General features: G+C 48.3%; 66 protein-coding genes, 1 pseudogene and 1 riboswitch (1 of these 68 cut by a window edge). Of the genes and pseudogenes, 43 read left to right on the top strand and 24 right to left on the bottom strand.

The features are described from left to right. From panF to spoIIQ, 3 genes are all read left to right on the top strand, one after another. On the top strand, positions 1-474 hold the 3' end of the coding sequence (panF, locus tag BLS58_RS03635) for a sodium/pantothenate symporter (RefSeq protein WP_090396196.1). It extends 987 nt beyond the left edge of the window; only the last 474 of its 1,461 coding nucleotides appear in the window; its start codon lies beyond the left edge, outside the window; the stop codon is at positions 472-474. Between the two features lie 120 nt (positions 475-594). Continuing rightward, a complete protein-coding gene (gene spoIID / locus BLS58_RS03630; protein ID WP_090396402.1) occupies positions 595-1,653 on the top strand; it encodes a stage II sporulation protein D in 1,059 nt (352 codons plus the stop codon). Between the two features lie 121 nt (positions 1,654-1,774). Next, positions 1,775-2,647 carry a stage II sporulation protein SpoIIQ gene (gene spoIIQ / locus BLS58_RS03625; RefSeq protein WP_090396195.1) on the top strand — a complete coding sequence of 291 codons (873 nt, stop codon included), beginning with the start codon at positions 1,775-1,777 and terminating at the stop codon, positions 2,645-2,647. 595 nt (positions 2,648-3,242) lie between these two features. Here spoIIQ and BLS58_RS03620 read toward each other — a convergent pair. Further along, positions 3,243-4,151 (bottom strand): nuclease-related domain-containing protein, encoded by a 909-nt coding sequence (locus BLS58_RS03620; RefSeq protein ID WP_090396194.1) that lies wholly within the window; start codon positions 4,149-4,151, stop codon positions 3,243-3,245. A gap of 93 nt (positions 4,152-4,244) precedes the next feature. Between BLS58_RS03620 and BLS58_RS03615 the strand changes: the two genes are divergently transcribed. Then, positions 4,245-4,874 (top strand): uracil-DNA glycosylase, encoded by a 630-nt coding sequence (locus BLS58_RS03615; RefSeq protein WP_090396193.1) that lies wholly within the window; start codon positions 4,245-4,247, stop codon positions 4,872-4,874. 160 nt (positions 4,875-5,034) lie between these two features. Here the strand turns inward: BLS58_RS03615 and BLS58_RS03610 are convergent, their stop codons facing one another. Continuing rightward, the gene (locus BLS58_RS03610; protein WP_090396192.1) at positions 5,035-5,877 is read right to left on the bottom strand and encodes an aldo/keto reductase; all 843 of its coding nucleotides are present in this window, start codon (positions 5,875-5,877) and stop codon (positions 5,035-5,037) included. Positions 5,878-6,064: 187 nt separating this feature from the next. On the opposite strand from BLS58_RS03610, the gene BLS58_RS03605 reads away from it, so the two are divergent. The 6 genes from BLS58_RS03605 (at position 6,065) to BLS58_RS18140 (ending at position 11,341) form a co-directional block, all read left to right on the top strand. After that, the gene (locus BLS58_RS03605; protein WP_090396191.1) at positions 6,065-6,667 is read left to right on the top strand and encodes a response regulator transcription factor; all 603 of its coding nucleotides are present in this window, start codon (positions 6,065-6,067) and stop codon (positions 6,665-6,667) included. Continuing rightward, positions 6,668-8,662: a sensor histidine kinase gene (locus tag BLS58_RS03600; RefSeq protein WP_090396190.1), complete on the top strand. Its 1,995-nt coding sequence runs from the start codon at positions 6,668-6,670 to the stop codon at positions 8,660-8,662. Between the two features lie 299 nt (positions 8,663-8,961). Continuing rightward, entirely contained in the window at positions 8,962-9,570 is a 609-nt protein-coding gene (sipW, locus tag BLS58_RS03595; protein ID WP_090396189.1) for a signal peptidase I SipW, read from the top strand. A gap of 103 nt (positions 9,571-9,673) precedes the next feature. Next, entirely contained in the window at positions 9,674-10,321 is a 648-nt protein-coding gene (locus BLS58_RS03590; RefSeq protein WP_143018860.1) for a TasA family protein, read from the top strand. 85 nt (positions 10,322-10,406) lie between these two features. After that, positions 10,407-11,168, top strand: coding sequence for an LPXTG cell wall anchor domain-containing protein (locus BLS58_RS03585; RefSeq protein WP_090396188.1), 762 nt, complete (start codon positions 10,407-10,409; stop codon positions 11,166-11,168). A gap of 29 nt (positions 11,169-11,197) precedes the next feature. Next, entirely contained in the window at positions 11,198-11,341 is a 144-nt protein-coding gene (locus tag BLS58_RS18140) for an anti-repressor SinI family protein (protein WP_090396187.1), read from the top strand. Between the two features lie 56 nt (positions 11,342-11,397). Here BLS58_RS18140 and BLS58_RS03575 read toward each other — a convergent pair whose 3' ends face one another. Beyond that, the gene (locus BLS58_RS03575) at positions 11,398-11,796 is read right to left on the bottom strand and encodes a hypothetical protein (RefSeq protein ID WP_090396186.1); all 399 of its coding nucleotides are present in this window, start codon (positions 11,794-11,796) and stop codon (positions 11,398-11,400) included. Positions 11,797-12,073: 277 nt separating this feature from the next. Here BLS58_RS03575 and BLS58_RS03570 point away from each other — a divergent pair, with 277 nt between their 5' ends. The 3 genes from BLS58_RS03570 to spoIIID all read left to right on the top strand — a co-directional run bounded on the left by BLS58_RS03570 (position 12,074) and on the right by spoIIID (position 13,327). Next, entirely contained in the window at positions 12,074-12,415 is a 342-nt protein-coding gene (locus BLS58_RS03570) for a helix-turn-helix domain-containing protein (protein WP_090396185.1), read from the top strand. Between the two features lie 266 nt (positions 12,416-12,681). Further along, positions 12,682-12,843, top strand: a complete 162-nt coding sequence (locus BLS58_RS03565; protein WP_090396184.1) for an anti-repressor SinI family protein — start codon at positions 12,682-12,684, stop codon at positions 12,841-12,843. Between the two features lie 214 nt (positions 12,844-13,057). Beyond that, complete coding sequence (gene spoIIID / locus BLS58_RS03560) at positions 13,058-13,327, top strand: sporulation transcriptional regulator SpoIIID (RefSeq protein ID WP_090396183.1); 270 nt, start codon at positions 13,058-13,060, stop codon at positions 13,325-13,327. Positions 13,328-13,592: 265 nt separating this feature from the next. Here the strand turns inward: spoIIID and BLS58_RS03555 are convergent, their stop codons facing one another. Further along, positions 13,593-14,531, bottom strand: coding sequence for a glycine betaine ABC transporter substrate-binding protein (locus BLS58_RS03555; protein ID WP_090396182.1), 939 nt, complete (start codon positions 14,529-14,531; stop codon positions 13,593-13,595). A 61-nt stretch (positions 14,532-14,592) separates the two neighbouring features. Then, positions 14,593-15,507: a glycine betaine ABC transporter substrate-binding protein gene (locus BLS58_RS03550; protein WP_090396181.1), complete on the bottom strand. Its 915-nt coding sequence runs from the start codon at positions 15,505-15,507 to the stop codon at positions 14,593-14,595. A gap of 160 nt (positions 15,508-15,667) precedes the next feature. On the opposite strand from BLS58_RS03550, the gene BLS58_RS03545 reads away from it, so the two are divergent. Beyond that, on the top strand, positions 15,668-16,663 hold the full coding sequence (locus BLS58_RS03545) for an LLM class flavin-dependent oxidoreductase (RefSeq protein ID WP_090396180.1): 996 nt from the start codon (positions 15,668-15,670) through the stop codon (positions 16,661-16,663). Here BLS58_RS03545 and BLS58_RS03540 read toward each other — a convergent pair. After that, positions 16,643-17,605 (bottom strand): threonine ammonia-lyase, encoded by a 963-nt coding sequence (locus BLS58_RS03540; RefSeq protein ID WP_090396179.1) that lies wholly within the window; start codon positions 17,603-17,605, stop codon positions 16,643-16,645. The two genes, BLS58_RS03545 and BLS58_RS03540, sit on opposite strands and share 21 nt — an antisense overlap. Before the next feature lie 156 nt (positions 17,606-17,761). Here BLS58_RS03540 and mreB point away from each other — a divergent pair, with 156 nt between their 5' ends. The 8 genes from mreB to BLS58_RS17420 all read left to right on the top strand — a co-directional run bounded on the left by mreB (position 17,762) and on the right by BLS58_RS17420 (position 22,291). After that, positions 17,762-18,763 carry a rod shape-determining protein MreB gene (gene mreB / locus BLS58_RS03535; RefSeq protein WP_090396178.1) on the top strand — a complete coding sequence of 334 codons (1,002 nt, stop codon included), beginning with the start codon at positions 17,762-17,764 and terminating at the stop codon, positions 18,761-18,763. 18 nt (positions 18,764-18,781) lie between these two features. Next, the gene (locus BLS58_RS03530) at positions 18,782-19,603 is read left to right on the top strand and encodes a flagellar hook-basal body protein (protein WP_090396177.1); all 822 of its coding nucleotides are present in this window, start codon (positions 18,782-18,784) and stop codon (positions 19,601-19,603) included. A gap of 42 nt (positions 19,604-19,645) precedes the next feature. Continuing rightward, the gene (locus BLS58_RS03525; protein WP_090396176.1) at positions 19,646-20,473 is read left to right on the top strand and encodes a flagellar hook-basal body protein; all 828 of its coding nucleotides are present in this window, start codon (positions 19,646-19,648) and stop codon (positions 20,471-20,473) included. 11 nt (positions 20,474-20,484) lie between these two features. Next, positions 20,485-20,676 carry a DNA-directed RNA polymerase subunit beta gene (locus BLS58_RS03520; RefSeq protein ID WP_090396175.1) on the top strand — a complete coding sequence of 64 codons (192 nt, stop codon included), beginning with the start codon at positions 20,485-20,487 and terminating at the stop codon, positions 20,674-20,676. Between the two features lie 6 nt (positions 20,677-20,682). Next, complete coding sequence (fabZ, locus tag BLS58_RS03515; RefSeq protein ID WP_090396174.1) at positions 20,683-21,123, top strand: 3-hydroxyacyl-ACP dehydratase FabZ; 441 nt, start codon at positions 20,683-20,685, stop codon at positions 21,121-21,123. A 172-nt stretch (positions 21,124-21,295) separates the two neighbouring features. After that, on the top strand, positions 21,296-21,583 hold the full coding sequence (locus tag BLS58_RS17175; protein ID WP_143018858.1) for a DNA primase: 288 nt from the start codon (positions 21,296-21,298) through the stop codon (positions 21,581-21,583). A gap of 280 nt (positions 21,584-21,863) precedes the next feature. Further along, positions 21,864-22,145, top strand: coding sequence for a hypothetical protein (locus BLS58_RS03510; protein ID WP_090396173.1), 282 nt, complete (start codon positions 21,864-21,866; stop codon positions 22,143-22,145). A gap of 2 nt (positions 22,146-22,147) precedes the next feature. Then, a complete protein-coding gene (locus BLS58_RS17420) occupies positions 22,148-22,291 on the top strand; it encodes a hypothetical protein (protein ID WP_176764584.1) in 144 nt (47 codons plus the stop codon). A gap of 3 nt (positions 22,292-22,294) precedes the next feature. Here BLS58_RS17420 and BLS58_RS03505 read toward each other — a convergent pair whose 3' ends face one another. From BLS58_RS03505 to BLS58_RS17415, 11 genes are all read right to left on the bottom strand, one after another. Next, the gene (locus BLS58_RS03505; protein ID WP_090396172.1) at positions 22,295-22,498 is read right to left on the bottom strand and encodes a CLC_0170 family protein; all 204 of its coding nucleotides are present in this window, start codon (positions 22,496-22,498) and stop codon (positions 22,295-22,297) included. Positions 22,499-22,511: 13 nt separating this feature from the next. Further along, complete coding sequence (locus BLS58_RS03500) at positions 22,512-23,735, bottom strand: Ger(x)C family spore germination protein (protein ID WP_090396171.1); 1,224 nt, start codon at positions 23,733-23,735, stop codon at positions 22,512-22,514. 21 nt (positions 23,736-23,756) lie between these two features. Further along, on the bottom strand, positions 23,757-24,983 hold the full coding sequence (locus BLS58_RS03495; RefSeq protein WP_090396170.1) for a Ger(x)C family spore germination protein: 1,227 nt from the start codon (positions 24,981-24,983) through the stop codon (positions 23,757-23,759). Beyond that, entirely contained in the window at positions 24,984-26,081 is a 1,098-nt protein-coding gene (locus tag BLS58_RS03490; protein ID WP_090396169.1) for a GerAB/ArcD/ProY family transporter, read from the bottom strand. 33 nt (positions 26,082-26,114) lie between these two features. After that, positions 26,115-27,677, bottom strand: a complete 1,563-nt coding sequence (locus tag BLS58_RS03485) for a spore germination protein (RefSeq protein WP_245723040.1) — start codon at positions 27,675-27,677, stop codon at positions 26,115-26,117. A 232-nt stretch (positions 27,678-27,909) separates the two neighbouring features. Beyond that, positions 27,910-28,932 carry a DUF3231 family protein gene (locus BLS58_RS03480; protein ID WP_176764583.1) on the bottom strand — a complete coding sequence of 341 codons (1,023 nt, stop codon included), beginning with the start codon at positions 28,930-28,932 and terminating at the stop codon, positions 27,910-27,912. A gap of 41 nt (positions 28,933-28,973) precedes the next feature. Then, entirely contained in the window at positions 28,974-29,441 is a 468-nt protein-coding gene (locus BLS58_RS03475; RefSeq protein ID WP_090396167.1) for a CBO0543 family protein, read from the bottom strand. 17 nt (positions 29,442-29,458) lie between these two features. Continuing rightward, positions 29,459-29,926 carry a hypothetical protein gene (locus BLS58_RS03470; protein ID WP_090396166.1) on the bottom strand — a complete coding sequence of 156 codons (468 nt, stop codon included), beginning with the start codon at positions 29,924-29,926 and terminating at the stop codon, positions 29,459-29,461. A 2-nt stretch (positions 29,927-29,928) separates the two neighbouring features. Further along, positions 29,929-30,711 (bottom strand): hypothetical protein, encoded by a 783-nt coding sequence (locus BLS58_RS03465; RefSeq protein WP_090396165.1) that lies wholly within the window; start codon positions 30,709-30,711, stop codon positions 29,929-29,931. Between the two features lie 3 nt (positions 30,712-30,714). Continuing rightward, positions 30,715-31,113: a hypothetical protein gene (locus BLS58_RS03460; RefSeq protein WP_245723039.1), complete on the bottom strand. Its 399-nt coding sequence runs from the start codon at positions 31,111-31,113 to the stop codon at positions 30,715-30,717. Positions 31,114-31,489: 376 nt separating this feature from the next. Further along, complete coding sequence (locus BLS58_RS17415; RefSeq protein WP_176764582.1) at positions 31,490-31,666, bottom strand: hypothetical protein; 177 nt, start codon at positions 31,664-31,666, stop codon at positions 31,490-31,492. Between the two features lie 221 nt (positions 31,667-31,887). Between BLS58_RS17415 and BLS58_RS03455 the strand changes: the two genes are divergently transcribed. The 3 genes from BLS58_RS03455 to BLS58_RS03445 all read left to right on the top strand — a co-directional run bounded on the left by BLS58_RS03455 (position 31,888) and on the right by BLS58_RS03445 (position 33,793). Continuing rightward, positions 31,888-32,205, top strand: a complete 318-nt coding sequence (locus BLS58_RS03455) for an RNHCP domain-containing protein (protein WP_245723038.1) — start codon at positions 31,888-31,890, stop codon at positions 32,203-32,205. A gap of 94 nt (positions 32,206-32,299) precedes the next feature. After that, positions 32,300-32,932 (top strand): response regulator transcription factor, encoded by a 633-nt coding sequence (locus BLS58_RS03450; protein ID WP_090396162.1) that lies wholly within the window; start codon positions 32,300-32,302, stop codon positions 32,930-32,932. 75 nt (positions 32,933-33,007) lie between these two features. Beyond that, entirely contained in the window at positions 33,008-33,793 is a 786-nt protein-coding gene (locus tag BLS58_RS03445) for an SDR family NAD(P)-dependent oxidoreductase (protein WP_090396161.1), read from the top strand. Between the two features lie 44 nt (positions 33,794-33,837). Here the strand turns inward: BLS58_RS03445 and BLS58_RS03440 are convergent, their stop codons facing one another. Beyond that, positions 33,838-34,176 (bottom strand): winged helix-turn-helix transcriptional regulator, encoded by a 339-nt coding sequence (locus BLS58_RS03440; RefSeq protein ID WP_090396160.1) that lies wholly within the window; start codon positions 34,174-34,176, stop codon positions 33,838-33,840. A 121-nt stretch (positions 34,177-34,297) separates the two neighbouring features. Here BLS58_RS03440 and BLS58_RS03435 point away from each other — a divergent pair, with 121 nt between their 5' ends. The 4 genes from BLS58_RS03435 (at position 34,298) to BLS58_RS03420 (ending at position 37,690) form a co-directional block, all read left to right on the top strand. Further along, positions 34,298-35,356 (top strand): LLM class flavin-dependent oxidoreductase, encoded by a 1,059-nt coding sequence (locus BLS58_RS03435; protein ID WP_090396159.1) that lies wholly within the window; start codon positions 34,298-34,300, stop codon positions 35,354-35,356. Between the two features lie 12 nt (positions 35,357-35,368). Further along, positions 35,369-35,935 (top strand): NADPH-dependent FMN reductase, encoded by a 567-nt coding sequence (locus BLS58_RS03430; RefSeq protein ID WP_090396158.1) that lies wholly within the window; start codon positions 35,369-35,371, stop codon positions 35,933-35,935. 53 nt (positions 35,936-35,988) lie between these two features. Further along, positions 35,989-36,699 carry a gamma-glutamyl-gamma-aminobutyrate hydrolase family protein gene (locus BLS58_RS03425; protein ID WP_090396157.1) on the top strand — a complete coding sequence of 237 codons (711 nt, stop codon included), beginning with the start codon at positions 35,989-35,991 and terminating at the stop codon, positions 36,697-36,699. Positions 36,700-36,766: 67 nt separating this feature from the next. Further along, a complete protein-coding gene (locus BLS58_RS03420; protein WP_090396156.1) occupies positions 36,767-37,690 on the top strand; it encodes a nuclease-related domain-containing protein in 924 nt (307 codons plus the stop codon). A gap of 94 nt (positions 37,691-37,784) precedes the next feature. On the opposite strand, the gene BLS58_RS03415 is transcribed toward BLS58_RS03420, so the two are convergent. The 3 genes from BLS58_RS03415 to BLS58_RS03405 all read right to left on the bottom strand — a co-directional run bounded on the left by BLS58_RS03415 (position 37,785) and on the right by BLS58_RS03405 (position 41,219). Further along, on the bottom strand, positions 37,785-39,089 hold the full coding sequence (locus tag BLS58_RS03415) for a (Fe-S)-binding protein (RefSeq protein WP_090396155.1): 1,305 nt from the start codon (positions 39,087-39,089) through the stop codon (positions 37,785-37,787). Continuing rightward, on the bottom strand, positions 39,086-40,087 hold the full coding sequence (locus BLS58_RS03410) for an FAD-binding oxidoreductase (protein WP_090396154.1): 1,002 nt from the start codon (positions 40,085-40,087) through the stop codon (positions 39,086-39,088). Before BLS58_RS03410 ends, BLS58_RS03415 begins: the two co-directional genes overlap by 4 nt. A gap of 226 nt (positions 40,088-40,313) precedes the next feature. Continuing rightward, complete coding sequence (locus BLS58_RS03405; protein ID WP_090396153.1) at positions 40,314-41,219, bottom strand: hydroxymethylglutaryl-CoA lyase; 906 nt, start codon at positions 41,217-41,219, stop codon at positions 40,314-40,316. A 125-nt stretch (positions 41,220-41,344) separates the two neighbouring features. Here BLS58_RS03405 and dhaK point away from each other — a divergent pair, with 125 nt between their 5' ends. From dhaK to dhaM, 3 genes are read left to right on the top strand one after another with little or no spacing between them, the layout of a single operon-like run. Next, positions 41,345-42,313: a dihydroxyacetone kinase subunit DhaK gene (gene dhaK, locus BLS58_RS03400; RefSeq protein WP_090396152.1), complete on the top strand. Its 969-nt coding sequence runs from the start codon at positions 41,345-41,347 to the stop codon at positions 42,311-42,313. A gap of 14 nt (positions 42,314-42,327) precedes the next feature. Beyond that, a complete protein-coding gene (gene dhaL, locus BLS58_RS03395) occupies positions 42,328-42,939 on the top strand; it encodes a dihydroxyacetone kinase subunit DhaL (protein ID WP_176764580.1) in 612 nt (203 codons plus the stop codon). Positions 42,940-42,942: 3 nt separating this feature from the next. Further along, a complete protein-coding gene (gene dhaM, locus BLS58_RS03390) occupies positions 42,943-43,332 on the top strand; it encodes a dihydroxyacetone kinase phosphoryl donor subunit DhaM (RefSeq protein ID WP_090396150.1) in 390 nt (129 codons plus the stop codon). A gap of 98 nt (positions 43,333-43,430) precedes the next feature. Here the strand turns inward: dhaM and fdhA are convergent, their stop codons facing one another. Further along, complete coding sequence (gene fdhA / locus BLS58_RS03385; protein ID WP_425433661.1) at positions 43,431-44,657, bottom strand: formaldehyde dehydrogenase, glutathione-independent; 1,227 nt, start codon at positions 44,655-44,657, stop codon at positions 43,431-43,433. A 402-nt stretch (positions 44,658-45,059) separates the two neighbouring features. After that, positions 45,060-45,189, top strand: a riboswitch (FMN riboswitch). A gap of 153 nt (positions 45,190-45,342) precedes the next feature. On the opposite strand from fdhA, the gene ribD reads away from it, so the two are divergent. Genes ribD through BLS58_RS03355 form a run of 6 tightly spaced genes read left to right on the top strand, consistent with a single transcriptional unit; the run spans position 45,343 to position 49,959 of the window. Then, positions 45,343-46,374, top strand: a complete 1,032-nt coding sequence (gene ribD, locus BLS58_RS03380; RefSeq protein ID WP_090396148.1) for a bifunctional diaminohydroxyphosphoribosylaminopyrimidine deaminase/5-amino-6-(5-phosphoribosylamino)uracil reductase RibD — start codon at positions 45,343-45,345, stop codon at positions 46,372-46,374. A 2-nt stretch (positions 46,375-46,376) separates the two neighbouring features. Beyond that, positions 46,377-47,033, top strand: a complete 657-nt coding sequence (locus BLS58_RS03375; protein WP_090396147.1) for a riboflavin synthase — start codon at positions 46,377-46,379, stop codon at positions 47,031-47,033. Between the two features lie 23 nt (positions 47,034-47,056). Beyond that, positions 47,057-48,253: a bifunctional 3,4-dihydroxy-2-butanone-4-phosphate synthase/GTP cyclohydrolase II gene (locus tag BLS58_RS03370; protein ID WP_090396146.1), complete on the top strand. Its 1,197-nt coding sequence runs from the start codon at positions 47,057-47,059 to the stop codon at positions 48,251-48,253. Between the two features lie 12 nt (positions 48,254-48,265). After that, on the top strand, positions 48,266-48,736 hold the full coding sequence (gene ribH, locus BLS58_RS03365; RefSeq protein WP_090396145.1) for a 6,7-dimethyl-8-ribityllumazine synthase: 471 nt from the start codon (positions 48,266-48,268) through the stop codon (positions 48,734-48,736). Between the two features lie 3 nt (positions 48,737-48,739). Next, positions 48,740-49,189 carry a nucleoside deaminase gene (locus BLS58_RS03360; protein WP_090396144.1) on the top strand — a complete coding sequence of 150 codons (450 nt, stop codon included), beginning with the start codon at positions 48,740-48,742 and terminating at the stop codon, positions 49,187-49,189. Beyond that, on the top strand, positions 49,189-49,959 hold the full coding sequence (locus BLS58_RS03355; RefSeq protein WP_090396143.1) for a class I SAM-dependent methyltransferase: 771 nt from the start codon (positions 49,189-49,191) through the stop codon (positions 49,957-49,959). The genes BLS58_RS03360 and BLS58_RS03355 overlap by 1 nt, the downstream gene beginning before the upstream one ends. 4 nt (positions 49,960-49,963) lie before the next feature. On the opposite strand, the gene BLS58_RS03350 is transcribed toward BLS58_RS03355, so the two are convergent. After that, positions 49,964-50,515, bottom strand: a complete 552-nt coding sequence (locus BLS58_RS03350) for a DJ-1/PfpI family protein (protein ID WP_090396142.1) — start codon at positions 50,513-50,515, stop codon at positions 49,964-49,966. Positions 50,516-50,865: 350 nt separating this feature from the next. Next, positions 50,866-51,237 (bottom strand): single-stranded DNA-binding protein, encoded by a 372-nt coding sequence (locus BLS58_RS03345; protein ID WP_090396141.1) that lies wholly within the window; start codon positions 51,235-51,237, stop codon positions 50,866-50,868. Between the two features lie 281 nt (positions 51,238-51,518). On the opposite strand from BLS58_RS03345, the gene galU reads away from it, so the two are divergent. The 5 genes and pseudogenes from galU to BLS58_RS17915 all read left to right on the top strand — a co-directional run. Next, the gene (gene galU / locus BLS58_RS03340; RefSeq protein ID WP_090396140.1) at positions 51,519-52,388 is read left to right on the top strand and encodes a UTP--glucose-1-phosphate uridylyltransferase GalU; all 870 of its coding nucleotides are present in this window, start codon (positions 51,519-51,521) and stop codon (positions 52,386-52,388) included. A 256-nt stretch (positions 52,389-52,644) separates the two neighbouring features. Further along, complete coding sequence (locus BLS58_RS03335; RefSeq protein WP_090396139.1) at positions 52,645-52,962, top strand: nucleotidyltransferase family protein; 318 nt, start codon at positions 52,645-52,647, stop codon at positions 52,960-52,962. Between the two features lie 40 nt (positions 52,963-53,002). Continuing rightward, positions 53,003-53,212, top strand: a complete 210-nt coding sequence (locus BLS58_RS18135) for a DapH/DapD/GlmU-related protein (RefSeq protein WP_218126143.1) — start codon at positions 53,003-53,005, stop codon at positions 53,210-53,212. A gap of 148 nt (positions 53,213-53,360) precedes the next feature. Then, positions 53,361-54,491, top strand: coding sequence for a trans-sulfuration enzyme family protein (locus tag BLS58_RS03325; RefSeq protein ID WP_090396138.1), 1,131 nt, complete (start codon positions 53,361-53,363; stop codon positions 54,489-54,491). 176 nt (positions 54,492-54,667) lie between these two features. Continuing rightward, positions 54,668-55,006: pseudogene (locus BLS58_RS17915) on the top strand (hypothetical protein); the annotation flags it as partial.

Raw genomic sequence — 55,006 nt, 5'->3', positions numbered from 1 at the left:
TTGGCGGCGATTATGTCTACGGTTGACGCGCTCCTTTTAATGGTGAGTTCAGCGGTCGTCAAGGACGTCTATCACAACTATATTAACCCGAAAGCGTCGGTGAAAAAAATCAGAAAAGTGAGTGTTGGCGTGACGGCTATTTTAGGAGTATCGGTTGTACTTTTTGCCCTTAGTCCTCCGGAACTTTTGATTACGCTGAATTTATTTGCTTTTGGCGGGTTGGAGGCCGCTTTTGTATGGCCGCTCGTCCTGGGACTGTATTGGTCAAAAGGCAATCGCCATGGTGCATTGGCTTCGATCATACTCGGCGTTGGTTCATACATCGTCATCTATATTTTTGCGGGAGAACCTTTGGGTCAGATGGGACCGTTCGGTATGCACTCTGTGGTCATCCCGGTCGTTTTGTCGCTGATTGGTTACGTGATCGCGAGCATTGCTACGCATAAGAAAGTTATGCAGACCGGATATGTGTAAGTGCAACTCAGGCTTTGCCAGACTTGGTGAAAAGCCAAGTTTTCTTTAGTTCTAGTTGGAGGGTTCCGTCCATATATATAGAATAGACGACGGAAGCAAAGGTTGTGATAGATTTTGCGGATGACGAAAGTACAGGGAAAGGCACCAACCTTGAAAAGGGCGGCGGTGGCGATCGTGCTCTTTACGAGTATACTCATTGTTTTACCGTCATTACTCGTGCTTCTTTTTTCCGGGACAGAAGAAGGGACCGGTTCGGCGACTGAGCCTGTATCTGAACCGGACACATCCGAGGAAGAAGAGAGCGGCGAGCCCGATAGTGAAGTGGTCGTTCCGGTTTATCGTGATGCGCAAGATACAGTGGAGGAAGTAGAACTGGAAGCGTACGTTGCCGGTGTCGTATCTGCAGAGATGCCTTCGGACTTTGAAATGGAAGCTCTGAAAGCCCAGGCGCTGGTGGCCCGAACTTTCATCGTGCAGCAAATGGAGCACAACAGCGATGACGTGCCCGGAGATGCCATCGTTTCGGACACGACAGATCATCAAGTCTACCAAAGCGCTGAGGAATGGGAAGGGGGCGCAGAAGAAAGAGACAAAATTAACGCGGCTGTAGAAGCGACGGCCGGTGAAATCGTCACCTATGATGATTCCCCGATTACAGCTTCCTTTTTCTCGACGAGTAATGGCTACACGGAAAATGCCGAAGACTATTGGGAAACTTCGCTGCCTTACCTCCAGAGCGTTGAAAGTCCCTGGGATGAAGATTCTCCCCGCTATGAAAATACCGCGCGCTATTCCGTTGCGGAAGTGGAACAGCAATTGGGGGTCACGATTCCCGAGGATGCGGATTTTACGACGAATAAAGAAACAACCGAAGGCGAGCGCGTAGAAAGTGTGACCATTGGAGAGGAATCGTTTCATGGCAGAGAGATTCGCGAGGCTCTTGATCTGGATTCCAGCGATTTCGAATGGCAGCGGGAAGGTAATGAGATCGTCATCAATACGAGAGGCTGGGGCCACGGCGTCGGCATGAGTCAATACGGTGCCGATGGCATGGCTAAAGAGGGCAGAGATTATCGCGACATCATCAACCATTATTATCAAGATGTAGATATAAGTGCGGACCATCAACATATGGAAGCTTTCGTCTATCATCAGGAAGAGGAAGAACAGGATTCATAAATCGCCACCTCGATTCAGGAGGTGGTTTTTCACGCCTTTCACACCAATTCTGAAAAAAATTTCAAATCGAAGTATATCTTTCTATCAAATTGATCAGACTGGTGGTTGAGGTGGTGATAAGATGAAAGATGAGGAGAAAAAAGCCTCTGAATCCCGGGAAAAAGAGAATCCGGGGGGTCAAATAAAACAATGGTCGAAAAAACCTTGGTTCTGGCCTGCGGTTTATTTGACAGTATGTGGTGTGTTGCTTAGTTCTTTCTTCGCCTTCCAAAGTGGAGAGACAGATATCGCGGAGGAAAGCGAACAAGACGAAGGCTTTGGTGTCGATGTGGATCCTGAAGATGAGGAAGCTCTACCCGTAGGCGCCGAAGCTGAAGAGATGCAACTACCCGTACAGGATGAGGACGTCGTTGATGTTGTCGGTTATTTCTATGATCATGATGCTTCCGCCGAAGAACAAGAAGCTGCACTCGTTTACTACAACCAGATTTACTATCAAAACAAGGGCATTGACTTGGCCCATCCGGAAGGTGAATCTTTTGAAGCCGCTGCCGCACTTAGTGGCGAAGTCGTAAAAGCCGAGCAGGATTCCCTCCTGGGAAATGTTGTTGAGATCAACCATGAAGATGAACTCGTAACCGCCTATCATAGTCTGGAAGATTTGGAAGTCGAAGAAGGTGACGTTGTAGCCAAAGGGGACGTGATCGGTACCGCCGGTGAAAATACGTACAACCGGGATGCCGGAGTCCATGTTCACTTTGAAGTCCGTCAGGACGGAGTCGCTTTCAATCCGGAAGATATGTTGCACCAAACCGTTTCGGAAATGACTTTCGATGAGGAAGAAGGCCTGGACGCAGAAACGGACCCATCCGAGGGAGAGCGCGATGAAGATGGCGCTGAAGAAGCCCCTGCTGAAGAGGATCCTTCTGACGAACCAGAAGAAGATGAAGGCGACGAAGACGAGGAAGAAAACACTGACAACGACGAAGATTAATAGAAGTGCAACGCTTGGCACGCCCTCTTATGAGGGCTTTTTTTGTTGAGGGGGGCTGTGGCAAGTGATGGAGCCTTAACTTAGCCTCGCGGAAGCGATTAGGTCGTCAACCGTGGCAAATGAAGCCCTAACTCGATAGTGCGTAAGTAGTTAGGTCGTCAATCGAGGTGAATGAAGACTTAACTAAGAAACGCAGAAGTAGTTAGGTCGTCAACGACGCCAGATGAAGCCTTAACTCGATAGTGCGTAAGCAGTTAGGTCGTCAACCGGAGCTGATGAAGCCCTAACCCAATAGTGCGTAAGCGGTTAGGTCATCAACGACGGATAATGACTGAATATAGCGAAAGTGTATCGGTTCTCAACACGGATGATCAAGCCCTCGCTTAGCCGCCGAAACGTTTAGGTTACAAACGTTGGGTGATGGAGCCTTAATTTAGCAACGCATAAGTAGTTAGGGCGTCAATCGAGGTGAATGAAGACTTAACTAAAAAACGCATAAGTAGTTAGGTCGACAACGAAGCCAGATGAAGCCCTAACCCAATAGTGCGTAAGCAGTTAGGTCGTCAAAAACAATTAATGGATCCCTAACTCAATTTCAGTCAATATAAGATGAGATTTTTCCATGATTGATGCGAGTGAAATTTTTTGCCAGTACTCTTTGGACTTTTTTTGCTGAAACGGTGTTCCCGCACCAATCTCGAATCGTATTTGTCGTTATTTTATGCTCCGGAAACAGGGTTTTAAACTCTGCTACATGACGCATGATTGCCGTTTCATTATCTTCGATACGGCCACATCTGTTACATCTCATTTTTCTGTCTCCTGCGATCATCCATGATGCACAATGTGCGCAGACAATCCCTTTTTGCAATTGTGCGTAGTTGTATGGAGGCATGCGGGTAAATGGGGAATCAGTACGATGACGTGTTGCTAATTGTTTACCAAGCTGGTGGTTTTTTTGGGTGACTTTGGAAAAATGACCGTTTAATTTTTTTATGAAACGGTCAATTTGGGAGGGAAAAATGATGGGCATCTCTGGGGAAGCATTGTATAAAGTAAAATGAGGATTGACAAACACAAGGTGAGGTTGAACCGGGAAGGGTATCTTGAGGTTTTTATAAAGCAATTGTTTCAGCAGGGATTCGTTTCTTTTCAGTTGATGAAGGGGGTTTTTAATGATTTCTCCTGATATCGTGGACCATTCATCAGCCTGGATGTCAAAGTCACCTTCGAAATTTTTGATTTCAAAAAGGTGAATGTTCTCCTGGAAAATGATCGACGTGTCAATTTGAAAAATGTTTCTGTTCTGTTCAAGCAACAGGTCGGGTAAAATCAGGCACTCCGAGGTTAAATCGACTAATCGAGAATCGAAGATTACTTCGCCTTCATAACCCTTTTCGAGATTGTGATAGTGCTGTTTATCTTTTGGGGGTAAACGCATTCTCACATTTAAATACCTTAACATCTGTAACTCCAGAGGTACATCGCGAGGTTTTAAGAACACTGAATCCTCTCCTTTGCATTAGTTTCTCTCTTATTCTAGCACATATGTTATCATTGTATAATCAAGATAAACAGAAAGAAGGATAAATGGCCGATGGAGTTTCCCGCGGAAATCATAGAGCAATGCCAGTCAGCCCTCAGCGCTCACCAATTGGAAGGTTTCCTAACCGGGGCCGGTAATGAAGATGCTGATATTATGTTCATCGGTGAAGCCCCGGGTGAAAAAGAAGCCGAGACCGGCGAACCTTTCAGTGGCCGTTCCGGAAAAATATTGGATTCGTATCTGGAGGCGCTGGCAATTACGCGCACAGACGTGTATATAACGAGCGTCGTGCGCAGCCGCCCTTACAAATGGGGAGAGCGTCGTCCCAAAGGTGAACCGGTGCTGAAAAAAATCAACCGCAAGCCGACGGCAAAAGAAATTTTCGCCCACGCACCGCTCCTTGATTACCAAATAACCGCTATCCGACCAAGGATCATTGTTTGTCTCGGCGGCGTCGCGTTTAAACGCCTGCTCGGAAATAAAGCTACGCTATCTACCATGCATGGAAAGCCCGAGTTTTCGCCTGTGCAAAAGCGGGAACAAGATGCCTATCAATGGAGTGAAGAAACATATACGGTTTTTGGCTTATACCACCCCGCGGCTGTCTTTTACAATCCGTCGATTCGTCAGGAGATCGGTGAGGATTTACACACATTGAAAACGGTCATCGCGACTATGTAGACATGCCATAAGCGTACGTGGCTTGGCTTGTACACAGGAAAATCACACAGCTTTAGCGTGTGCTCGAGGTGAAGCCATCCAATCGCCGATCACCGCTATTTATGGCGCCACCTGATTTTTCACCTCACCCGAGCGGTAAATCCGTCCAAGCCGGGCTCGCCTAAAACTCCTCATAAACCGCGGGATCTTGATCTTTTCTTCTGCCATCCGGCCGGGTTAATTCGGTGATCATGCCCATTTCCCGGTCATTTAAAGCAAAATCAAAAATCGCTATATTTTCCCGTTGTCTTTCCGGGGTAACAGATTTAGGGATCGGGATGGCACCCAGTTGATAGTGCCAACGCAGAATCACTTGTGATACCGACTTGTTATGAGCGTCAGCGATCTCCTTGATCGGTTCGTTTTGCAGCAGCCCCTCCGCCCGTACTAAGGGGCTCCATGATTGGGTTTTAATATTATGCTTATCATGCCATTGTCTTTGCTCTTCCTGGTTGAAAAAAGGATGTAATTCAATTTGGTTGATGCTCGGCATCACACCCGTTTCTTTTTCCAGGCGCTCGAGGTGTTCAGGCAAGAAGTTACATACGCCGATCGAGCGGATCAATCCCCATTTTTTGGCGTCGATCAGAGCTTGCCACGCTTCCACGTAAATATCCTGGAGCGGATTGGGCCAATGAATCAGATAAAGGTCATAATAATCGAGGTTCGCGCGATACAAGGACTCCTGAATGGCTGTCACAGCCTTGTCGTATTGATGGTAACGGCCAGGTAATTTTGATGTCAGCAGCACTTCTTCCCTCGGGATCGAACTGCGGCGAATCGCTTCACCGACTGTCCCTTCATTTTCATAATTGTAAGCAGAATCGAGGAGCCGATAGCCTGCATTCATCGCGCTGTTAATGGCGTTGACGCCCATGTTTCCATCGAGCAGGTATGTACCGAAACCGATCGCCGGTAATGAGATGCCGTCATTTAATGTGATTTCTGGAATGGATGTGCTCATATGAATCACTTCTTTCCGTGGAATTCTTGCTCATATATGATTCCCTTGTTTTCTTGATCTGAAACACAATTGGAAGGCGCATGGTAATGACCGACTTTAATCATCATTATTGGACATAATATTTGCTATTTTTTAACAAATAAGCTACATTAGTACTATCAAGTTCGTTCAAGTGAGGTGTTCTTAAATGAATAAAGGGAACATACTTATTGTCGAAGATGACACAGCCACTCTGGAATTGTTACAAGCCTATTTGGAAAAAGAACATTATCAAATCGTCATAGCAAAAAATGGGAAGAGGGCTTTAGAAAAATTTCGAAAATACGACCTTGATCTGATTTTGCTCGATATTGTGTTACCGGACATGGACGGTCTTCACATATGCCGAAACATTCGCTGGCAATCGAATATTCCAATCATATTTTTAAGCGGCAGGCGTGAGATGAATGATATCGTTACCGGTTTGGATGTCGGGGGCGATGATTACATAACAAAGCCGTTTGACCCTGACATTCTCGTAGCGAGAGTCAATGCCAATCTGCGCAGACATCGCTATCTTGAAAACAGCCAGCCCGATAAACAACCACATCAACCCGTTGAATCCCTGACAAAACGGGAAGTTGAAACGTTAGCGCTGATTAACCGCGGGTTGACAAACAAGGATATAGCGAACCGGTTGTTTTTATCCGAGGGTACAGTTAAAGGATATAACAATAATATTTTTCAAAAACTTGCCGTGAAAAATCGTACGGAAGCCGTAAACTTAGCGCGGGAACTAGGTTTGTTGTGAATGGGGAAAGTTATATTTATTTTGACTTTTTTATATCTTTTTATCGTCAATGCCGAGACGACTGAAGGAAAGTCCGAACCAGCGGCTGAGCAGGGGCATATCTCATTCGATCAATGGTCATTTCAGCAAGATGGTTTTACTCATCTCGATGGTGAATGGGAATTCTATTGGCAGCAATTGTTGGAACCTGCCGATTTTGGTGAAGATAGAAATCGGCTGGACCCTTATTATATGGAGGTTCCCCATGCATGGTATCAATCGGATATGGACGGGGAAAGTCTCCCCCATGAAGGCTACGCAACTTATCGTGTAACGATGGACTTGCATGAGGATGATCAGGATCAGCTCATGTCCATCTATCTTCCAAGGGTTTATAGCGCTCATAAGATCTGGGTTAATGGTGAACGTTTATACGAGCAAGGGGTCGTTGGTGAGAGTCGTTCGGAAATGCATCCCGACGAGAACACCCAGGCACTTCCTTTTCAAGTCGAAAGTGATTCAATTGAAGTTGTTTTGCAAGTTTCCAATTTCACCCAACGTGCCGGGGGAATATGGGATTCGATGTATTTGGGAACCGAGACGGATATGACTTCTTATCTGGAAAGTCAGATGACTGGCACGTTGTTTTTCGTGGGAAGTTTGATTATGATCGGTTGCGTTTTCATCTGTTTTTACCTTTTTCGCAGAAAAGATCGAGCTCCCCTTTATTTTGGCCTTTTGTGCATTGCTATCGGTGTGCAAACGTATTTGCAAGGGGGTAAATTTTTTTCCCTGGAGGCTCCCTATTGGAACTGGGAGTTGAGGTACAAACTTGAGTATTTGGCGAATACTGCTGCTTTGGGAAGCTTTGCCCTTTTCGTCCACAACTTGTATCCACAAGAAATGAAAAGGCGTGTTCGTCAGATCATCCTGCTATTCTGCAGCAGCTATGGCTTATTTGTTGCCGTTACGCCTCCGCATATTTTTTCATACACCATGCTCTTTTTCCAATTGGCCATCATTGCTTCGCTGGCATATATCTTTTATGCCTTTATTAAAGCTGCCATAAGGCGTAGATCCGGCATCTCCCTGCATATTATCGGATTTTCGGTCCTGTTCGTCACCTTGATTTTCGATATTCTATATTATAATCAACGGGTCGCTGCAGAGGAGACATTGCTTAATTATGGGATGTTTTTCTATATTTTTATGCAATCCCTGCATTTGGCAAAAATGTTTGCCGGTGCCTATACACGCGTTGAAGAATTATCAAGTGAATTACTCTCCTTAAATGTCAATCTGGAAGAAAAAGTGAAAGCACGAACGCAGACGATACATGAAAAGGAAGCATTGCGTAGGAGGATGATGACGAATATTTCCCATGAACTGAGCACGCCGCTTTCATCGATTCGAGGCTATATAAGAGGGATGCTGGATGGCGTTTTTCGGCGCAGAGATGACCGATATATGGAACTCGTTTATGATAAAACGCTTTTGCTGGAACGGATCGTAGGGGATCTCCATGACTTGAGCAAATTGGAAAACCAACAGATTTCTTTTGTATACGAAAAGGTCAACATTCATATATTTGTCCGTCGCTTGTATGAAAAATATGAAACTGAAATTAATGAAAGCGGCCAACGACTCGACTACAATGATTCACGCGTGCATGATATGGACGTTTCTGTCCGAATCGATCCCGACAGGATTGAGCAAGCGTTTGCCAACCTTCTGTTTAACGCGGCGAGATACTCTGCTGCAAACGGGACCATCAACGTTGAACTAGACACGGACGAAGAATACGCTGTCATCAGCATTATTGACGCCGGGAGCGGAATTGAGGATGAAGAACTTCCGTTTTTGTTCGACCGCTTTTACAAAAAAACGTCCGAGGAAGGGTTCGGCATCGGTTTAACCATTTGTAAAGAAATCATTGATCAACATGACGGTGACATTGGGGTAGAGAGCAGTGTCGGTGTCGGCAGTCGCTTTTATTTTAAACTGCCTGTGCAATGACTGGATCCTGTAGGTCACTGGAAAAAGCGCACTTTGTTTTTAACAAAGGTGCGCTTTTTGCTGTGGGAAATATGTTGAAATAAGGTAATGTTCTATAAAAAGAACAAAAATAGCAGTTATTCAAAGGAAAAGTAAGATATCAGTTTTAAATTCTATATAAAGAACGAATTTGGTTCTATATAAAGAATATTTGGCGTGTATGGTATTTTATTTTTTTCGTGGACGCCTTTATAATTCTATATATAGAACGGAAGTTAGATGACAAATTCATTATCTCGAACGGAAAAGGCGTGAACAGATTGAAAAAAACATTAAAAATGTTGAAAAGCGGCGTATCTACCATACTTACCGTTTTCATCGTGTTCATCGTTGCTTTTGTCGTACAAACACAGATGACCGGTGGAAATGCACAAGTTTTGGACTATGAAATTTTGACTGTGCTTTCGGGATCAATGGAACCTGATATTCAGACCGGGTCCGTCATCGCCATTGAAGCAACCGATCAATCGCGTGAATACAGCGAAGGAGACGTCATTACGTACGCGATACCTGACGATCCTGATACGTATGTGACACACAGGGTGGTTGACGTTCAGCAAAATGAAGGTGAAATCAGCTATGTAACCCAGGGGGATAACAGCAGTACCCCCGATCGTGACCCCGTGCAATCCGAACAAGTCGTCGGACATTACAATGGCATCACCATCCCGTACCTCGGTTATGCCGTTGATTATGCGAAAAGTGATCAAGGGATTGTACTCATGTTGATTGCGCCCGGTTTTTTGCTGTTAATATCATCGTTTGTTCAAGTGTGGAGAATTGTGCGCGACACTGAACAGCCCAAGGAAATCGCGGCCACGGAAGCTGTGGAGACTGATAAGCAGGAAGGTCACGAGAAAACATTATGAATCTCTTTTTGGCCTATGCAGAAAGGAGGGTCGGCTGTTTCTGGCTGAGAGGGGTTTCAATAAATATTAAACCTAGCCTTAGGTAAAATAAGGAGGATGCAAATTGAAAAAAAGACTATTGGCGGCAATGGGAACAATGGCTCTTGCAGCACTTTTGATAGGCGGAGGCACGTTCGCCCTCTTCACAGACACCGCAGCGAATGAAGGAAATACGTTTGCTTCCGGAACGCTAACGATTGAGGACATCACGAATGGTGGCGGTAGCGCGGCCATCGAATTAGACAATTTAGCACCCGGTGATCATACTTCCGGTCAAATTGATACGTATGCCGAGGTTCAAGCAGCAGGGGAAGGGGAAATCGGTCCGAATAAGTTGTGCTGGATTCTCCCAATTCCTTGTGATGACCCTGACCCTGAGCCACCTAGTGATGCCACTCACGAGCCAGGTGAAATTACCATTGTTAACGACGGTTCATTGGATGCCTGGGTTCAGCTCAGCGATATAGCGACTGACGGGGTTCTTTTCGATGGTGACAATCCAATTGCACTCGGCGTTGATGAAGATGCTGTACTTCTTAAGTCGGGTGAAGAGCGTACATTCACTGTACACTGGTCATTCCCGCTGGAAGCTGGTAATGAATATCAAGGAGAAGACGGCATCGCGGATTTCCATTTTGAAGCCGTCCAGGCAGATAACAACACCAATGACGAAGGCGACGGACCAAACTCCTGGAATGAAGATGCGTCCTAATTTTTATTAACAACCAGCACCACGGCATGGGATATGCCGTGGTGTGTGGCATTTAATAGCCATGGCAAACGAGGAGGATCGTGATGTGGCCAAACGTGACTTGAAGCTTTTCATACTGCTGTTCACCGGTTTGTTCATATTGTTATTCATCGTTTTATTGGTAGGGGGTGCGCAAGTTTTAGCCGAGGAAAATCAACCGGAGTCGCATGCTGAAATCGATATAGCAACCGTTCCTTCCTCTGCGTTTATCGAAGGCAGCAATCTGGCTCCAGGAGATCAGGTTCGCTCCAGCATTGACATTCATAACCGTGGTCAAAATGATTTTGAGTACGATATTTCAGCTTCGAAACAATCAGGGTCTGAACTCTTATACAATGTGTTCAATCTAGAAGTTGAATATGAAGATACCGTTATTTTTGCAGGATCCTTACAGGAATTTACCCACTTCGAGATGGGATCTTTGAAGAGCGGGGAGCATGAGCAATTAACGTTTACGATTGAATTCCCCCTGCAGGCAGGAAATGAATATCAAGGACTGGAAACGATCGTCGCTCTTGGTTTTTCTGCTCAAGGGGAGGACACAGATGGCGATGTATCCCCGGTTTCTTCTGAAAAATCTGATGATGAAGATACTCAGCCGGTTTCACCGGTTTCATCTGAAGACATTCACGATGAAGATTCTCAACCGGTCGTATCTCAACCGGATGACGGTAGCCCATTCAGCGGAGGGTTGTTGCCGGATACAGCTTCAAATTGGCTTTTTATGCTATTAATAGGCCTTTTGCTCTTGGTCGCGGGGATTAGTTTGCTGAAGATGTATAGAAAGAATACTGAAGAAACCATATAAGAAAGAACATATTTGTAGGTGAAAAAGATATGAAAAAACAGATAATAGATACTTCCCTGTCCAAGCTGGATTCGGAATGGGTGCTCCTCATGGGAAAGGCTAAACATATGGGGTTGAGCTGTGAGCAAGTCCGAACATTTATCCAAAACGCCTCCACGACTAAAATATCATGAAAACAATAAAAAAAAGCAACGGCTTTACCAGTAAGCCGTTGCGTTATTAGGTTTTCTTATAATTCCTCCTCATCGCTTTCTTGGTCGTCCCCATCTTCATTTTCATCATCAGTAGTGTCTTCTTCATTCTTGTTATTTTCCTCTGAAGGTTTTTCTTCATCTTCAGAAGATTTATCCGCCGATTCTTCTTCTTTCTCTTTGTCATCATGGTCGTCGTGTTCTTTATCGTCAGGGGAGTTCTCGTTGTTCTCGTCTTGTTCATCCGCTGATTTTTCTTCTTCGTTTGTGTTCTCTTCGTCGTCAGCAGAATCCTCTTCTGCCTCGCTCTCCCAGTCGGCTGTGAAGTTCATGCGTGCTTTTTCATGATCGTTGAGCAGCGCACTTGTCGTTTCGACTGCATGAGCAAAAGAAAATATCAGAATAAAAATAAAGACCATTAATTTCATCATCTGCATTTGCGTTACCCCCTTGGCGTTCCATATAACGAATACCTTTCAAGTATAACGGATGATGCTGCAACTAGAAAGTCGCATTTAGGGTCAAAATTCTTTAATAGGAACAGTTATCGTTCTATATATAGAATTTTCGCTCGTTTTCTTATAATCGCTAACTTTTAAGCGGCCGGCGTCAACAAGGTTCAACTTGACGTTCGTCATATAGATGGATAAAATATTTATAAGGTAACATGAATGGAAACGGATGACAATTTTGATATGAATAGGGAGATTAAAAGTGATTGGTAAACGCATTCAGCAGCTACGCAATGAAAAAGGTTTGTCTTTGTCAGAGTTAGCCGAGCGCGCCGGTGTGGCTAAGTCTTATTTAAGTACGATCGAACGAGATGTGCAAAAAAACCCCTCCGTTCAATTTTTGGAAAAGATATCGGGTGTCCTTGGCGTATCCATGGATTATCTTTTGCAAAATAAGGCCGATCGTCAGGATGACCATGACCTTGACCCCGAATGGCAAAAGCTCGTCGAAGAAGCGATGGCATCCGGGGTAAGTAAAGAGCAATTTCGGGAGTTTTTGGATTACAACAAATGGCGGATGAGCAAAAATCATAACTTTCGATAGGTTTTTGTACTATGTGAGTAGTGCTATAATCATTGTATTGAATATAGCCGGGAAGGGGGGTTATCCGCCGCAAAATGCTTTTATGTATAGGAATGGTCCTTCTTTTCCTAAAGTCAATCCAGCCACTAAATTTAAATAATTATGAAAAGTAAAAGGATATTAGTTGGCCAGGGGTCTTTAAGCACTTTCGGGTTTTTAAAATACTTATAGATGATCCTCAGCATCATCTGTGGATAAGAAATGAAAATCAGGAGGGGCATGAAAAAATGTACGAAAATCTGAAAAGAGAAGGTCACGTGTCGAATGTCAACCATATGAACGTGGATCCGGAATGGGTGGAGCTGATAAAAGAAGCTCGGGATATGGGAATAAGCAAGGAGCACATTGGCCGTTTTTTTGAAGAAGCCACCGTGATTAAAAATACATAGAAATTATAAATACGGAGTGACTCATCAACTTGTTGATGAGTTTTTTGGTTCGACAATAGTCGCGGTCAACGAAGTGTAAGCTTAAAGGGCCTGTTAAATCTGGGTTACAGCCTGGATTATTTCTGCAAACCCTTGTCCTGCCTGACTTTTTGGTATATATAGCGGTCTTGGATAATAAACTGTAACAAACCATCCAGACTGGGAGGCGAGGGGTGTGCATGACTACATCAAAGAACGGACCATCAAGATTGGAAGGTACGTTGTAGAAACCCGAAAAACCGTCCGGACGATCGCCAAAGAGTTCGGTGTTTCCAAAAGTACCGTCCATAAAGATTTGACAGAACGGCTTCCTGACATTAATCCTGAGTTGGCGAACGAAGTTAAACTGATTTTAGATTACCATAAATCCATACGGCATTTGCGCGGCGGGGAAGCCACGAAAGTAAAATATAACAAGAAGGGGGAAAAAATTATACAGCCCTAGAAAAGTGTCTGTAATGTCATAATTTTTGTGTATTTTTATGTTGCACATAAAAAAGGTGAAATACGAAGCTGTTGTGGCTTCGTATTTATTTTTAGCAGGTAAGAAAGTATAAACCACTTTCTTATCATGCATAAGTGCAACTAAGGCTTATCGCCTTAAAGGCTTGGCGATAAGCCAAGTTTTCTTTATGCAGAACGTTACACGTGAAACATTGAAAGTGAAGGGGAAATAAAGGAGGGGAACGTTATCGCCTTCCCCCTAAACCTTATTCCTGCAAATCTTCAATGGAATCGATGTCCATGTACTCAGGCACTGCCAGTCCGATACGAGCGTTTTCAAGGTTCGGTCCTAAATCGACAACGTCATCACCATATTCCTCGTTTTGGGCAGCGGCTGTATGTGGTAACCATCCGGCAACATGCGCGTGAGCTTCACCTTCGGCAACGGCTGCCCACATAATCGATAGTTCCATAGTGGATACATTGACATTATATCCCATATCTTCAAGCATGGTCTGAACGACGGCTGTTGATGAAAGTTCGGATTCCCAGGCACCGGAAGATAACTCAATGTTCTCACCATCCACTTCATCGACACCCTCTGTCCATTCAGCGACCATGTCTTCGTTATCATCAACCCAGGTTCTTCCCGCTTCCTCAGGTTCTACGTCTTCGGCAAGCAGTCCCATGACTTCACCCATGTCATCTTCATCCCAATAAAAGTTATCGAGCATCTCAAAGGCTTCCGGGTGCTCTTCTTCCAGGTCGGGGTGTACGATAGTGTGAATGTCTTCAGTTTCGCCGAAGGATCCTTCGGGATCATCCAAAAACTTAATGTCATGGATGTTGAATTTCCAATGGGGCGTCCAGGCGGTGACGACAATGGGCTCTTCATCTTCAATAGCCGTTTCCAGTTCCTGGGCCATGGCAGAATCAGAGCTTGACTGCAAATTAAAGTCAAGATCATAGTCCTCAATCGCATCTTCGGTAGATGCCATCACCCCTGTTCCGGCGTCGATGCCGACAATATTATAATCCATTTCTTCATTGTAGTTGGTTGCATCCTCTCCTTCACCATTTTCATCAGAAGATTCCTCAGCGCCTTCTTCTTCGTTCCCGATCTCATCCTCTTCACCACAACCTGCAGCCAAAAGAACCATCGATACGCTGAAAACAAACCCAAATCTCATCCAAGTTTTGTTCATGCTAATCATCCTTTCAATACTAATAAATGCTCGATACGGGCAGTTTTACGCTAGGGCATCCTTATTCCTGCAAATCTTCAATGGAATCGATGTCCATGTACTCGGGAACGACGAATCCGATGCGGGCATCTTCAAGGTTCGGTCCTAAATCGACGACATCATCCTCTTCCGCAAATTCCTCGTATTGAGAATCGTTCGTGTACGGTAGCCACGCGGTAAAATGCGCATGGGCTTCACCGTCGGCGACGGCTTCCCATAAAATCGCTGTTTCCATAGTGGTTGAATTGACATCGTATCCGATATCTTCGAGGACGGCCTGGACGACTGCTGTAGCTGCGAACTCAGATTCCCAGGCACCGGTGCCCAATTCAATGGTTTCGCCATCGACTTCTTCAACCCCTTCGGTCCATTCGGACACTTGATCTTCGTTATCATCGACCCATGTCCGTCCTGCTTCTTCGGGTTCTACACCGTCTTCAAGCATCTCCATGACTTCACCCATGTCGTCTTCATCCCAATAAAAGTTGTCGATCACTTCAAAGGCTTCCGGATGTTCTTCTTCAAGGCCGGGATACGCGATGGTATGAATATCTTCGGTATCACCGAAGGCTTCTTGCGGATCGTCCAAAAACTTCAGATCGTATGTGTTGAATTTCCAATGCGGGGTCCACCCTACGACGACGATCGGTTCCTCATTTTCGATAGCACTATCCAGTTCCTGTACCATCGCGGCATCGGAACTGGATTGTAGATCAAAATGATCAAGGTCATAGTCGTTAATCGCGTCTTCGGCAGCTGCCATCGTTCCGGAGCCGGCATCAATGCCTACGATGTTATAACCCAATGCCTCGTTATAATCGGCAGAGCCATCTTCTTCAGCTTCTTCTCCGCTCTCTGCGTCCTCGCCACATCCGGCAACTATAAAAGCCATTATTAAGCCTGAAATCATCCATCCTTTTTTCCCATATTTTTTCATCTCATCATTCATCCTTTCTGGACAAGATGGTAGAGAAATGTCGATAGTAAGTCAAATGTCCGATAAATGATTTCACATGAGCAATTTTCTTTTCATTGCACCTTAAATGTTGTATGGTTTCCTTTAAAAAGGCTCATCCTCTCTAAGAGGAAGTGAAAGGATGTATAAAATGAGTACCGATTTTTCCTTATCCGTTCTGGATTTAGCGCCTGTTCATGGGGAGCAGACGCCAAAGGATGCGTTTGAAAATAGCAAAAAGCTGATTCAACATACGGACAAGCTCGGTTACCACCGCTATTGGGTAGCTGAGCATCACAATATGAAGCCGATTGCCAGCACGGCGACCTCTGTGCTCATCGGCTACCTGGCCGGACATAGCGAGAACATTCGTGTCGGTGCAGGGGGTGTGATGCTTCCGAATCATGCCCCGCTTATCATCGCCGAACAATTCGGGACGTTGGAGACGATGTACCCGGACCGCATTGATTTAGGTCTCGGGCGGGCTCCCGGTACTGATCCGATGACGATTCGCGCCTTACGTCGTGACCAAATGAGCAGTGTCAATGATTTTCCCGATAACGTGAAAGAATTGCTGACTTACTTCAGCAAGGAAGATGCGCCAGTAAAAGCGATCCCCGGTCATGGCCTCGAGGTTCCGATCTATATGCTTGGCTCGAGCACTTACAGTGCCCAGCTGGCAGCCGCGCTTGGGTTGCCGTTTGCGTTCGCGAGTCATTTTGCCCCGGGAGAGCTGTATAATGCGCTGCGCCTTTATCACGAACGTTTTCAGCCGTCGAAGTACTTAAGCGAGCCGTACGCGATGATGACGATCAATGCTGCCCTCGCCGATACGGAGGCAGAAGCGGAAAAACTGGCGACGACGAATTACTTGCGGTTTTTAGGTATGATCCGCGGGAATTTTGACATCGATACAAGGCCGGTCGATAACATGGATGACTATTGGACGGAACTCGAAAAAGCCCAGGTGTTCCAATCGTTAAAATATACATTCGTCGGCACGCAGGAAAAAGTGAAAAAAGAACTCGAAGATTTACACGCCGAAGTAAAATTCAACGAGCTGATCGTGTCCTCAGACATTTACGATCAGGAAAAAAGAAGATACAGCTACGATTTACTAGCCAATATTTGGCGATAAATACTGCTGAACCGACTGTAAATCCAAGTTCCCGCCGCTCGCCACGAGCACCACTTTGTCTTCAGGGTGGTGCTCGATTTTTCCTGCGCGCAAGGCGGCGAGTGAGACTGCGCCGGACGGTTCGACAACTTGTTTCATCCGTGACAGGTAAAAGGTGAAGGCGTCACGAATGTCATCCTCACTGACGAGGACGACATCATCGACATACGTTTCGATGAGCGGGAAGGTGAGCTGTCCGGGCGTTGATGACCGCAGGCCGTCGGCAACAGAAGTGGAAGCTTTTATCGATACGCGCTCACCGGCTTCCCGGGATAAAAAAGCTCCGTTCGCTTCTTGCGGTTCCACGCCGACCACTTTTACGGCAGGGTTAATGGATTTAATAGCGGTCGCTACCCCCGCGATCAAGCCGCCGCCACCGATCGGGACAACAACAGTAGAAGGCTGCCGGACCTGGGAGAGGATCTCCAGGCCAACCGTTCCTTGTCCCGCGATGATGTCATCATCATCATAGGGCGGGATAATGGTCGCGTTCATTTTTTCTTCCAGCGCTTTTGCGTGCTCAATGCGTTCTTTTGACGTCGTGCCAAAAGGAATAATGTCACTGCCGTAATCGCGAATGGCTGCCAGTTTGGCCGGGTTTGCATCCTCGGGAACGACGATCGTTGCCGGCAATCCGAGCGTGCGTGCGATATAGGCTACGGCTTGACCGTGATTGCCGGAAGAAGCGGCAAGCAAATGGGTGGCGCCGGCTTCTTTTGCCAGTGTTACCCGGTTGGTGGCTCCTCTGATTTTGAAAGAACCGGTTTTTTGCAAGTGTTCCGCTTTAATGAAAACTTGCGTGCCGATTTCATCGTTCAGTGTCTTCGATGAAAGCACGGGTGTTACGTGTGTCCGCTCCTGAAGCCGAGTTCTTGCTTCATTAAAAGCGTGCATCGTCATCATCGATCTCAAACTCCTTTCACAAAATAACGGAAAATTCGACGTGTAGATTCATATTTCGATACGAATGTGTTAAAATAAAGCATTGACTATGTCTTTTTAATGAAGAAAAGAAAAGGGTTACATATAGAATAACACACGTTGAGAGGAAGGTGCCGTATGTTTGGCAGGGATATTGGCATAGATTTGGGAACGGCAAATGTGCTCATGCACATTAAAGGTCAGGGCATTGTGCTGGACGAACCGGCGGTTGTCGCCATTGACAGCATGACCGGAAAGGCCATGGCAGTAGGTGAAGAAGCTTTTCAAATGGTCGGTCGGACCCCGGGGGATATCATCGCGCTGCGTCCCCTGCAAGATGGCGTGATTGCCGATTTTGACTTAACGGAAGCGATGCTGCGACATTTTTTGGCAAAAGTCAATGTACGCTCAACATTCGCAAAACCGCGGATTTTGATCTGTTGCCCGACCAACATTACCTCGGTGGAACAAAAAGCGATTCGTGAGGCTGTTGAGAAAAGCGGCGGGAAAAATGTATACCTGGAAGAAGAACCGAAAGTCGCCGCCATCGGCGCAGGAATGGAGATTTTTCAGCCCAGCGGCAACATGGTTATCGATATTGGCGGCGGCACAACGGACATCGCTGTTTTATCCATGGGTGGCATCGTAACGTCGAAATCGATAAAAATCGCCGGCAACCAATTCGATAATGATATTTACCACTATGTGAAGCGGCAGTATAAATTACTGATCGGTGAGCGGACAGCAGAAGATATTAAGATGAATATAGCCAGTGTGGCCCCCGGCGGGCGTGAAGAATCGTTCGATATTCGTGGCCGTGATATGGTGACCGGTTTGCCGCGTACGATCAGCATCAGCTCCGAAGAAGTGAACGCAGCGCTGAAAGAATCCGTCTTTACCATCATTCAAGCGGCCAAAATTGTGCTGGAACAGACACCGCCTGAACTTTCTGCCGATATTATTGATAAAGGTGCCATTATCACAGGAGGGGGTGCAGAGTTGCACGGGATGGACGACTTATTTGTTGAAGAGTTAAAAGTTCCGGTTGCTACTGCCGAAGAGCCCATGCATTGTGTGGCAAACGGCACCGGGCTTATTTTGGAAAATCTGGACAAAATGTCAAACAAAGTACGTGCCTGACAATGAGGGGGAAACGAGATGATCAGGGGGTTTTATCAAGCAGCATCAGGGATGATGACACAACAACGGCAGACGGAAAAGTTGGAGGATAATCTCGCGAATGTACATACTCCCGGACATAAGGCTGATCATGGGGCGATACGAACATTTCCCAATATGTTGATTCAATCCATGAACAGCGACGGACCCGGAATGAACAACGGTACTATCGGAGAGCTCGCCACGGGCGTTTATATGCAGGAACGTGCCCCGGATATTCAGCAGGGAGATCTGCGTGAAACCGGGGTGGGGACCGATGTCGCTCTCCTGCAGGGCGTGCTTGAACCGGAGGAGGAAACCGGAGAGCCGGGTATGCTCTTTTTCGCCGCCCAGGACGATAGCGGGGATGTGCAGTATACCCGTAATGGGAATTTCACGGTGGATGGTGAAGGGTTTCTCACTACGAGCCAGGGACACTACATCCTCGGTACCGACGGGGAACCTTTGGAAGTGGAAAATGAATGGTTTACGTTGGCGAGCAATGGTGAGATTACGATGGACACAGAGGAATACGTCGGGCAATTGGAGGTGGTTTACGCCGCTGATCCCCAGCAATTAATCAAGAGCGGCGAAGGGCTCTTGCAAAATGAAGGGGAGGCGGAAATGGTGAGCGCCGTGGATAATGACGACTACCCGTATGATTTGCAGCAACAATTTTTAGAACAGTCCAATGTGGATGTCGGCCAGACGATGGCGGATATGACCCGAGCGTTTCGACAATTTGAGGCCAATCAGACCGTACTGCAAGCCTATGACCAGAATTTACAACGGACAGCGAACGATATTGGCAGTCTCAGCTAATATTTCCCGGGAAATTTGTCGAAAATAAGCAGGAGGGGTTATATGTTATCATCGGCAGTCACCATGGGGCAGTTGCAGCAAAGCATGGATACGATCTCCAACAATATGGCGAATGTTAATCGCAACGGTTACCAACGGCGGGAAGATCTTTTTTCCGATTTTCTTTTTCAACAGGCGGATCATCAGCGCGTGCCCCAACCGGAAGGCAACCGTCTAACCCCCGAAGGGATTCGCGTGGGGAATGGCGCAGGTGTTTCGCAAACGGCGATGCGTCATGATCAGGGGGCTATGCATGAAACGGAGCGCGCCCTTGATTTCGCGCTTACGGAACCGGGTAGTTATTTTCCCGTGCAGACGACCGTAGATGGTACGGCGCAGCAAGCGTTTACAAGAGATGGTGCCTTCTACTTGAGTGAGAGTGCGCCGGGTGCAGATACGTGGCACCTTGTCACCCAGGAAGGGGACGTTTTAACGGATGGAGCCGGTGAGCCCCTGGTGGTCCCCGGACAAGCGAGTGATTTTACCCTTCAGCCCGATGGGACGCTCGTCGCTGTAATGGCTGACGGCGAAGAGCTTGAAGTCGGGGACATTGAAGTGGCGAATATTACACGCCCCCAATTGCTGGAAGCCATGGGAAATAATCTTTTGCAGCTTCCTGATTTGGATGGGCTTGATGTGGATGAAGCGGGCGTGCTGTCATTTGCTGTCGGCGGTGAAGAACAGGTTATGCAAGGGGCATTGGAGCAATCGAATGTGGATATGGCCGCAGAAATGACGAAACTGCTGGAGATGCAGCGGAGTTACAGCATGCATGCGCGCAATATCACCCAGAATGATGAAATGATGAGCCTCGTGAATAGCCTGCGATAAGGAGCTCTGCAATGAACCAGAAAGAATACAGAACACGCCTTATACCGATGTGGATGCGTCTGCTCATCGTTCTTTTTTTACTTATAGTAAGTATGACCTCCGGCCTGGTGATCGGGTACTCGGTTATCGGCGAAGGCGAGGGGCTGCAGATATTGCATTGGGACACGTGGCAACAACTTTATCAATATATTTCGGGGGGTTGAGATTAAATGCTGACAACAGAAGAAATTCGCGCGATCATTCCTCATCGTCATCCTTTTCTCCTGATCGATCGGGTCGAAGAACTTGAAGCGGGAAAACGCTGCCTCGCCCTGAAAAATGTATCTGCCAATGAAGATTACTTTAACGGCCATTTCCCGGGGTATCCGGTCATGCCCGGGGTACTTATCGTAGAGGCGCTCGCACAAACCGGGGCGGTAGCATTGTTAAAAGATGATAAACACCAGGGTAAGCTGGCGGTCTTTGCCGGCATTGACCATTGCCGTTTCAAAGGCCAGGTCACGCCCGGGGACCAGCTTCGACTTGAAACCACGCTCACACGCGTACGCGGCTCGATCGGAAAAGGGCAGGCCACGGCCACTGTCAACGGGGAAGTTGTGGCGGAAATGGAATTGATGTTCGGGCTCGTGGATCGGGAGCAAGAAGGATGAGTCTTTCGCCCAAGTTGTGAGAATGTATTCATATTATGAAACAATGTATAAAGACATTCAAAAACGAACGCAACCCATAGACGAGAGCTGACGAGGTTGTTATGATAAGCACAGTTAACAGGAAGTCAGCTGTTAACACAATAACTATGAAACTAATTGGGGGAAATTTATCATGAATAAGAAACTACTTTATGGAGCACTTTCCGGTATTCTTTCCGTAGGCCTGCTAGCTGCATGCAACGGTGAAGAAGATCCAGAAGATGACGGCGGCATGGATGACATGGAAGAAGAAGAGCCGGCCGATGAAGAAGAAGATGACGGCCTAGATGATGATGGCATGGATGAAGAAAACGGCATGGACGATGAAGAAGAAGACGAAGATCCACTAGGCGACGATGAAGACGAAGAAGATGACCCAATGGGTGACGATGAAGAAGACGACGAAGACGAAGATCTTTAAGGATCAATAACAGAGACGCCTGCGGGCGTCTTTTTTTTTGCGACCTGGAGCTAAAGCGCCAGATTCTGCTTAAAAAGCGCCAGATTAAGATGAGAAACCGCCAGATTTCGTTAAAAAAGCGCCAGATTATCATGTAAAAGCGCCAAATTTAGCCGCCGACTTTATCACGCGTAAAATAACCAACAAAAACGGCTCCGTGTACGCCTCGTTCACCTTTCAGGGAGATGCTGCATAGGCTATGCAAAGTGGAGTGTACATACACGCGGAAAGGAGAGCCGTTATGAATAACGAAAATCACCCCTATAACACGCTCGATTTATTAAGGGAAAGAAATATAGAGATCATCACGGCTGCTTTGCTAGTAACCGGCAAACTAAGAGTCAATTTCGTATCCGTATTCCGTGATGAGCCTACGATTGAAGTGGTTGCGACCGGAGACTTCCCTTCCTTGAACAATGATAATCAGGTCATTGATCATTTCATCAAGGAAAACGGGGATATGACCGTTAGTGATCTTATGGAAAAAATAAATGAGCGCCTAAATCAAGAAAGGGGAACTTAACCATGCATGAAGGTTTTGATGGCGTCACGTTTAACCAGGGAATTATTTTTTTAATACTCATTGCTCTGCTTGTATTCGGGACGTTAATCAGAACGACGGCTGATGAAGATGATGATGCCGTCCAGGCGATCCAGGCCGATGCGTAAAGATCACCAGAAGAATTGATCAAGCACCCAACTCGTAATAAATAAAAGCCCCCCGGCAGCGACATTAAACCATCCCACGATGATTGCTGCCTTTTTTTCTTTTTTCCTTTTTTCCCGGTCGTAAGCTTTGACATCTACATACAGGGTGACGATACCCGTTACCAACAGCAATACGACGGCATAATTGGTAAAGCCGATTTCCACCATGTCGAATTCCTCCCTACGTCGCTTGCGTGCCCACGCGCCGAAGGTTAATGATCACGTCGACGTCCACGTCAACGTCTTGAAAAACTTCCTGCCATTGCTCGTTCGTTCCGACGTTCTCATTCCAGTAGCCGGGATGTTTGGCGCGAATCTGTTCTCCGAACCCAAAAATGTCGGCTTGCTCTTCCTGCATGTCCTGGATAAGTTGTTCGGCAGCATCGGCATTGACTTGCTCTTCCTGCTGTTCTATTTTTTCAAGGACGCGAGCATTTTGCAGCTGCATATTGTCTGTTTCTTCTGTTTCCTGGATGGTCAGTTCAAAGCGAATGGCTAAATTCAAGCGGGGTTGCCCGTCTTTAATTTCGCTCTCGAGGGTTGTATCCCGAGATAATGTATCAAGGAGAATATGGCTGTCAGTGTCGGGCACCTTGACAAAATATTCATACCCGCCTTGCTCGAATCCAATGATGCCCATGTAGACGCCGATTTCAAAAGGGGTGACTGTTCCTGTCATCTCATCCCCCTTAAAATAACTCATTCCGCCCAGTTTAATCTGCTCGTCCCCCATGATTTCAAAATATGGTAAAAAACCCTCCTGACCTTTGCTGGACAGCAACCTCCAGAACAAACCGATGTAATCCTCAGGGAACTTCCCCAACTCCACCGCGTTTTCGATCATATTGGCAAGGTACAACGTCGGGATTTGTTGTAAGTCCGGCGCCAGATCCATATACTGGCCCGCTTCTTCTGCAGACACGATCATCCAGGCGTTCCTTCTTACCTCCGCGTTGCGTCGCAACGATTCGTTGAAACGGTCAACGCCATTTCTGGCCACGTCTTCATTGACGATGATGATGCGTAACTGGCCGAGAAACAAGTCTTCCGCGACCTCTTGTTGTAAATGGCTTAATGCGTCATTCAGCGAACGGCCGGTCACCTCAAGTACCCAAACCGGATCGGATTCTTCCCCTCCGCCTCCACCTTGTCCTATCGGTCCCAAAGGGACTTCTCCCGGTACAGCTATTTGCGCCGTCACGTTAATCATGTCTTCCTGGGGAGGCTCGATCAGTCCATCTTCCACATAGGTGATATCGTCTTGATCTTCTTCGGGGCCGGGCTCCGCCTCATCAATGGCCAGCGCGAGCACATTGGCCCGCTGTTCAATGTCGTTGCCGTCCCAGCATCCCGTTAAACAGAGACACAATAGAGCGAAGAAACCAAATCGCGCGCCCACCTTCATTGCTTACGGACCCCCACCTTTCTATGTTGCTTGCGTACCTACGCGCCGAATCTGGATGATATAGTCGACATCAACGTCCATGTCCTGAAAGGCGTCGCGCCATTGTTCTTTCGTTCCGATATGTTGATTCCAGTAGCCGGGATGTTTGGCGCGAATATATTCTCCGAAGCCGAAAATGTCGGATTTTTCATCCTGCATCTCTTGAATTAACCGTTCGGCAGCGTCAGTATTTTCTTTTTTCGCTGCCTCTTCGATGTTCTCAATCACCTTCGAGTCCCGAAGCTGATCATCGTCTTCGATTGTTTCATTGATCACGAGCTCGTAGCGTACAGTGATGTTCGCGTAAGGTTTCCCATCCCGGATCTCGGTATTGATTTTCGTTTCGCGCATGTCCGTATGATTGAGAACATGGGCATCCGTTCCGGGAACGATGGAAAAAAACTCATATCCTCCTTGCTCTTCATCCGTTAACGCCATAAAGGTGCCGATATTGATCGGGTCAATCTCCCCGATCATTTGGTCGTCTCGAAAATAGGCAAGACCGTTGATCTGGATTTGTTCGTCGCCTCTCATTTTCAGGTAAGGGAGATAACCATCCTGGCCCTGGCTGGACAGCATTCGCCAGAATAGTCCCAGATAATTATCGGGAAATTTCCCTAAACCTACCGAGTTTTCTACCATGTGGGCAAGATATAACGTCGGAATGTCTTCGAGTGCCGGAGCCAGGTCCATATACTGGGCAGCTTCTTCCTGCGAGACGACCATCCAGGCGGTTCTCCGCACGTCTGGTTCGCGTAACAACGATGTGTTGAAACGATCAACCCCTTCCCTGGCGACATCTTCATGAACAACAATCACCCGTAAATGCCCGAGGAATAACTCTTCGGCGATTTGCTGTTGCAAACGGCTCAAGGCATCCTGCAGGGAATAGCCCGTAACATGCAATACCCACACCGGATCAGGGCCGCCCCCGCCTTCTGCCATTCCCGGACCGAGCGGGACTTCTCCCGGGATAGCTACTTGTGCCGTTACCTGGAGCATGTCTCCTTGCGGTGACGCTGTCATGCCTTCTTCCATGGTAATGTCGTCTTGCTCCTGTTCGGCCTCCGGGTCGGCTTTATCAATGGCGATGGCGAGCACGTTGGATCGGGCTTCAATGTCATTGCTGTCCCAGCAACCGGCCAACAAAAGGACAAAAAGAAAAATGATGAGACAACCCATGCCTATTCGTTTCACTCCAAACGTCATTTATGCGGCCATCCTTCCTTTTTTCCTGCGTATTCGCGCGATCACGTACAAAAGAATGGGGTAGAGGACAGTGAGGCAAAGGCCTGCTGTCCCTACCCTTTGCACGATTTCATACAGTTGCAGCGTGTTCTGGGGCAGCATCGCGATGACAAAAACGATCGGCAGCATAAAATAGGAAAACAGCTTGTGGTCCTGCAGGCGCAAAAGTTGTTTGAGCGAGTAGACGATAAACATATAGGTTCCATACAACGTAGTAAACACAGCGACGACAAACACGACCAGAAAAAAGATATCGAGGCGTTCCAGGAATTCACCCGGGATGGTGATCGATCGTGCCAGCTCCAATGTTGGCCACAGCAAATGTTGTGTTTCTCCGGGACCAAACAATCCCAATGTGGCGATGACTATGGACAGGCAAAGCAGGCCGGCCAAAACAATGGCCCAAACCGTCGCTTTCATCGCTTTTTCCGGAGAGCGCATAAAGGGAATGATCATCGTAAGGATAAATGAACCTTGCAGCAATGAGGCGATGGTAAAGATACCCGGCAGCATCCCGCTTGGGTCATTTCCCCACAGCGGTTGGAGATAAAGGGCATCGGAGTCCCCGACAGAAAGAGCAATGATGATGGCATTGGGGATAAAAAGAACCGGGAGATAGAAAACGTGAATATAGGCGAACGTATTCATATCGTTGCGGACAAAGATGGCCGCCGTTAACAGCATGACGATCACCGTTACTTCCATCGGGGTTGCGGGCAAAATGTTAATGATGACGACTTCCCCGAACTCCCGGGCAGCCAGGGCGGTTAAAACGGTGAAAAAAACGATTATGACGAGACTCCCGATTCTCCCTAACCATTTGCCGACGATATCTTCGCTGTAATGAATGATCGATTTTTCCGGAAAGCGTTTTCCCAGGAGGGTGACAAACGCGAGTCCGACAAAAATGAGAACCACTCCCAGGAAAGTGACCAATGGCGCACCGGTGTCGGCAGCTCTTACCGCGAATAAAGGAAGAGGCAGGAGGCCTACCCCAAGGACGGTGCTAATGATTATTGCTGTGACTTGTTGCACTGTGAGTTGTCGTGGAAATCCCATGCGTGTATGCCTCCCGACGATTTCCCGTGACCATTAATCGCGCGTATGGCTTGGTTGTCTGGATAGTCGCTTTGTTTCTTCCTGGTCGAACCGTTCCCGGTTCGACGGATCGAGAAAGGACGGTCGTTTGACGAAGCGCCATAATGGAAAGCGAAATACAACATCCTTCCATCCCTGGGCGTTTCCCGGCGAAACCGGACTCATATACGGGACCCCGAACGATTTTAACGAGAGCATATGGTTAAAAATATAGAGAATCCCGATGACGAGCCCGTAAAGACCGAACATGCCGGAAAGAATAATCAGCGGGAAGCGGAGCATACGTAACGAAAACGCGCCGGTATAGGACGGGGTGGCAAATGAACCAATCGTCGCCAACGCCACGACGATAATGGTAATCGGGCTGGAAATACCGGCCTGAACCGCTGCTTCCCCAATAATGAGCACCCCTACGATCGAGAGCGCCGTGCCGACCTGGGTCGGCAGACGAATGGAAGCTTCGCGTAAGATTTCCATGGCAACATCAATAATAAGCACTTCCACCACGGCCGGATAAGGGACGCCGGCTCGGCCGCTGGCGACAGCCACGGCAAAATCCGTAGGTAACAATTCCGGATGAAAGGAAATGAAAGCTACATAAAGTGAAGAAGATACGAGCGCGAACATAAGGGCTATGAGTCTTACGATGCGTATAAAGTTCCCCATTAATAAACGATTCGAATAGTCTTCAGGAGTTTGATAAAGTTGGTTCCATACCACCGGTAAAAGAATAGCAAACGGAGAACCATCGGCGAGGATCGCCACTCTGCCTTCCGCCAGGTTGGCCACCGTCTTATCCGGCCGTTCGGTCGTTTGCAACTGGGGGAAGGGGGAATATTGGTTGTCTTCTATCATTTGTTCGATATAGCCGATATCGCCGATCACATCGATATCAATATTGTCGAGACGCCTTTCCACTTCTTGAACGAGTTCCGGTTCTGTCGTTCCGTCCATATAACAAATCGCTACTTTTGTATGGGACATGCGCCCAAGTTTTTTGCTCTGTACCCGAAGACCGGGCGTTTGCAGACGATTGCGCAACAAGGCGATGTTGGTTCCCAATTGTTCGATAAACCCTTCCCGGGGTCCGAGGACCACTTGCTCGGTTCCCGGTTCGTCAATCGCCCTTTCCGGGATTTTCCAAGTCGCGATGAGAATCGCATGGTCCAGCCCCTCGACAGCGATCATCGTTTTACCGCCCAGAAGTTCCTCGACCAGTGTGGCTAACTGATTCTCCAGTTCGGCATCGCTATGGTAGATGGATTCATTTAGTAAAACGTCCTGTAATTCGTCAATGTGAATGTCCTTATCATCCAAGTGAGGGGGTCCGTGCATGATTGGCTTGAGCACATCGGTCTTGATCGACATTTCATTGACCATTTTTGCGAAATAAAACATCACTGCGGAAAAATGTCCGAAAACGTGAAACCGGCGTGTGACAAAATCTTCATTTTGCCCCAAAGCATCCTGAATGAAGCGAATGGTATCTTCCAGATTACCGGAGACGACTTTTGGATCTGCTTTATGATATTTTCGTTTCATAAAACGAAGCGACACGACGCGATCATCCTTCGGTAAGTAAGTCCGTTTACCTTATCGTTCCAAATGAAGTTAAATTTATACGATTTGACGAGATCGCTGATAAATCGTCGAGTTCGCCGATAAAATTGGAGATCGCTGATAAAATTAAAATTTCGCTGATATAACGGATTGATTTTACGAAATTAACAGTGCGTTTCCCGCTAACATGCACCCATCCCCCGGTTGGACGCATGAAACGGCACGCCCCTTACCCACGATCTCCTTTCTCGCTCGCCAGAGCGTCCCGGTCGGGTGCGGGTGGTGGTTGTTCCAGCCAGCTCTTGTCGATCATAAGGTTGGCGCCGTCTTCTGCCATGAGAGCTATCTCGCCCATCAACCGGGCATATGTGAGACCGATATCGCGCCGGGGGCTACCCGCGGTAGACAATCCGTAGTTGCCGATCCCGATGTCGATCAACGCGGTGGTGTGGAAGGTCATCAACTTATCGGAAAATGGAGACACGGTGGTATCCGTGACATTTGTTTCCCACCCCATCGGAGGGGGAAGGTCTTCTTCTTTTAAAAGCGAGCCAAAGACTTCGATGTGTTTATGGGCGATCTCTTTGCCGCGCACAAAATATTTTTTCACTTTTGGGTCCTTCGCCACTTGCGCAAAGCCCATCATGAGCGCTTTTCCCAATGTGTTCGTTTCTACGTTCTCGAAAAGATGGGTGATTTCGACGGCGGTCAGCGCTCGGCGTTCGCCGAGAAACCCTCTGAGAAATGTTTGCTTGTCGACAAAGTCCACTTCCTTCGGGACAGGAATGGCCGGCGGTCGACTATAAATGCCCTTTGTCAATAACCTTTCTTTTGCAGCTTCATGAAGCTCTGTCGCTCGTTGAAGGGTCGTTTGACAGATGTTTGTCATATCTGAGCGCGTAACGACCGAGATGCCGGCCCCGGCAGACGTTATGACTGCGATAGCTATATGTCGGGCATAATCTAACATGAACGCGTCACTAAACAGGCGGGGCGCGGAAGGATTCACGTCTTCACTCGGGATGAAGCCCTTCGGCATCACCATTTGTTCACGCTGACATACCTCCTCGATCAGGGCCGAATTGTCTTGGCTATGCTTTTTGGCCGTTAGTAGCACTTCGTGGATATCGGGGTCTTCCACTTTTTCAAGAAAGGCAGTAGTCATACAAATGATCAGGCTATTTTTTATATAATAACCCCACAAAATGCCGATTTCCGACGCGGTTAAATCAGGGCTCTGATTTTCTGCCAATGCTCTCACCTCTTGTTTCATAGTGTTTGTAGACCTTTTCGTTAACCAAGTTTCTTTGCCAACCATCTAATCACAGAAAGGACCCCCTTCGTCGCTAATAAAAGGCCTATGATTGAACATATATTAGTGAACCCGGACCATTTTTTCCATTGCACTAAACGCGTCTTTTTTTCAATGCCATACTCGATCAATGTATGTGCACCACTGTACAGAAAAGCTTGTCCGACGATGCCGGGTAACCTGGAGCGGCGCGTCGTGTGATTGAACCATAAACTCATCAAGGGCAGAAGCAGTTGTTCATAAAGAATGTTGGTCTGAAAATATTTGGGCATGGGGCGCACCGGATATTTCACCATCTTCTTCCCGACAACCATTTGCGCTAAAAAAGTGGCGGCATACCCCGTGAAAAAAAAGAGAATGGCGCGCTCCTTGATATTACGACGGAAGAAGGTAAAGGGAAGGGCAAGGATACCCCCGATAAAAAGTGTTCGTAACATTTGTCGTTCCAAAATAAGCGGCCTCCTTTTCAGTGGGTCTCCTCAATTTTTGCTACGCCAAGCGCGAGGTGATCCCAGAGAATTGTTTCTACTTTTCCCATTTGTTCCGGGAGACATTCAATCACGAGAAGGACTTCTGACTTTTTCCCCTTCAGGACGCGCTTTCTTTTATGAAAAAATTTTATAAGCAGGAGATCAATGGTAAAACCGAGCAAAAAGCCTGCTGCAGCGCCAATAAGTCCCCAAAAGATCGGTCCCCATTCCCACTCGAATCCCATGCTGGCTGCAACAACGGAAAACGCCACTGCCAAGGCGGCGCCTTTGTCAAACAAGCTCACGCCGTCCGAGCGATGAAGCGTATCAAACAATTTGCGATCTTCCTTGCGATTATCCAGCGGTACAGCCAAAATGTTCTGTTTTTGAATGTCTATGGACGCCAAACTTGACAAAGCCAGCTCTACGTATATGGAATGTTCAAAAGTGGCAAAGATTTGCATCTTCACACCTGCCAATCAGAGAGTTTGACCCGGTATGTTTGATAATTTTTCTTCAAAAAATTACGTTGATCGCTCTCAAACAATTTATTATTTTCCACGGTATTCACATAAGCATCATACATAGCGAATCCATATAGAGAAGGTAAAAAAAGAAGCCATTGCGGTTCGACCACGGTTGTGGCTTCACTGATTTGCCCCAAAAAGAGAAGATGCACGGCGATCAATACTTTTGAAAAGTAAATGAAAACGATTAACCAAGATATAATAAAAAGAGCGGTCAATAATCGGTGAATGTATAATTGCCCCAACCCCGGGGTCAGAAGCGACCAAAGGACCGCTAACCGTGGATTCCTTTTGTCCAGGTAATTAATTTCCAACCCTGTCAAATTAAACGATGTAACAGGAGCATTTTCTTTATCAGCCAATAGAGACTGTTTATTCAAATCGACGGTCGTCCGGTAGCTATCCCAAATGCCGAAAATATACATCGGAATATACAAAAGGATCCATCTTGGTTCGAGGACCTCTTTGGCCATCTCAAACTGACCAGTATACGAATGAACCATGGCAAGATTGAGATTAGCCATGACATTCAAAAGAATTTCCAATGATAACAATGTGAAACCTCGCAGATATTTGGATAAAAGAAGATGTCCACATCCGGGGAGCGCTGCATTCCACCAAGCGATCATGTAAGGGTTGCGTAAATGTAATTGGGTGGTGCCTAAAATACTGACGAATGCTTTGAAGCGGCGTTCTTGATTGGTTTGTGAAAAATTTTGCATAGGTTATGGGTTCCTCTCCCTTTTAATGAGAATCTTCCTGATGCCGAAGCCGATCGCCAATCCGATAAAGGAAGATAGGATCGGCAAGAAGATCGGGCCGATGACGACACCGAAGATGGGGAGCGATGAATAAGCAACGCCGATGGTCGTTATGAACGCGGTCATGGCAAAGGGCAGAAACATATACGCATGTTGATCGCCGCCGACGTCTCTATAGGCATCCCAAATAGCAAAAAAATATAAGCACGGGTAAAACATAATCCATAAATAATCCGCTTGCTGCACGGCTGCCTGCGTCTGTCCCTGGAAACTCAGGACGATGAGCGTGTTCAGATTTCCCTGCACATTAACGAGAATTTCAATCAGGACCAAGGTGATCCCCTTGACATAAGACTTGCTCACTAATTGTGCGAATCCCGGCAGGGCGATGCTCCATAAAATGGCTTCCAGTCTTTTTTCGATATAAACTCACCACGTTACTGTTAGGTCTTCTTGCTTTCTTAGATTGTCCGCTGATAGGGATGTCCATGCGTAAAGTATAATAATCGCTGATTTTGGGGGCGCCAGCATGGCGTTGACGACCCAACGGCTTCCTCTGTAACGCGTTAGGTCTTCAAAAACCGATACTGGCGACCTAACGACATCAGTCACAACACGTTAGGGCAGCAAAAGCTATGGTTGGCGACCTAACGACTTCCGTATCAAAGCATTAGGTCGTCAAAGATCGATAGTGATGATCGAAAAAAGATGCCGCGGTGCCGGCACGCGACATCTTTTTTTATTCCAGGGTCCGGTTGTTGTCATCAACGTTGATAGGGTGATCGGGGTCTGGGTTATCGCTTTCCATGAAAATCCCGTCCCCATTGCAAATGGTGCATGGATACTTCCATTGTTCATCATCCATGAGTAAGCCCGTGCCATCGCACGCGGTACATGTATTATCACGTTTACCCATCGGGTTGCACCTCCGTTTTTTATCATGATGTCCATGAGGGGAGGAAAATACAATGAGGATGAGCGATTGGAATTAATTACTATGTTATCGGCGATCGACCTTTGGACGTGTTGAGCAGGAAAAGCCCGACAAGCCTATAATAATAAATGAGAAAAAAGTCTCAGACGTTGCAGCGTTACTGTAATTGTGCTATCATCAACGCGATCATTGGGGGGATGAACGTGAGTAGAACGACCGAAAACACCGGCTTTACATGTGATCACTGCGGAGGTGAAGTGCGCCCGCTGACGAATGGCAGCTACCGCAATCACTGCCCGTTCTGTCTCTATTCCAGGCATGTGGATATGCGCCCGGGCGACCGCGCTTCGGCATGTGGGGGGCTAATGGAGCCGGTCGATTTGCTTTATCATTCCAAGAAAGGGTATCAGATCGTGCACCAATGCCGTCAGTGCGGACACGAACAGTTGAACAAAGCCGCGGACGACCCTGTTCAGGAGGATGATGTCATTTCCTTGATGGAACGTCTGGCGCGGGGGTGAGTGCCACGAAAAACAGCACAAAATATTGTCAAATATTTGATAATCCCTCCGGAATATGCTATATTATACGTGATTTAACAGGGGAGGGTATGGGATGAAAGTGTGCTTAACATTTTATGAAGAAGCCGAGGAGCAAGAAAAACTTCAACAACTGTATCAGTCGCGGGAAGATGTTTATTGGGACGCGGAGCGCGAGCAAGTGGTGGTTGAAAACGAGCAAATCTATGTAAAAGGAAAAGAAGCGAGCCTCCGGCACCTCAAAGAACGTCCGTTACATAATTATGTCGCCCTGGTCAATCCCGGCGAGCACCAATTGTTCAAGCAGGTGCTCGATGCAGGCATATCCCACGTGATCGCGGGTTCGCACTCTATCCGAACTTTAGGTTCCAAAATTCTGAATAAAACATCGAGTTCAGTTTATATTGACCCGGTGCTGAACCTCGATTTCCTTAAGGTGATGGACAAAGCCTTTACTCCCAAAAAGCAGAGGTCCATGCCTTTCCAGCTTCATTTTGAGAACGCGGCCAAAATCCTCAGTCATGCGGAATGCCAGATATTCCAGGGCATTCTCGATGGCAAAAGCAATTTAAAAATAGCCAAAGATGCTTATCTCGCGCCGTCAACGGTCAATAATCATGTGAGCAAAATCATTAGAAAAATAAACGCCAAAGACCGTACCCACGCGATAAAAAGAGCGATTGAACTGAACTGGATCAGTCATGTTTAGCCCGTAAGAAAGGGTTTTTTTTATGTTACATGATCTTCTGAATAGGGTAAAAGATAAACATAAAGGAGGGACAGCATGCGACTAAAAGACAAAGTAGCGATCGTGACCGGCGGGAGCCAGGGAATCGGCCAGGGCATCGCGGAAACATTCGCGAATGAAGGCGCGAAGGTCGTCGTTGCCGATGTGAATGAAGAAGCCGGACGCGAAACCGTGCAGGCATTGCAAAATAACGAGGCGGAGGCTTTTTTTCAACCGACGGACGTCAGTGATGAAACGAGCGTGATGAGTCTGATGAAAACAGCCGTGGAAAAATATGGCGGAGTTGACATTTTAGTAAACAATGCCGCGATAAATTTCCGCAAACCCGTTCATGAAACATCGTTGGAAGAGTGGAACAAGCTGCTCGGCATCAATTTAACCGGACCCTTTTTATGCTCGAAATATGCTTTACCTGAGTTACAAAACCGCGGCGGCGGTTCGATCATCAACATCGCTTCCTGGCACGCGGAAAAAACGATCACCCGTCTTGCCGCTTACGCTTCCGCGAAAGGGGGATTAACGGCGCTAACCCGGCAGATGGCCCTCGATTACGGCGCTGACCAGATCCGCGTCAACGCGGTCGGACCAAGCACCGTCGATACCCCCCTTTTGCAAAAAACATTCGAAAGCCTCGATGATCCGGATGAAGCATTCCGGCAAACGTTGGATTTTCAGCCGATGGGACGCATCGGCACGACCGAGGACATCGCCAACGCCTGTTTATTCCTGGCATCCGATGAATCCACCTACGTGAGCGGGCAAACGCTCATGGTCGATGGCGGCGCCATCAATAAAATCGCGCGTCCGTTGATGTTTGACTAGTCCACTATTATTATGTCCTCACCCAACCCAGGTGAGGACATATGTTATTGCACGCTTTTTTTGATTTTTCGATTCTGGTGTTTGGTCCCCCACTCATGCATCGCTTCTAAAATAGGTTGTAAACTCCTCCCATATTCGGTGATGGAATACTCGACTTTTGGGGGCACTTGCGGATAAACGATACGCGCGATAATATCCTCATCTTCCAATTCACGTAAATGTTTCGTGAGCATCTTTTGCGTTATATTGGGAACGCTTCGTTTGAGCTCATTAAATCGCATTGTTCCATTTTTTAACAAATGAAGTAATATAATTGGTTTCCATTTTCCTACCACAATCTCCAAAGCTTCCTCGACTTGGCATTGGTCGGGATCAATATTCATGCTATATTCCTCCGTAGTATCTTTTTATATACTATACCACTTAAAGGTGCGTACTTATACTTTTAGGTTTTATAGCTTATAATAGTCATATAGGTTTAGATAAAAGAGAGGGATCAATCAAATGGAAAATTATCGTATCGATCCGGCTAAAGGTATGGAATTTGGCATTTATACATTAGGCGATCATTTGCCGGACCCAACGGCGGGTGAACGAATTTCCGCGGAACAACGGATTCATGAGCTCATTGAATTAGCGCAATTAGCCGAAGAGGCGGGCATTGATTTTTTCAGCGTCGGCGAAAGCCATCAAGAATATTTTGCCACACAGGCACACGCGGTTATTTTGTCGGCTATCGCCCAGGCGACCGAAAAAATAAAAATATCGAGTTCATCTACGATCATCAGCACGTCAGACCCGGTCCGCGTGTATGAGAATTTCGCGACGGTTGACCTGATTTCGCAGGGACGCGCGGAAATGGTTGCGGGGCGTGCTTCCCGTGTCGGGCTCTTCGACTTGTTGGGCTATGATCTTCGGGATTATGAAGAGTTATATGAAGAAAAGTTTGCGTTATTATTGAAAATCAATGAAGAGGAAGTCGTCAATTGGGACGGGCAGTTCCGTGCCCCGATGAAAAATGCAAAGGTGCTCCCCCGTCCGCAAAATGGGTCGCTACCGATTTGGCGCGCGGTCGGTGGGACACCGGCGAGTGCCATCAAGGCAGGCCACGCCGGGGTACCGATGTATTTGGCTCATTTAGGCGGTCCTGTTACCAGCTTTAAGCCATCCATTGATGCTTATCGTGAGGCGGCCCGTCAAAGCGGATTTGATCCAACGGGGCTACCGATCTCAACAGCCGGGTTTTTTTATACAGCGGAAACAACCCAGCAGGCACAGCAGGAATATTATCCTCATATCAATGAAGGCATGAAGCTGACAAACGGACGAGGGTTTCCGAAACAGGCCTTTGCCCAGAGTGATGATCTGCGAACCGTCATAAACGTCGGCAGTCCGCAGCAGGTGATCGAAAAAATACTGTATCAGCATGAACAGTTTGGCCATCAGCGTTTTATTGCCCAAATGGACTTCGGCGGCGTATCGTTCGATAAACTGCGAAAAAACATTGAGCTTATCGGGACAGAAATTTTACCGGCAATCAAGAAATATACGGCCAAACAGTAGGAGGCAAGGAAAATGAACATCGTAGCATTATCGGGCTCCAATGTCGGCTCCAAAACGAGAGCGGCGATGGATTACACTGTGAACACTGTGGCTCAAAAATATCCGGAGACGGGCGTAACCTTGATCGATTTAGCAGACTTCGAGATACAATTTAGTGATGGGCGCCACTTTCTGGACTATGAAGGGGATACACAATATGTCGCTAAAACGATCGTGGAGGCGGATGCCATCATCATCGGAACGCCCATTTTTCAGGCATCCATCCCCGCAACTTTGAAAAATATATTCGATTTGCTCCCGCAGGACGGGTTGCGCGATAAAGTTGTGAGTGTCCTGGTAACCGCCGGATCCCTCACCCATTTTCTCATTGTGGAACAACAGCTAAAACCGATTTTGTCGTATATGAAAGCGCAAATCGTCCAGGATTATGTATTTATCGAAGAACAAAATATCCATCGAAAAGAGATCACCAATGATGATGTTTCACTCCGCATTGATCGTTTGGTGGAAGACACCGTCGGATTGACGGAAACGTATATGAATATGCGCAAAGCACAGGAAGAAGCGTATGGCTTTTAGCGTTCCCACATCTGCCCGTTCAGTGATATGATAAGAGAAAAAGTGGGGATACAATGAGCGCAACGATTGGCATTACAACGAATCTGAAGGAAGAAAAAATGATCTCTCTGAGCCAGGACAATGTGACAGCGGTTGTGAACAGCGGCGGCGTCCCCATCATGTTGCCGAACATTTTGGAAGAAGAGCTGATTGGGCGAATGGTGGAACAGCTGGATGGGCTGCTCGTGACGGGGGGAGGCGACATCGATCCGACGCTTTTCGGTGAAGAGCCTCATCAGAATCTTGGCAGTATAAACCCGGCGCGGGACCGCTTTGAAATGCTGATAATTCAAGCCTGTCTTGAAAAAGACATCCCGATTCTGGCGATTTGCCGCGGCTGCCAAATTTTAAATATTGCCGCGGGCGGCGACATGTACCAGGACATCTACAGCCAGAAAAATGGCGAGCTGCTGCAGCACCAGCAGCGCGCGCCACGGGCGCACGGTTCGCACTATGTCGACGTGACGCCAGGTTCCCGCCTGGCCAAAATCGCCGGGGCGACGCGCTACAAAGTGAACAGCTATCACCACCAGGCGGTGCGCGCGATGGCGGACGGCTTCACCGCCGTCGGCACGGCCAGCGACGGCGTCATCGAGGCATTCGAAAGCGAAAAACATTCTTTTGTCATCGGCGCCGAATGGCACCCGGAGAATATGGCCTTAGCGGGCGACGAATATAGCGTGCGTCTGTTTGACGCGTTTATCGAAGCGGCGCGAGGTCGCTGATATAATTGGGAGATCGCCGATAAATTTTTGTTGACGGTCTCCCTGAATACAGAGAAAGGACTACAAAATGATCATAAAACCCCGCGTCATCCCCGAAAAATTGCTTCAATTAGAATCTTTACAAAAACTCCTCCGGAAAACACACATAGCATATCCTTTAATTGAAAAGGCTTACAAAATTGAACGTGCCGGTTGGCAAGGAGAACAATCCATGGACTATTACTATGACCTGCTTGTATTACCGTCTCCTTTCTGGCTGCATCAATTACGGCTTCAACTGAACTCGCATTTTTTTCAAATGGACACATTGCTCGTCACGCCAAAGTTCATACTTATTTTAGAAATCAAGAATGTTGCCGGGCGGCTTGTATTTGACCATGCCCATCAGCAATTGATTCGTACGATCGGTGATCAACTGGATGTTTTTCAGGACCCGGTCCTGCAAGTGGAGCAACAGGCGGCATCACTGCAATCATGGATCCAGCCCCGTTCCCTCACGAATCAAAAGGCGGAAATCAAAGAAATTGCCCCTCATCCCCGCCATCAAAAAATCATTCGCCCGCCCGCGCTACGGGAAATTATAGAAAATTTATCGGAGCAATATCATCGGCAAGTGTCTCCTGATTCCACACGAACCATTGCAGAAGCGCTGCGTGACAACCACCGACCCCAACCCTATTCCGCTATGAAAAAATACAATGTGACGATGGCCGATCTTCGAAAAGGGGTTTTTTGCCCGAATTGTGATGTCGGCATCATGGAATATTGGTACGGAAAATGGACATGCCCACATTGCCGATCCACGAGTTACACAGCCCATTATCAAGCATTGCGGGACTATGCAAAGTTGATTTCACCCCATATCTCATCAGGTAAATGTCGGGATTTCCTTAACTTGGCTTCAACTCATATAGCGAAACGTTTACTCCAAAAGATGAAGCTTCCTTCCAGTGGTGAGGATAAGTGGAGAGTGTATCATCTTCATTTTTGAGAGTTCGCCGCTAAAAGGCACGATTTCGCTGCTAAAACTATGGAGGTCGCTGCTTAAACAAGAAATTTCGCTGCTAGAGCTGTCGAGATCGCCGCTAGAACCTCGCCCTCGGCCCCGCCTCCATCAGCAAATCGACGAGGTGGACGGCCTCCATCATGTCGCCGGTGCCTTCGCGTTCAATTCCCAGTTTCATCTGCAGCAGACAGCCTGGGTTCGTCGTGACGATCACTTCCGGCTCTACATCAGCAACGTCTTCCATTTTCACATCGAGAATGTCCATGGCATCTTCGTAATTGAGAATGTTATAGATTCCTGCCGAGCCGCAACAGAAATCGGGGTTCGTCATTTCCGCGAGCTTTAGTTCCGGTATTTGCGCCAGCAATGTTCGCGGTGGCGCCGTTACACGCTGGACGTTCGTCATATGACACGACGGCTGATAAGTGGCTTTTTTCCGGACCGGTTTCGTAAATGTCAGGCCGTCCAGTTCGGCGAGCACTTCTGAGATGTCCTTGACTTTTTCAGAAAAATACTCCGCCCGAGCGGCCCATTCCGGCTCATCTGCAAGTAGCTTCCCGTATTCTACGAGTTTGGCGCCGCAGCCGCCGGCATTATTCACGATGTGATCGACATCCTCGTTTTCAAAGATTTCAATGTTGCGTTTGGCGAGCTCCTTCGCGTCGGACTTCTTGCCGTCGTGAGCGTGCAGGGCACCGCAACATGTCTGTTCAACCGGCGTAACCACTTCCGCTCCCGCCAGGCGCAGTAGCTCGATCGAGCGGCGGTTCGTCTCGAAGAAAACACTGTCCATGACGCAGCCTTTGAAAAAAGCGACGGTTGTCTGTTTCGCGCCATCCGGCTCTACACGGGTCTCTCGCCTTCTTCGTTCAGCGGGCGTAGGCATTTTCGGCAAGGCCCGTTCAAACTGATCGAGATTAAGCGGCGCGACCGACGTGAGTCGCAGCGTTTGCGCGACCTTTTGCATTCCGGACGCCTGGTACACCCACGTGGCATTTCCGAGCGTCTTCATCCAGCGGCGGCTCGGAAAAAAGGAACCGAACAGGAAATTTTCCGTTTTTTTCCGCATTCCGGACTTTTGTTCGTGGTCTTCCAAAACCTCTTTGGCGCTTTCAAAAATTTCGCCGTACTGAACATGGGTCGGGCAAACGGTCGTGCAGGCCATACAGCCGAGGCATTTTTCAATCGGCTCTTTCATATCTTCAATCGACGCTTTGCCTTCCGCCACCATCTTCACGAGGTTGATCCGTCCGCGCGGCGAATGGGTTTCTTTTTCCATCGTTTTATAAGTGGGGCAGGCCGGCAAACAATAGCCGCATTGCACACAATCGAACGTCTTGTCGTATGCAATTTTTTCCTGGAGCTCCTTTAATTCGGTTGTCATCGCTCTGCACCTGCCTTCGTCTGGATGATGTTGTTCGGATCCCAGCTTTTTTTCATCGCTGTCATGATGTCTTCCGCAGCCGGTCCGGTTTTCGGGGCATCTGCGCTTTCGGCGTTGACGGTGATATGCCATACACTGCTCCCGGCGTGGCCATAAAAAGGGGTGATTTCCCGGTTATGTTCGATAAAAGAAGTGAGTTCGCTGGGGGCCACGGAAACATCGATGCCGGTTTTTTGCGCTCTATATTCATCCCATAACGATTCATCATCTTCGTACATGCTAACGTCATCGAGCATATCTTTTACCATTTGCACATGCGCCGCTACCGTTTTTGGATGACCGTCAAGCGCAACCAAAAGTTCATCGCTGGCAGTCAGCGCCAATTTAGCCGGTAAAATCGCCGAGCCATAAACGTTCGCAGCCGCCCGCGCCGCGTCTTCCACATCGTTATAAGTGGCAACGAGCGTACAACGGGCGGGCGTTTTCGGGACTAATTTTAATGTCGCTGCTGTGATGAATCCGAAAGCGCCCTCGGCACCGACGATTAATTTGGTCACATCGTATCCGGTGACATTTTTTATCGTACGACCGCCGGTTCGCATCGGCTTTCCTTCCGGGGTCACCATCTCCAGGCCGATGACAAAATCTTTGGTTGCGCCGTATTTCAGCTCGTGCGGACCACCCGTGTTCGTGGCCAAATGATCGGCGATCATGTTTTTTTGCCCCCGGGCATCCGGCGGGTACATGAGCCCGTGTTTGGCCGCCTCTTCGTTGATCTGGGCAGGAGTGGCGCTCGGCGAGACGACGGCGGTGAGATCATCGGGGGAGATATCTATCGTCGCCGGCCATTGACTTATATCTATGAAAATCCCTTCGTCGGAAGGTAGATTTTTTTCGTTCGTATAGATTGGAACATTATTTTCATTCGCCCATTGGACGGAACGGAGCACGTCTTCCTTGCTGCTTGCGGGAACAATCTGAGTTTCGACTTGTTTCATGAAAACCCTCCGGTATGCGCTTTCGTTATAACATAAAGAAAACTTGGCTTATCGCCAAGCCTGGCGAAAGCCTTAGTTGCACTTATGCAAGATAAGAAAGTTTTATACTTTCTTATCTGCTTAAATAAACGTTTAATTAACGGTATATCGGCGACTTCGTAATTATATCAGCGAACTTCCGGATATATCAGCGATCTCCCGATTTTATCAGTGCCTCACTCATATACTAACGCGCCTCGCTCAATTCGCCCGCCGCACCTGCCTTCATGACCATGCCCGGGAGCGTTTTTTCCATGAGACCTTCCAGCCATTTTGCCGTGGCGATCATCGCTTCGAGATCGATGCCTGTGCGGACGCCCATTTCCTGAAACATATGAATCATGTCTTCGCTTGAGGCGTTACCGACGGCATTTGGTGCGAACGGACAGCCGCCAAGCCCGCCCAGCGCAGCATCAAATCTTCGCACGCCGCCATAATAACCGGCGGCAACATTCGCCAGCCCCAGCCCGCGTGTGTTATGAAAATGAAGGCCGAGGGGCACTTCATCGCCGAATTTTTCCTTGAACTCAGCGACCGTTTCACTCACTTGCTGCGGATTGGCCATCCCTGTCGTATCCGCGAGGACGATTTCCTGCACGCCGACATCGAGAAACGTTTCCGCCACCTGAAAAACACGCTTCCGATCGACGGCCCCTTCATAGGGACAACCGAAAGCGGTGGAGAGAATGGCGGCAGAGGGGCGCCCGGCAACACCGGCATCCTCGATCACGGCTGTCAACTCCTCGACGCTTTCATCCACCGTGCGGCGGACATTTTTTCTATTAAATGTATCACTCGTTCCTGATACGACGTGCAACCGGTCAACTTTCGTGGAAAGGGCGCGTTCCAGCCCGGAACGGCTGAGCACGAGTCCCGCATAAGTAACATCATTCCGATCAGGCAGTGTTTCCATCACTTGCTCGGCATCGGCCATTTGCGGCACGACCTTGGGGTTGACGAACGAGGCCGTTTCGAATTTTTTGACACCGGCAGCGATCAGTTGATTGATGAATTTTACCTTGTCCCCAGTGGTTACCTGCTTCTTTTCATTTTGCAGACCGTCTCTCGGTCCGACTTCGCACAGCTCGATCATGTTCGCGTCCTCCTCGATGTCTTTTCACTCATTGTATCATAGAATAATGAGCGCGTTTTCTATGATTTTTTTACTCGCTTAACGGGTATACCACTCATACATACGAACGACCCGGAGGGATGTATATGAAAAAATTAATGAATGATCCTGAAAACATTGTGACCGCCTTTCTCGATGGACTCGTCGCGGCAAATGGCGAGCGGCTTCAACGCCTGGAAGGTACCGACGTCATTACCCGCCGCTCGTTTAAACCCCAAAAAGTGGGTATCGTAAGCGGGGGCGGAAGCGGGCATGAACCTGCGCATGCCGGTTACGTCGGGGAAGGCATGCTGGACGCAGCCGTGGCCGGTGAAGTGTTCACATCCCCGGGTGCCGATCAATTTCTCGCCGCCATTCAGGCCGCCGATCAAGGCGCGGGCGTATTGGTGCTCGTAAAAAATTATAACGGTGACGTCATGAACGTTGAAATGGCGCAGGAAATGGCGGAAGCCGAAGGAATCACCGCGGAAATGGTGATCATTAATGATGACGTGGCTGTGGATGATCCCGAGCAGCGCCGCGGGATTGCCGGAACGGTACTCGTGCAAAAAATGACGGGTGCGTTCGCGGAAACCGGTGCCTCCCTGTCGGAGGTAAAAAGACTGGCCGAAAAAGCGGTCAGTCGCGTCCGGAGTATGAGTGTCGCGCTTACGCCTTGTACATTGCCGGCGGTTGATCAACCGAGCTTCGATCTCGCTGAAGAAGAGATGGAAGTGGGCATTGGCATACACGGTGAGCGCGGCATGGATCGCCGAGAGGTAGCGTCGTCCGCAGAAATCGCACGGCTTTTGCTGGATCATATTTTGCCGGAAATCCCACAGGGTGCTCCATTGGCGGTTCTTGTGAACGGCATGGGGAGCACCTCGCTCATGGAACTGCAAGTGTTTGCCAACGATGTAATCGAGCAGCTGGACAGAGACATTCAGCACACCTTTGTTGGGGAATATATGACCAGTCTTGATATGGCCGGGGTATCCCTAACGTTGCTCGCCCTTGATGATGAGCTGGCGGAACATCTGCAGGCACCGGTTAAAACAGTGCAATGGAAGCAATAGAGGGAGGCTCGGATATGGACAGTAAGCAGGCAAAACAATGGATGCAAAAAACAGCGATACGAATGGAAGCAGAAAAAGATGAACTATCAGCATTGGATCAAGCCCTGGGCGATGGTGATCACGGCGTGAATATGGCCCGGGGGTTCCGGGCTGTCGAGGAAAGCCTGGATGAATGGGACGAGCTCTCATTGTCCCAGCTCATGCAAAAACTCGGCAGCACCCTCGTATCTAAAGTTGGCGGCGCGGCTGGCCCATTGTATGGGACAGCTTTTATGCGCCTCGGTGCTGCCTGGAAGGATGTGCATCAGGTTGATGGCGAAGCGTGGATGTCAGGCATGGCCAAAGCGGTGGAAGGCATCGCCCAACGCGGGAAAACGCAAGCTGGCGAAGGTACGCTTTTGGATGTCTGGTCGCCGGTGGCTGCAACTTTTACAGCCTCGGAGCCTGATTGGAAAAAGATCGAAGCTGAAGCGAAAAAAGGGATGGAAGCAACCGAAGACATGGTCGTAAAAAAAGGTCGCGGCGCCTTGCTCGGCGAAAAATCCGTCGGCCATCTCGACCCGGGAGCCGTATCTAGTTATTATCTTTTTCAGGAACTGGCTAATTTGATGAAAGCAGGTGAATAAAAAATGGCTGAAAACCGTGTGGCACTCCTCTTGATTTCACACGTAGAGGCATTGGCGGAAGGTGCGCGTGAATTACTGCAACAAGCGAACCCGGATGTAGGTATCTATGCCTGCGGCGGTCTGAATGACGGGGAGCTGGGTACGAGCGTGGATCATATCGAGGCGGTCATGAACGAAATCGATCCGGAAGATGATATTCTTATTTTTTATGATATCGGCAGTGCAAAAATGAACGCGGAAATGGTTCAGGAAATTCACGAAGACAGAAACATAGCGATCAGCAATGCGCCGCTCATCGAAGGCGCATACGTGGCAACGGTCACGGCGGGACTTGGCTCACCGCTTTTGGAAATCAAACGCGAAGCAGAAGGAGGGTATAGCAAGGAAGGATAAACCTATTTTTGACGCTTTAATTCTGTCACTTTCGGGGATTAATCTGGCGCTTTAGAAGTGGCGCGGGCGGGGCCACCCCTCCCGCGCCACTAAATATCTCAGGAAAGCGATCCGTGGGGATCGATGACGAATTTTTTCGGTGCGCCCTGATCGAAGTCCGCGTAACCATCCGGTGCTTCATCGAGGGAAATAATCTGGGCGTTGACCGCTTTTGCGATCTGGGCATTACCGGATAAAATCGATTTCATCAGGCCGCGATTGTAGTACATCGCCGGGGTTTGGCCGGTGACAAAGGTATGCGCTTTCGCCCATCCTTGTCCGAAACGAACTTTTAACGACCCTTTTTGCGCATCTTTATCCTCTGCGCCCGGGTCATCGGTGACGTATAGACCGGGGATGCCGAGGCCTCCACCGGCTTGGGTGACGTCCATAATCGCGTTTAATACCGCAGCCGGTTGTTCGCCGCTTTCCCCGTGGCCGGAGGCTTCAAAACCAACCGCGTCAATAGCTGCGTCTACTTCCGGTACGCCAAGGATTTGTTCAATCTGCTCGCCGAGACGGTCATGTTTTTTTAGATTAACGGTTTCGCAGCCAAAGCTTTCGGCCTGTTGCAGGCGCTCTTCAATAAGGTCGCCGACGATAACCGTAGAGGCGCCGAGCAGTTGGGCGGAATGGGCCGCTGCCAATCCTACAGGTCCTGCCCCTGCCACATAGACCGTTGATCCCATCGATACACCGGCTGAATAAGCGCCGTGGAAGCCGGTCGGGAAGATGTCCGTCAACATCGTTAAATCAAGAATTTTTTCCATCGCCTGATCCTTGTCCGGGAATTTCAGAAGCTGAAAATCAGCGTAAGGCACCATCACATACTCCGACTGACCGCCGCGCCAGCCGCCCATATCGACATAGCCATACGCCGAACCCGGCCGGTCCGGATTCACGTTCAGGCAAATATGTGTTTTTTGTTGTTGACACATCGTGCATCGCCCGCACGCGATGTTAAAGGGGACGGAAACCATGTCGCCTTTTTTGATAAATTCGACGTCGCGTCCGGTTTCAATGACTTCACCGGTAATTTCGTGGCCGAGCACCAACCCTTGTGGAGCGGTCGTTCGTCCCCGAACCATGTGCTGATCGCTCCCGCAAATATTGGTTGTAATCACTTTCAAAATAACGCCGTGCTCACATTTGCGATCGACGTTTTCTTTCGGAACGCCGGGGCCATCTCTAAGGACAAGTTCCGGATAACCGATTTCCTCGACGGTGACTTTCCCGTCACCCTGATACACAACGCCTTTATTGTCTGCCAACAAATATCCCTCCACAAACAAATTATCCCTCGCTGAAAAACGGATTTATAGTTCCAATTCCCACTAAGCTGATTTTTCAATCATATTTTCAAAAATTTGCTCGAGAAAAATCCGGGAGGTATTAATCCACACGTTGTCATACCCCAAACAGGGAGAGGGCCATCGCGCGGGGTATGAAAAGCGGGAAGTCATACCCCAAAGACGGCGCGATCTATGGTGAGAGGTATAATAAACGCGTTATCATACCCCAAAGACGTTGTGACCCGTCGTGAGAGGTACGATAAACCCATAATCATACCCCAAAATAAGAATGAGCTACCTCGAGAGGTACGACAAACGTGCGGCGGTCATCCTTAAATTCAATCGCTTGATGTTTCTCGCTGAAGATGATAAAGTTTCCTTAAACATTTTCATAAGCAAAAACTTCGGGGCAGGGTGAAAGTCCCTACCGGCGGTGACAGTCCGCGACCCGGTTTGCGTGTGCAAAACGGTGGATCTGGTGGAACTCCAGGGCCGACAGTGAAAGTCTGGATGGGAGAAGTTTCGGATGCGTAGGAGCAAGCTGTATCTGCTTGCGTCTAGCGTGATATCGTGATACGTATTTTAAAATACGTGTTTTAACCGATCTTTTTTTAAAAAGAACGAACCTCGGAGTTGTGTGCTCCGGGGTTTTTTTGTCCTCATAAAGGAGACTGTGGCTATGAATGATCAGTGGTATATGCAGCGTGCGTTAGACTTGGCGGCGACCATGAACGGGCAGACGACACCGAACCCCATGGTGGGGGCGGTTATCGTCAAGGATGGGAGCATCATCGGAACCGGCGCCCATATGCGGGCAGGTGAGGATCATGCCGAGGTACACGCGTTAAAAATGGCTGCAGACCGCGCGGCAGGCGCGACGATGTATGTCAGCCTGGAACCCTGTCACCATCACGGGCGAACCGGGCCTTGTACGGAAAAAATCAGGGCGGCCGGCATCGCTCGTGTCGTCGTGGCTACGAAGGACCTAAACGGGCGTGGTATTGAATCCCTTCGGGACGCCAATATTAACGTTGACGTCGGTGTCCTGGAAGACCAGGCGGTTAAACTAAATGAAGCTTTTTTTCATTACATGCAAACCGGAAAACCGTTTGTCACCGTTAAAACCGCCTCCACCCTTAATGGTGAAATGACGACGCCGAAGCAAGTATCAAAATGGATCACCGGAGAAGCCGCGCGTCAGGAAGTCCATGAGCTGCGCCATATGCATGACGCCATTCTCGTTGGCGTTGGCACCGTGTTGGAGGATGATCCTGCGCTCACAACGAGATTGGAAGTCGAGGGAAGACACCCGCTCAGACTGGTCCTCGATCGCTCCTTGCGTACACCGATGGACGCCCAGCTGATAACGGATGGCGAAGCGCCTACGTGGATTTTTACAGAGGTTTCCCGGGAAGATCCGAAAGCTACCCAATTGGAAAAAAATGGAGTGAAAATCATCTCCATGCCAACCGTCACCCCAAACGCTGTGCTCAAAGAACTCGGGCACGCCGAGATTCAGACGGTTTTGCTCGAAGGCGGAAAAAAGATGATCGATGCGTTCATCGCCGAGCATGAAGTGCAGCGCTATATCTCCTACATCGGCCCGAAACTTTTCAGTAAGAATGGGGCAGTTGACCTTGAAGTGGAAGACGTGCGCATGGTCGGTGAAGACGTAAAAGTAACCGTCACAAATAAGAGAGGGGATAAATAGTCATGTTCACAGGATTAATTGAAGAAACGGGGGTTGTCGAGGCCATCGAGCAATCCGGCCAACACGGGCAGGTTACGATCCGCTGTGAGCATGTGATCGAAGACGCGCGCATCGGTGACAGTATCGCAGTTAACGGCGTATGTCTAACCGTAACGGCGGTCAATGAAAAACGATTCACCGCGGATATTATGGCCGAAACATTCGCGAGCACGACGCTCTCCCGACTCGGGAACAAAGCACACGTCAATCTGGAACGCCCGCTGGCCGCAACTGATCGCTTCGGCGGGCATATGGTCGCCGGCCACGTCGATGGGGTCGGGGAAATTATCCGGCGTACGGAGATGCAGGAGTCGGTGAATTTCGAGATCAAAGCGCCGGAAGAACTGCTCCGCTACATTGTGCAAAAAGGATCCGTAGCCGTCGATGGCATCAGTTTGACCGTCGCCCATGAATATCCGCAAAGTTTTATCATTGCCATCATCCCCCATACACTTGAGGCTACCAACCTCGATGGCAAGTTTACCGGGGATAAAGTGAACATTGAAACCGATATTATCGGCAAATATGTAGAAAAAATGTTACAGCCGAATGCGCAGCCGGAGCAAGCGGGAAGTTCCCTCAACGAGCTGCTTGAGGAAAATGGATTTTACCCGAGATGACTTCATGAAAGCAGGGATATAGAATGTTTAATTCTATTGAAAAAGGGATAAAAGCCCTTCGAGAAGGAAAAATCATTATCGTATGCGATGACGAAAACCGTGAAAACGAAGGGGATATGGTGGCTCTCGCCAGCGAGGTGTCTGCCGAGACGGTAAATTTTATGGCCACACACGCCCGCGGGCTCATCTGCGCTCCGATCACAAAAGCGCGGGCGGACCGGTTGGCGCTTTCGCAAATGGTGACTGACAACACCGATGCGCACGATACGGCATTCACCGTGAGTATCGATCATCACGATACAACGACGGGCATTTCCGCCGATGAACGGGCCAAAACAGTGCAGGCCCTTGCTTCGCAGACGGCAACCGCCGCAGATTTTAAGCGGCCCGGTCATATTTTTCCCCTCGTGGCCAAAGAGGGCGGCGTGCTCAGACGAAAAGGCCATACGGAAGCGACGGTTGATCTTGCCCGCTTGGCTGGGTCCGAGTCCGAAGCAGGGCTGATATGCGAAGTCATGAACGCGGACGGAACAATGGCGCGTGTGCCGGATTTAAAAGTCGTCGCTGATCAATATGATCTGCCTATGATTACGATTGCCGACTTAATTCAGTATCGCCGCAAACACGACACCCTCGTTCACCGCGAAGTTGAAACCGCGCTGCCGACCAAATTTGGCTCGTTCCGGGCGATCGGTTATACGGATGAGGATGAGGGCCAGGAAAATATTGCCCTCGTCAAAGGCGATGTCACGAGCGCGGACCCGGTACTCGTCCGTATTCATTCGGAATGCCTGACCGGCGATGTCTTCGGATCTGAACGCTGTGACTGCGGGCCGCAATTACACGCAGCTCTCGAGAAAATCGAAGAAGAAGGGCGCGGCGTTCTGCTCTATATGCGCCAGGAAGGCCGGGGGATCGGACTCATGAACAAACTGCGCGCGTATAAATTACAGGAAGAAGGCTACGACACGGTCAATGCCAATGAACAGCTCGGCTATGCGGCTGATCTCCGCGACTACGGCATCGGCGCGCAAATATTGCGAGACCTCGGCGTCGAAAACGTGCAGCTTTTAACGAACAATCCCTGGAAAATCAGCGGGCTTGAAGATTATGGCATCAACGTTGACAAACGCATCGGTTTACAACTGCCTCCTGTGGCGCACAACGAATCGTATTTAAAAACGAAATTTCATAAACTCGGGCACATGCTTGAATTTTAGGAGGGTCCATAAATGGGAGAGACATTCGAAGGCAACCTGGTCGCTACTGATATAAAGATCGGCATTGTCGTCGCTCGTTTCAATGAATTTATTACGAGCAAACTGCTGGAAGCTGCCGAAGACACGCTCGTGCGGCACGGAGCAAACAAAGAAAACATCGATGTTGCCAAAGTGCCGGGGGCATTTGAAATCCCTTATGCGGCGAAGCAACTGCTGAACAAAAAAGATTATGATGCCATCATTACACTCGGCACTGTTATTCGCGGGTCCACGCCCCATTTTGATTACGTATGCAACGAAGTGTCAAAGGGCGTTTCATCGCTGTCGCTTTCCTCTGATACGCCGGTTATTTTCGGTGTCATCACGACGGAAACGATTGAACAAGCCGTCGAACGGGCCGGTGTAAAAGCAGGGAATAAAGGCGCGGAAGCGGCAACGGCCGCTATCGAAATGGCAAACTTAACGCGCGTCCTGGGGAGGTAAAAAATGTCAAAAGAACAATTCATGGATAGAGCCATAGAGGTGGCGTGCGAGACGATTCAGCGGGGCAATACCCCATTTGGAGCGGTGATCGTAAAAGACGGTGAGATCATCAGCGAAGAAGCCAATGAGGCAACGAGCGATAATGATCCGACTGCTCATGCCGAGTTGCTGGCCATCCGCACGGCAGGAAAGAAGCTTGGCAGCGAAAGTTTGGCAGGGTGTGAATTGTATGCCAGTGGAGAGCCTTGTCCGATGTGCCTGGGCGCTATATATAACGCGGGCATCGAGGATGTGTATGTGGCTTATGCAACCGAAGAAGCTGCCGAGTACGGGCTGGCTTCCCGGTATGTTTACGAGCAAGTGGCTAAGCCTAGCGCTAAACGGGATATTCCATTCATTCCCTTAAAACCGGAGCAATCCCGGCACCCTTATGAAGTATGGAAAAATAGCTGATGACCAATAATCATAAAGCTGTACGAAAAACGTTTTCCACTTCTGCCGACAACTATGTGAAAAGCCCCCTGCACGCGCAGGGCGAGGATTTACAGGTATTGGCTCAAACGATCGACCTTTCCGGGGAAGAAAAGCTGCTCGATATAGCCACCGGCGGCGGGCATGTGAGCAACGCCCTGGCGCCATGGGCAAAAGAAGTCGAAGTCATGGATGTGACCGCGGAGATGCTGCAAGCGGCGGAAACATTTATCCGTGGAAACGGTCATGAAAACCTCCGTTTTGCAGAGGGCGACGCCGAAAACATTCCGTTTGCCGCGGAGACATTCGACGCGTCGATCTGTCGCGTCGCTGCCCATCATTTCGCGCGGCCGGATGTATTTTTACAAGAAACGTTCCGGGTGACAAAAAAAGAAGGTTCTTTATACCTGTTGGACAATACGGCGCCTGAAATAGATATGTTTGATTCTTTTTATAACAAGCTGGAAAAAATGAGGGATCCCAGCCATCTTCGCGCTTGGAAGAAAAGTGAATGGATCGCCAAAGTCGAGGCCGCTGGTTTTACCGTTCAACATTTGCAACGGTTCCGAAAAACGTTTTTCTTCCGGGACTGGTGTGATCGTCTCGATGTCGCGCAGAATAGGCGAAATACATTGCAGCAATACATGAAAGAAGCCCCCGAAGCGATTCAGCAAACATTCAACATCCAGTACGAGGACGGGAAAGTGCTGTCCTTCGAGGGCGAAGCAATCATGCTGGAAGCCATCAAATGATGGACTATTGTACGAGGCGCATAAACTCGCGCATGAAACCGGGGAGATCGTCCCAGGCGTGTCCCGTCACAAGTTTATCGTCCACATACACTTTTTGATGGACGAAGTGTGCACCGGCGGCTTCGACTTCCGGTTTACAGGCGGTAAAAGCCGTCATTTCTCGCCCTTTTAAGCGGCCGTCGGTAACGGCTGACAGTAGTTGGGCGGCATGACAAATAGCGCCGACCGGTTTATTTTCATCGAAGAAATGGTTCACGATATTAGGTACATATTGATTCATGCGCACATATTCTGGTGCCCGGCCGCCGGGAATGATCAGTCCGTCGTAGTCGGAAGGGTTCACATCGTTAAAGGCGATGTGATTTTTCAACTGATACGAGGGCTTTTCAATGAACGTTTCATAGCCTTCGACAAAATCGTGGTTCACTGTATAAAGCGTTTTGACGCTCGGCGCGGCGATGTCCGCTTCCATCCCTGCTTCGAGGAAACGATAATAAGGATAGAAAACTTCCAGGGCTTCGACGGCATCACCGGTCAGGATTAATATTTTTGCCATCGGGAAACATCCTTCCAAAAAAATGTGTCGTAAACACTTTTCCCTATGGTGAAAAAAACGTTTAATTAAAAAAACCGTCCCTACACACCGGGACGGTGGTGCCAGTGGAGATTATGTCTGTTGGGGGGTAGTGCGCGGAGCATAAACGTAGCGAGTGAGGAATGGTGCGAGGGTTGAGTGGCACCTAGGGACTGATATGTGTCGTTAGGGGAAACGACCGGATTTTTAGTCTATAGTCCACGGGACGTCCGGGATTCTTGTGAGAGAGCCCCCATGCGGTCCCTTGCGTACAAAGGTGGTTATTTGGCGTTTGGTATACTAGTGGTGGTTGACCGTTGTACGCGCGCTTATCAAGACGGTTGCTCGGTTTTTGCTTCTTCCTGGTCTTGCCGTCTCCGGTTTGATTCCAACTTCAGAAATCGTAGATCCTCACCGACAACTTCGGTCATAAAAACTCTTTCATCATCCTTGTTGGTAAACTGTCGGATTTGAATCCGGCCGGTAACCGATACCAGAGAACCTTTTCGGCAATAGTTCACGGTGTTTTCCGCGCGCTTTCGCCAGATGATGCAGGGGATGAAATCAACATCGTTGACTCCTTCATTGTTCTTAAACGGGCGCTGCACGGCCAGGAACAATTTGACATAGGCGACTCCTGAATTTGTAAACATCAGCTCGGGGTCTTTCGTTAAACGGCCAATCAAAGTCACTTGATTTAACAACTGATCACGACCCTTCTCAATATACAATTGTTGAACAAAGTGTTATGGGAATGTTGTTGACAGCGGAGGGATGTGCTGTCAAAGTTGCGTGAGGGTGAGACTAATAAGATATGTTTCCGTCCATCGCAAACCTCCTTTCCTGGAGTCAAAATAATTATATCATAGGTCCTGGATCTTTTTAAATAGAAAATCAAAAATTTATCAATTTTTATTCAAGAATGTTATATTTGAATCATGGAGCAGCCAAGATTATAATGACATTTAGAGGAGGAGAAAGGATTATGAAGGTAAAAAAAGCAGTCATCCCGGCGGCAGGACTTGGCACGCGATTCTTACCGGCAAGCAAAGCGTTGCCGAAAGAAATGCTGCCGATCGTGGATAAGCCGACGATTCAATACATAGTGGAAGAAGCAATCGATTCCGGAATCGAGGACATTCTCATCGTGAGCGGCCGGGGAAAACGCGCGATCGAGGACCATTTTGACAAATCGTATGAACTGGAAGAAACGCTGGAACGGAGTGAAAAGTGGGAACGCCTGGAAGAAGTCAAAAAGATATCCAATATGGCCAGCATCCATTACGTCCGTCAAAAAGAACCACAAGGGTTGGGACATGCCATCGCCTGCGCCCGCACGTTTATTGGCAATGAACCTTTCGCGGTGATGCTTGGGGATGACATCGTACGCTCCGATGATAAACCTTGTTTGCAACAACTGATGGAAATCTACGAGGAAAGGGAAGCTTCCGTGCTAGGGGTGCAAAATGTCCCGGATGATAAAGTGTCAAGCTACGGCATTGTTTCCGCCGCGAATGGCACCGAATCCAGCATCGTTAATGTCACGGACCTCGTCGAAAAGCCGAAACAGGAAGAAGCCCCTTCAACATTGGCAATCATGGGCCGATATGTATTAACCCCTGAAATTATGCCGATTTTGGAGAATCTCCCCCCGGGCGCGGGCAACGAAATTCAGCTTACAGATGCCATTAAGCAATTGGCCGCCCAACAGGAAGTCAACGCCTTCCGCTTCGGCGGAGATCGGTATGATGTCGGGGACAAACTCGGGTTCATCCAGGCAACGCTAGATTTCGCACTCCATCGCGAAGATTTAAGCGACGATCTGAAGGCGTATATTAAAGGCTTATCGCTATAATGGTCAGGACGGGTAAACAGGCATACACTGTTTGCCCGTTTTGTTTTGGGGTGGTGGCGCGCACGCGGATTTATCGGCGAAATTGAGAATATATCGGCGATCTCGTAGATATATCAGCGACATTATATGCCCTCTTTAAAAGCTCAAGGTATCAGTATCTGGGACGCCACCGTAGCCCAATTGAAGAATTGCGACTTTGTATCCTTCATGATATTATAAAACGAAATCTCATGAGACGATGAATGAGGTGATTATAATGCTAACAGCAGCAGAAATATCACAAAAACGAAATGAAATATTCAGGATTGCCCAGGAACATGGAGTCAAGAATATAAAATTATTCGGATCTGTGTTAAAGAAGGAAAATCAACCAGACAGCGATATCGATTTTTTAATTGAATTTGAAGAGGGACGTTCGTTATTTGATTTCATTGCAATGCAAAGAGACCTCGAGAACTTATTGGGAAAAAAAGTAGATCTCTCCACGACGGATTCGCTTCACTGGAAAATATATTTAATACAGGTTGTTCATTCCAGGATAGAGGCGGCATTCACATCGGAGACGGTGCGTTAATAGGAATGAATGTCACGATTTCCACCCTTAGTCATGGCTTATCCATGGAAACAAGAAACACAACATTCCCCGATCCCGTTGTCATTGCGATAATGCATGGATTGGATCAAGCGCATCCATACTACCAGGCGTGACCATTGGGGACAAAGCTGTTGTTGCGGCAGGCGCCGTTGTTACTAAAGATGTCCCGGAAAATACTGTTGTGGCAGGCGTGCCGGCGAAGAGTGTTAAAACTGTTGATGAGCATTGAAAGTGACAATTTGTCACAGGAAGGTCCAAATCATATGCGATTTGGACCTTTAATAAGCGAAGTTATTTGAAGTTAGGATGGACGGAGGCGATACAATAAATTAAAATAGCTTCATATAAAAGAATACATATGAAAGCGAGGAAGATTGATGCGTTTTGAAACAAAGGCCATTCACGCCGGGCGTTCGATTGACAGCGCCACCAGTTCTGTGACGATGCCAATTTATCCCTCCACCACATTTGAACGAGCTGAGGATGGATCCTATCCAAATGAATTTGAATATAGTCGTGATAATAATCCCAACCGACGCGCGCTGGAGGACAGTCTCACATCGCTCGAGGATGGCTATGATTCTGTCACTTTTGCATCAGGCATGGCAGCCATCACTTCATTGATCGAAGCGCTTCCGGCCGAGCAACCACGCCGGATGATTATGCCGCAAGATATGTATAATGGCATTCGTTCTCTTCTTTCCAAAACAGATATCGGGTCGAATTTTGACATTGAGATAGTTGACATGACGGACCTTCATGCAGTTGAGAAGGCAGTAAAAAATAAGCCAACCGGCCTCGTGTGGATGGAGACGCCTTCTAATCCACTTTTGCAAGTGACTGATATTGAAGCCGTGACCAAGATCGCACAACAGGCAGGCGCATATACCGTCGTTGATAATACTTTTGCAACGCCGGTTCTGCAGCGTCCCCTCACATTTGGTGTTGATTTCGCCATTCATTCTTTGACGAAATATATCGGAGGGCACAGTGATGTAATGATCGGCACAGCCATCGCGAGGTCTGATAGTCCTATGTTGGCGAATCTCCGCGCTTGGCAACATTCAAAAGGCGCTGTGCCTTCTCCGTTCGACTGTTGGCTTGCACTGCGGGGTGTACAAACACTTGCACCACGAATGAAGGATCATTGTGCAAATGCAACGGCCATTGCCGATTTTTTGAATGAGCATCCGAATGTCGAGGTCGTTCATTATCCCGGGCTTGCTGATCACCCAGGGCACCATATCGCAGCACAGCAAATGGATTCATATGGTGGTATGTTGTCCTTTCAGGTAAAAGGCGGTCAACGTGAAGCGATGGATGTTGCTGCAAAAGTTAGGCTGTTGATACGGGCGACAAGCTTGGGTGGTACACACAGTCTCATTGAACACCGTGCCTCTCTGGAAGGGAGCGAAACGAAGACGCCTGCTAACCTTTTGCGTGTATCGATCGGACTTGAGCATGTGGATGATCTCAAAGAGGATTTAATGCAGGCGTTGGAACAATAAAAAGGGAAAGTAATGAAACAGGCAAAAGACATCACAAATAGAGCCGCTAAAATTTGAAGATGACGGCTCCATACCGAATCATCCGTCTTATCCATTATTGTTATATCAAAATGTCATGACTGACGAAGACCAGCCCGTAGATATTTTAGCACAAAATCAGTGGCTTGGCGCTTGGCGTGGCGGCGTTGCGCCTTATCACCACTATCACAGTACCGCACACCATTCTTCCGGCCGGATTTGGCCATAAGCGCCTGGAAGCCAGTGATGACTTTCAAGTCATTGGCGTGTACCCTAACGGGCAGAATTATGATTTTTGCTACGGCTATGCAGATGAACGACCTGAAAAACTGGAGAATATCAAACAAGTGCCTTTACCGGGTGACGATCTTTTGTTTGGTAGAAATCACGGTTCCGTCAAAGTCCGAATATATTCGCGGATATCCGAGGGAACGGAGATCGCTCCGATCTTTATGACACTTGAAGCGTGTTGTTATACCCCAAAGGCAGGGTATCTC

Origin of the sequence: Natribacillus halophilus, assembly GCF_900100185.1 — a bacterium.
Classification (GTDB): Bacteria; Bacillota; Bacilli; order Bacillales; family Marinococcaceae; genus Natribacillus; species Natribacillus halophilus.
This window is presented reverse-complemented; position numbering and strand designations above follow the sequence as displayed.

What these genes read in the sequence shown, in the direction of transcription:
- BLS58_RS03540 (WP_090396179.1), bottom strand. Translation starts at nt 17,605, where the DNA reads ATGATGACGATGCACGCTTTTAATGAAGCAAGAACTCGGCTTCAGGAG.
- BLS58_RS03520 (WP_090396175.1), top strand. Translation starts at nt 20,485, where the DNA reads ATGAACCAGAAAGAATACAGAACACGCCTTATACCGATGTGGATGCGT.
- BLS58_RS03325 (WP_090396138.1), top strand. Translation starts at nt 53,361, where the DNA reads ATGCGTTTTGAAACAAAGGCCATTCACGCCGGGCGTTCGATTGACAGC.
- BLS58_RS03600 (WP_090396190.1), top strand. Translation starts at nt 6,668, where the DNA reads ATGGGGAAAGTTATATTTATTTTGACTTTTTTATATCTTTTTATCGTC.
- BLS58_RS03610 (WP_090396192.1), bottom strand. Translation starts at nt 5,877, where the DNA reads ATGAGCACATCCATTCCAGAAATCACATTAAATGACGGCATCTCATTA.
- BLS58_RS03425 (WP_090396157.1), top strand. Translation starts at nt 35,989, where the DNA reads ATGAGCGCAACGATTGGCATTACAACGAATCTGAAGGAAGAAAAAATG.
- BLS58_RS03495 (WP_090396170.1), bottom strand. Translation starts at nt 24,983, where the DNA reads ATGACGTTTGGAGTGAAACGAATAGGCATGGGTTGTCTCATCATTTTT.
- BLS58_RS03465 (WP_090396165.1), bottom strand. Translation starts at nt 30,711, where the DNA reads ATGCAAAATTTTTCACAAACCAATCAAGAACGCCGCTTCAAAGCATTC.
- BLS58_RS03575 (WP_090396186.1), bottom strand. Translation starts at nt 11,796, where the DNA reads ATGCAGATGATGAAATTAATGGTCTTTATTTTTATTCTGATATTTTCT.
- BLS58_RS03530 (WP_090396177.1), top strand. Translation starts at nt 18,782, where the DNA reads ATGATCAGGGGGTTTTATCAAGCAGCATCAGGGATGATGACACAACAA.
- dhaK (WP_090396152.1), top strand. Translation starts at nt 41,345, where the DNA reads ATGAAAAAATTAATGAATGATCCTGAAAACATTGTGACCGCCTTTCTC.
- BLS58_RS03405 (WP_090396153.1), bottom strand. Translation starts at nt 41,219, where the DNA reads ATGATCGAGCTGTGCGAAGTCGGACCGAGAGACGGTCTGCAAAATGAA.
- mreB (WP_090396178.1), top strand. Translation starts at nt 17,762, where the DNA reads ATGTTTGGCAGGGATATTGGCATAGATTTGGGAACGGCAAATGTGCTC.
- fabZ (WP_090396174.1), top strand. Translation starts at nt 20,683, where the DNA reads ATGCTGACAACAGAAGAAATTCGCGCGATCATTCCTCATCGTCATCCT.
- BLS58_RS03370 (WP_090396146.1), top strand. Translation starts at nt 47,057, where the DNA reads ATGTTTAATTCTATTGAAAAAGGGATAAAAGCCCTTCGAGAAGGAAAA.
- BLS58_RS03440 (WP_090396160.1), bottom strand. Translation starts at nt 34,176, where the DNA reads ATGAATATTGATCCCGACCAATGCCAAGTCGAGGAAGCTTTGGAGATT.
- BLS58_RS03615 (WP_090396193.1), top strand. Translation starts at nt 4,245, where the DNA reads ATGGAGTTTCCCGCGGAAATCATAGAGCAATGCCAGTCAGCCCTCAGC.
- spoIIQ (WP_090396195.1), top strand. Translation starts at nt 1,775, where the DNA reads ATGAAAGATGAGGAGAAAAAAGCCTCTGAATCCCGGGAAAAAGAGAAT.
- ribH (WP_090396145.1), top strand. Translation starts at nt 48,266, where the DNA reads ATGGGAGAGACATTCGAAGGCAACCTGGTCGCTACTGATATAAAGATC.
- BLS58_RS03555 (WP_090396182.1), bottom strand. Translation starts at nt 14,531, where the DNA reads ATGAACAAAACTTGGATGAGATTTGGGTTTGTTTTCAGCGTATCGATG.
- BLS58_RS03430 (WP_090396158.1), top strand. Translation starts at nt 35,369, where the DNA reads ATGAACATCGTAGCATTATCGGGCTCCAATGTCGGCTCCAAAACGAGA.
- BLS58_RS03415 (WP_090396155.1), bottom strand. Translation starts at nt 39,089, where the DNA reads ATGACAACCGAATTAAAGGAGCTCCAGGAAAAAATTGCATACGACAAG.
- BLS58_RS03605 (WP_090396191.1), top strand. Translation starts at nt 6,065, where the DNA reads ATGAATAAAGGGAACATACTTATTGTCGAAGATGACACAGCCACTCTG.
- BLS58_RS03450 (WP_090396162.1), top strand. Translation starts at nt 32,300, where the DNA reads ATGAAAGTGTGCTTAACATTTTATGAAGAAGCCGAGGAGCAAGAAAAA.
- BLS58_RS03525 (WP_090396176.1), top strand. Translation starts at nt 19,646, where the DNA reads ATGTTATCATCGGCAGTCACCATGGGGCAGTTGCAGCAAAGCATGGAT.
- dhaM (WP_090396150.1), top strand. Translation starts at nt 42,943, where the DNA reads ATGGCTGAAAACCGTGTGGCACTCCTCTTGATTTCACACGTAGAGGCA.
- BLS58_RS03335 (WP_090396139.1), top strand. Translation starts at nt 52,645, where the DNA reads ATGCTAACAGCAGCAGAAATATCACAAAAACGAAATGAAATATTCAGG.
- BLS58_RS03505 (WP_090396172.1), bottom strand. Translation starts at nt 22,498, where the DNA reads ATGGTGGAAATCGGCTTTACCAATTATGCCGTCGTATTGCTGTTGGTA.
- ribD (WP_090396148.1), top strand. Translation starts at nt 45,343, where the DNA reads ATGAATGATCAGTGGTATATGCAGCGTGCGTTAGACTTGGCGGCGACC.
- BLS58_RS17175 (WP_143018858.1), top strand. Translation starts at nt 21,296, where the DNA reads ATGAATAAGAAACTACTTTATGGAGCACTTTCCGGTATTCTTTCCGTA.
- BLS58_RS03500 (WP_090396171.1), bottom strand. Translation starts at nt 23,735, where the DNA reads ATGAAGGTGGGCGCGCGATTTGGTTTCTTCGCTCTATTGTGTCTCTGT.
- BLS58_RS17415 (WP_176764582.1), bottom strand. Translation starts at nt 31,666, where the DNA reads ATGGGTAAACGTGATAATACATGTACCGCGTGCGATGGCACGGGCTTA.
- BLS58_RS03435 (WP_090396159.1), top strand. Translation starts at nt 34,298, where the DNA reads ATGGAAAATTATCGTATCGATCCGGCTAAAGGTATGGAATTTGGCATT.
- BLS58_RS03375 (WP_090396147.1), top strand. Translation starts at nt 46,377, where the DNA reads ATGTTCACAGGATTAATTGAAGAAACGGGGGTTGTCGAGGCCATCGAG.
- BLS58_RS03410 (WP_090396154.1), bottom strand. Translation starts at nt 40,087, where the DNA reads ATGAAACAAGTCGAAACTCAGATTGTTCCCGCAAGCAGCAAGGAAGAC.
- BLS58_RS18140 (WP_090396187.1), top strand. Translation starts at nt 11,198, where the DNA reads ATGAAAAAACAGATAATAGATACTTCCCTGTCCAAGCTGGATTCGGAA.
- BLS58_RS03355 (WP_090396143.1), top strand. Translation starts at nt 49,189, where the DNA reads ATGACCAATAATCATAAAGCTGTACGAAAAACGTTTTCCACTTCTGCC.
- BLS58_RS03490 (WP_090396169.1), bottom strand. Translation starts at nt 26,081, where the DNA reads ATGGGATTTCCACGACAACTCACAGTGCAACAAGTCACAGCAATAATC.
- BLS58_RS03550 (WP_090396181.1), bottom strand. Translation starts at nt 15,507, where the DNA reads ATGAAAAAATATGGGAAAAAAGGATGGATGATTTCAGGCTTAATAATG.
- BLS58_RS03360 (WP_090396144.1), top strand. Translation starts at nt 48,740, where the DNA reads ATGTCAAAAGAACAATTCATGGATAGAGCCATAGAGGTGGCGTGCGAG.
- BLS58_RS03470 (WP_090396166.1), bottom strand. Translation starts at nt 29,926, where the DNA reads ATGCAAATCTTTGCCACTTTTGAACATTCCATATACGTAGAGCTGGCT.
- BLS58_RS03445 (WP_090396161.1), top strand. Translation starts at nt 33,008, where the DNA reads ATGCGACTAAAAGACAAAGTAGCGATCGTGACCGGCGGGAGCCAGGGA.
- BLS58_RS03565 (WP_090396184.1), top strand. Translation starts at nt 12,682, where the DNA reads ATGTACGAAAATCTGAAAAGAGAAGGTCACGTGTCGAATGTCAACCAT.
- galU (WP_090396140.1), top strand. Translation starts at nt 51,519, where the DNA reads ATGAAGGTAAAAAAAGCAGTCATCCCGGCGGCAGGACTTGGCACGCGA.
- BLS58_RS17420 (WP_176764584.1), top strand. Translation starts at nt 22,148, where the DNA reads ATGCATGAAGGTTTTGATGGCGTCACGTTTAACCAGGGAATTATTTTT.
- BLS58_RS03350 (WP_090396142.1), bottom strand. Translation starts at nt 50,515, where the DNA reads ATGGCAAAAATATTAATCCTGACCGGTGATGCCGTCGAAGCCCTGGAA.
- dhaL (WP_176764580.1), top strand. Translation starts at nt 42,328, where the DNA reads ATGGACAGTAAGCAGGCAAAACAATGGATGCAAAAAACAGCGATACGA.
- BLS58_RS03510 (WP_090396173.1), top strand. Translation starts at nt 21,864, where the DNA reads ATGAATAACGAAAATCACCCCTATAACACGCTCGATTTATTAAGGGAA.
- spoIID (WP_090396402.1), top strand. Translation starts at nt 595, where the DNA reads ATGACGAAAGTACAGGGAAAGGCACCAACCTTGAAAAGGGCGGCGGTG.
- BLS58_RS03545 (WP_090396180.1), top strand. Translation starts at nt 15,668, where the DNA reads ATGTATAAAATGAGTACCGATTTTTCCTTATCCGTTCTGGATTTAGCG.
- BLS58_RS03420 (WP_090396156.1), top strand. Translation starts at nt 36,767, where the DNA reads ATGATCATAAAACCCCGCGTCATCCCCGAAAAATTGCTTCAATTAGAA.